Origin of the sequence: Microbacterium sp. LjRoot45 (assembly GCF_964253325.1) — a bacterium.
Lineage (GTDB): Bacteria > Actinomycetota > Actinomycetes > Actinomycetales > Microbacteriaceae > Microbacterium.
This window is the reverse complement of record NZ_CAXUQM020000001.1, coordinates 628145-683945: the sequence shown is the minus strand read 5'-3', so window position 1 is coordinate 683945 and position 55801 is coordinate 628145. Positions and strand designations below refer to the sequence as shown.

General features: G+C 70.2%; 57 protein-coding genes and 1 riboswitch (2 of these 58 cut by a window edge). Of the genes, 37 read left to right on the top strand and 20 right to left on the bottom strand.

Annotation, left to right across the window (positions count from 1 at the left end):
• The 3 genes in view from ACSQ18_RS03055 to ACSQ18_RS03045 are tightly spaced (each overlapping or abutting the next) and all read right to left on the bottom strand, a layout consistent with a single transcriptional unit that may run on beyond the window.
• Positions 1–394, bottom strand: partial view of an ABC transporter permease gene (locus ACSQ18_RS03055; RefSeq protein WP_436035639.1) — the beginning only. It extends 425 nt beyond the left edge of the window; only the first 394 of its 819 coding nucleotides appear in the window; its start codon is at positions 392–394; the stop codon falls past the left edge of the window.
• Positions 391–1242 carry an ABC transporter permease gene (locus tag ACSQ18_RS03050; protein ID WP_436035637.1) on the bottom strand — a complete coding sequence of 284 codons (852 nt, stop codon included), beginning with the start codon at positions 1240–1242 and terminating at the stop codon, positions 391–393. Before ACSQ18_RS03050 ends, ACSQ18_RS03055 begins: the two co-directional genes overlap by 4 nt.
• Positions 1239–2180, bottom strand: a complete 942-nt coding sequence (locus ACSQ18_RS03045) for an ABC transporter ATP-binding protein (RefSeq protein ID WP_144807247.1) — start codon at positions 2178–2180, stop codon at positions 1239–1241. The genes ACSQ18_RS03050 and ACSQ18_RS03045 overlap by 4 nt, the downstream gene beginning before the upstream one ends.
• A gap of 135 nt (positions 2181–2315) precedes the next feature.
• Between ACSQ18_RS03045 and ACSQ18_RS03040 the strand changes: the two genes are divergently transcribed.
• On the top strand, positions 2316–4217 hold the full coding sequence (locus tag ACSQ18_RS03040; protein ID WP_436035634.1) for an ABC transporter ATP-binding protein: 1902 nt from the start codon (positions 2316–2318) through the stop codon (positions 4215–4217).
• Between the two features lie 170 nt (positions 4218–4387).
• On the opposite strand, the gene ACSQ18_RS03035 is transcribed toward ACSQ18_RS03040, so the two are convergent.
• The 6 genes from ACSQ18_RS03035 to ACSQ18_RS03010 all read right to left on the bottom strand — a co-directional run bounded on the left by ACSQ18_RS03035 (position 4388) and on the right by ACSQ18_RS03010 (position 6704).
• Entirely contained in the window at positions 4388–4585 is a 198-nt protein-coding gene (locus ACSQ18_RS03035) for a CsbD family protein (protein ID WP_144807245.1), read from the bottom strand.
• A 65-nt stretch (positions 4586–4650) separates the two neighbouring features.
• Positions 4651–5208, bottom strand: coding sequence for a hypothetical protein (locus ACSQ18_RS03030; RefSeq protein ID WP_436035632.1), 558 nt, complete (start codon positions 5206–5208; stop codon positions 4651–4653).
• Positions 5205–5762, bottom strand: coding sequence for a hypothetical protein (locus ACSQ18_RS03025; protein WP_436035630.1), 558 nt, complete (start codon positions 5760–5762; stop codon positions 5205–5207). Before ACSQ18_RS03025 ends, ACSQ18_RS03030 begins: the two co-directional genes overlap by 4 nt.
• Positions 5759–6070 (bottom strand): hypothetical protein, encoded by a 312-nt coding sequence (locus ACSQ18_RS03020; protein ID WP_436035628.1) that lies wholly within the window; start codon positions 6068–6070, stop codon positions 5759–5761. The genes ACSQ18_RS03025 and ACSQ18_RS03020 overlap by 4 nt, the downstream gene beginning before the upstream one ends.
• A 2-nt stretch (positions 6071–6072) precedes the next feature.
• Positions 6073–6261, bottom strand: coding sequence for a DUF2273 domain-containing protein (locus ACSQ18_RS03015; RefSeq protein ID WP_144807241.1), 189 nt, complete (start codon positions 6259–6261; stop codon positions 6073–6075).
• Positions 6258–6704, bottom strand: a complete 447-nt coding sequence (locus ACSQ18_RS03010; protein ID WP_436035626.1) for an Asp23/Gls24 family envelope stress response protein — start codon at positions 6702–6704, stop codon at positions 6258–6260. The genes ACSQ18_RS03015 and ACSQ18_RS03010 overlap by 4 nt, the downstream gene beginning before the upstream one ends.
• Positions 6705–6940: 236 nt before the next feature.
• On the opposite strand from ACSQ18_RS03010, the gene ACSQ18_RS03005 reads away from it, so the two are divergent.
• The 3 genes from ACSQ18_RS03005 to ACSQ18_RS02995 are packed head-to-tail and all read left to right on the top strand — an operon-like array spanning position 6941 to position 8357.
• Positions 6941–7486, top strand: coding sequence for an RNA polymerase sigma factor (locus ACSQ18_RS03005; protein WP_436035624.1), 546 nt, complete (start codon positions 6941–6943; stop codon positions 7484–7486).
• Positions 7487–7491: 5 nt separating this feature from the next.
• Positions 7492–8046 carry an Asp23/Gls24 family envelope stress response protein gene (locus tag ACSQ18_RS03000; protein WP_436035622.1) on the top strand — a complete coding sequence of 185 codons (555 nt, stop codon included), beginning with the start codon at positions 7492–7494 and terminating at the stop codon, positions 8044–8046.
• A complete protein-coding gene (locus tag ACSQ18_RS02995) occupies positions 8043–8357 on the top strand; it encodes a hypothetical protein (protein ID WP_436035621.1) in 315 nt (104 codons plus the stop codon). The genes ACSQ18_RS03000 and ACSQ18_RS02995 overlap by 4 nt, the downstream gene beginning before the upstream one ends.
• On the opposite strand, the gene ACSQ18_RS02990 is transcribed toward ACSQ18_RS02995, so the two are convergent.
• A complete protein-coding gene (locus tag ACSQ18_RS02990) occupies positions 8335–10218 on the bottom strand; it encodes a phosphoenolpyruvate carboxykinase (GTP) (protein ID WP_436035619.1) in 1884 nt (627 codons plus the stop codon). The genes ACSQ18_RS02995 and ACSQ18_RS02990 overlap by 23 nt on opposite strands.
• Before the next feature lie 120 nt (positions 10219–10338).
• Here ACSQ18_RS02990 and ACSQ18_RS02985 point away from each other — a divergent pair, with 120 nt between their 5' ends.
• The 13 genes from ACSQ18_RS02985 (at position 10339) to efeB (ending at position 20763) form a co-directional block, all read left to right on the top strand.
• Positions 10339–11781: an XRE family transcriptional regulator gene (locus ACSQ18_RS02985; protein WP_301039382.1), complete on the top strand. Its 1443-nt coding sequence runs from the start codon at positions 10339–10341 to the stop codon at positions 11779–11781.
• 141 nt (positions 11782–11922) lie between these two features.
• Positions 11923–12198 carry a hypothetical protein gene (locus ACSQ18_RS02980; RefSeq protein WP_436035617.1) on the top strand — a complete coding sequence of 92 codons (276 nt, stop codon included), beginning with the start codon at positions 11923–11925 and terminating at the stop codon, positions 12196–12198.
• Positions 12195–13970, top strand: a complete 1776-nt coding sequence (locus ACSQ18_RS02975; protein ID WP_436035615.1) for a hypothetical protein — start codon at positions 12195–12197, stop codon at positions 13968–13970. Before ACSQ18_RS02980 ends, ACSQ18_RS02975 begins: the two co-directional genes overlap by 4 nt.
• Positions 13967–14425, top strand: a complete 459-nt coding sequence (locus ACSQ18_RS02970; protein WP_436035613.1) for a hypothetical protein — start codon at positions 13967–13969, stop codon at positions 14423–14425. Before ACSQ18_RS02975 ends, ACSQ18_RS02970 begins: the two co-directional genes overlap by 4 nt.
• A gap of 53 nt (positions 14426–14478) precedes the next feature.
• Positions 14479–14943: a hypothetical protein gene (locus ACSQ18_RS02965; RefSeq protein ID WP_436035611.1), complete on the top strand. Its 465-nt coding sequence runs from the start codon at positions 14479–14481 to the stop codon at positions 14941–14943.
• Positions 14940–15395 (top strand): hypothetical protein, encoded by a 456-nt coding sequence (locus ACSQ18_RS02960; protein WP_436035610.1) that lies wholly within the window; start codon positions 14940–14942, stop codon positions 15393–15395. The genes ACSQ18_RS02965 and ACSQ18_RS02960 overlap by 4 nt, the downstream gene beginning before the upstream one ends.
• Positions 15392–15844: a hypothetical protein gene (locus tag ACSQ18_RS02955; protein WP_436035609.1), complete on the top strand. Its 453-nt coding sequence runs from the start codon at positions 15392–15394 to the stop codon at positions 15842–15844. Before ACSQ18_RS02960 ends, ACSQ18_RS02955 begins: the two co-directional genes overlap by 4 nt.
• Positions 15841–16296 carry a hypothetical protein gene (locus ACSQ18_RS02950; protein ID WP_436035607.1) on the top strand — a complete coding sequence of 152 codons (456 nt, stop codon included), beginning with the start codon at positions 15841–15843 and terminating at the stop codon, positions 16294–16296. Before ACSQ18_RS02955 ends, ACSQ18_RS02950 begins: the two co-directional genes overlap by 4 nt.
• The gene (locus tag ACSQ18_RS02945; protein ID WP_436035606.1) at positions 16293–16742 is read left to right on the top strand and encodes a hypothetical protein; all 450 of its coding nucleotides are present in this window, start codon (positions 16293–16295) and stop codon (positions 16740–16742) included. Before ACSQ18_RS02950 ends, ACSQ18_RS02945 begins: the two co-directional genes overlap by 4 nt.
• Positions 16743–16767: 25 nt before the next feature.
• Positions 16768–17037, top strand: a complete 270-nt coding sequence (locus tag ACSQ18_RS02940) for a hypothetical protein (RefSeq protein ID WP_436035604.1) — start codon at positions 16768–16770, stop codon at positions 17035–17037.
• A 146-nt stretch (positions 17038–17183) separates the two neighbouring features.
• Positions 17184–18233 carry an iron uptake transporter permease EfeU gene (efeU, locus tag ACSQ18_RS02935; RefSeq protein ID WP_436035603.1) on the top strand — a complete coding sequence of 350 codons (1050 nt, stop codon included), beginning with the start codon at positions 17184–17186 and terminating at the stop codon, positions 18231–18233.
• Complete coding sequence (gene efeO, locus ACSQ18_RS02930) at positions 18230–19468, top strand: iron uptake system protein EfeO (protein ID WP_436035601.1); 1239 nt, start codon at positions 18230–18232, stop codon at positions 19466–19468. Before efeU ends, efeO begins: the two co-directional genes overlap by 4 nt.
• Entirely contained in the window at positions 19465–20763 is a 1299-nt protein-coding gene (gene efeB, locus ACSQ18_RS02925; RefSeq protein WP_436035600.1) for an iron uptake transporter deferrochelatase/peroxidase subunit, read from the top strand. The genes efeO and efeB overlap by 4 nt, the downstream gene beginning before the upstream one ends.
• 173 nt (positions 20764–20936) lie before the next feature.
• On the opposite strand, the gene ACSQ18_RS02920 is transcribed toward efeB, so the two are convergent.
• Positions 20937–22031 carry a winged helix DNA-binding domain-containing protein gene (locus ACSQ18_RS02920; protein WP_436035598.1) on the bottom strand — a complete coding sequence of 365 codons (1095 nt, stop codon included), beginning with the start codon at positions 22029–22031 and terminating at the stop codon, positions 20937–20939.
• A gap of 360 nt (positions 22032–22391) precedes the next feature.
• Between ACSQ18_RS02920 and ACSQ18_RS02915 the strand changes: the two genes are divergently transcribed.
• A complete protein-coding gene (locus ACSQ18_RS02915; protein ID WP_436035597.1) occupies positions 22392–24050 on the top strand; it encodes a thiamine pyrophosphate-binding protein in 1659 nt (552 codons plus the stop codon).
• Between the two features lie 204 nt (positions 24051–24254).
• On the opposite strand, the gene ACSQ18_RS02910 is transcribed toward ACSQ18_RS02915, so the two are convergent.
• The 3 genes from ACSQ18_RS02910 to ACSQ18_RS02900 form a co-directional block, all read right to left on the bottom strand.
• A complete protein-coding gene (locus ACSQ18_RS02910; protein ID WP_436035595.1) occupies positions 24255–26123 on the bottom strand; it encodes a hypothetical protein in 1869 nt (622 codons plus the stop codon).
• A gap of 178 nt (positions 26124–26301) precedes the next feature.
• Positions 26302–28197, bottom strand: a complete 1896-nt coding sequence (locus ACSQ18_RS02905; protein WP_436035593.1) for an FAD-dependent monooxygenase — start codon at positions 28195–28197, stop codon at positions 26302–26304.
• 121 nt (positions 28198–28318) lie between these two features.
• Positions 28319–29707: an MFS transporter gene (locus ACSQ18_RS02900; protein WP_436035591.1), complete on the bottom strand. Its 1389-nt coding sequence runs from the start codon at positions 29705–29707 to the stop codon at positions 28319–28321.
• A gap of 99 nt (positions 29708–29806) precedes the next feature.
• Between ACSQ18_RS02900 and ACSQ18_RS02895 the strand changes: the two genes are divergently transcribed.
• The 11 genes from ACSQ18_RS02895 to ACSQ18_RS02845 all read left to right on the top strand — a co-directional run bounded on the left by ACSQ18_RS02895 (position 29807) and on the right by ACSQ18_RS02845 (position 40601).
• Entirely contained in the window at positions 29807–31273 is a 1467-nt protein-coding gene (locus ACSQ18_RS02895; protein ID WP_436035589.1) for a fumarylacetoacetate hydrolase family protein, read from the top strand.
• The gene (locus ACSQ18_RS02890) at positions 31270–31953 is read left to right on the top strand and encodes a GntR family transcriptional regulator (protein WP_436035587.1); all 684 of its coding nucleotides are present in this window, start codon (positions 31270–31272) and stop codon (positions 31951–31953) included. The genes ACSQ18_RS02895 and ACSQ18_RS02890 overlap by 4 nt, the downstream gene beginning before the upstream one ends.
• Before the next feature lie 27 nt (positions 31954–31980).
• On the top strand, positions 31981–33489 hold the full coding sequence (hpaE, locus tag ACSQ18_RS02885) for a 5-carboxymethyl-2-hydroxymuconate semialdehyde dehydrogenase (protein ID WP_436035585.1): 1509 nt from the start codon (positions 31981–31983) through the stop codon (positions 33487–33489).
• A 14-nt stretch (positions 33490–33503) separates the two neighbouring features.
• Positions 33504–34664, top strand: coding sequence for a 3,4-dihydroxyphenylacetate 2,3-dioxygenase (gene hpaD, locus ACSQ18_RS02880; RefSeq protein WP_436035583.1), 1161 nt, complete (start codon positions 33504–33506; stop codon positions 34662–34664).
• On the top strand, positions 34661–35449 hold the full coding sequence (locus ACSQ18_RS02875) for a 2-keto-4-pentenoate hydratase (RefSeq protein WP_436035582.1): 789 nt from the start codon (positions 34661–34663) through the stop codon (positions 35447–35449). Before hpaD ends, ACSQ18_RS02875 begins: the two co-directional genes overlap by 4 nt.
• Positions 35434–36204 carry an HpcH/HpaI aldolase family protein gene (locus ACSQ18_RS02870; RefSeq protein ID WP_436035581.1) on the top strand — a complete coding sequence of 257 codons (771 nt, stop codon included), beginning with the start codon at positions 35434–35436 and terminating at the stop codon, positions 36202–36204. Before ACSQ18_RS02875 ends, ACSQ18_RS02870 begins: the two co-directional genes overlap by 16 nt.
• 508 nt (positions 36205–36712) lie before the next feature.
• Positions 36713–37516: a transglutaminase-like domain-containing protein gene (locus ACSQ18_RS02865; RefSeq protein WP_436035579.1), complete on the top strand. Its 804-nt coding sequence runs from the start codon at positions 36713–36715 to the stop codon at positions 37514–37516.
• Between the two features lie 48 nt (positions 37517–37564).
• Complete coding sequence (locus tag ACSQ18_RS02860) at positions 37565–37999, top strand: hypothetical protein (RefSeq protein WP_436035578.1); 435 nt, start codon at positions 37565–37567, stop codon at positions 37997–37999.
• Positions 38000–38137: 138 nt separating this feature from the next.
• The gene (locus ACSQ18_RS02855) at positions 38138–38989 is read left to right on the top strand and encodes an ABC transporter substrate-binding protein (RefSeq protein WP_436035577.1); all 852 of its coding nucleotides are present in this window, start codon (positions 38138–38140) and stop codon (positions 38987–38989) included.
• 20 nt (positions 38990–39009) lie between these two features.
• Positions 39010–39855: an amino acid ABC transporter permease gene (locus ACSQ18_RS02850; protein ID WP_436035575.1), complete on the top strand. Its 846-nt coding sequence runs from the start codon at positions 39010–39012 to the stop codon at positions 39853–39855.
• Entirely contained in the window at positions 39852–40601 is a 750-nt protein-coding gene (locus tag ACSQ18_RS02845) for an amino acid ABC transporter ATP-binding protein (protein WP_436035573.1), read from the top strand. Before ACSQ18_RS02850 ends, ACSQ18_RS02845 begins: the two co-directional genes overlap by 4 nt.
• Positions 40602–40974: 373 nt before the next feature.
• On the opposite strand, the gene ACSQ18_RS02840 is transcribed toward ACSQ18_RS02845, so the two are convergent.
• From ACSQ18_RS02840 to ACSQ18_RS02820, 5 genes are all read right to left on the bottom strand, one after another.
• A complete protein-coding gene (locus ACSQ18_RS02840) occupies positions 40975–41862 on the bottom strand; it encodes a bifunctional methylenetetrahydrofolate dehydrogenase/methenyltetrahydrofolate cyclohydrolase (RefSeq protein WP_436035572.1) in 888 nt (295 codons plus the stop codon).
• Entirely contained in the window at positions 41859–43133 is a 1275-nt protein-coding gene (gene glyA, locus ACSQ18_RS02835; protein WP_436035570.1) for a serine hydroxymethyltransferase, read from the bottom strand. The genes ACSQ18_RS02840 and glyA overlap by 4 nt, the downstream gene beginning before the upstream one ends.
• 36 nt (positions 43134–43169) lie before the next feature.
• Positions 43170–43253: riboswitch (ZMP/ZTP riboswitch) on the bottom strand.
• Between the two features lie 143 nt (positions 43254–43396).
• Entirely contained in the window at positions 43397–44380 is a 984-nt protein-coding gene (locus tag ACSQ18_RS02830; RefSeq protein WP_436038378.1) for an aldo/keto reductase, read from the bottom strand.
• Complete coding sequence (locus ACSQ18_RS02825) at positions 44380–44727, bottom strand: carboxymuconolactone decarboxylase family protein (protein ID WP_436035569.1); 348 nt, start codon at positions 44725–44727, stop codon at positions 44380–44382. Before ACSQ18_RS02825 ends, ACSQ18_RS02830 begins: the two co-directional genes overlap by 1 nt.
• A 13-nt stretch (positions 44728–44740) precedes the next feature.
• Positions 44741–45637 (bottom strand): MmyB family transcriptional regulator, encoded by an 897-nt coding sequence (locus ACSQ18_RS02820; protein ID WP_436035567.1) that lies wholly within the window; start codon positions 45635–45637, stop codon positions 44741–44743.
• Between the two features lie 100 nt (positions 45638–45737).
• Here ACSQ18_RS02820 and ACSQ18_RS02815 point away from each other — a divergent pair, with 100 nt between their 5' ends.
• From ACSQ18_RS02815 to ACSQ18_RS02780, 8 genes are all read left to right on the top strand, one after another.
• Positions 45738–47177, top strand: coding sequence for an MFS transporter (locus tag ACSQ18_RS02815; protein WP_436035565.1), 1440 nt, complete (start codon positions 45738–45740; stop codon positions 47175–47177).
• Between the two features lie 15 nt (positions 47178–47192).
• Positions 47193–48041, top strand: coding sequence for an aldo/keto reductase (locus ACSQ18_RS02810; protein WP_436035563.1), 849 nt, complete (start codon positions 47193–47195; stop codon positions 48039–48041).
• 80 nt (positions 48042–48121) lie between these two features.
• Entirely contained in the window at positions 48122–48445 is a 324-nt protein-coding gene (locus tag ACSQ18_RS02805) for a hypothetical protein (protein ID WP_436035561.1), read from the top strand.
• Between the two features lie 159 nt (positions 48446–48604).
• The gene (locus ACSQ18_RS02800) at positions 48605–50101 is read left to right on the top strand and encodes a family 20 glycosylhydrolase (RefSeq protein ID WP_436035559.1); all 1497 of its coding nucleotides are present in this window, start codon (positions 48605–48607) and stop codon (positions 50099–50101) included.
• The gene (gene nagA, locus ACSQ18_RS02795) at positions 50098–51240 is read left to right on the top strand and encodes an N-acetylglucosamine-6-phosphate deacetylase (protein WP_436035557.1); all 1143 of its coding nucleotides are present in this window, start codon (positions 50098–50100) and stop codon (positions 51238–51240) included. The genes ACSQ18_RS02800 and nagA overlap by 4 nt, the downstream gene beginning before the upstream one ends.
• 366 nt (positions 51241–51606) lie before the next feature.
• Entirely contained in the window at positions 51607–53394 is a 1788-nt protein-coding gene (locus ACSQ18_RS02790) for a sigma-70 family RNA polymerase sigma factor (protein ID WP_436035555.1), read from the top strand.
• Between the two features lie 10 nt (positions 53395–53404).
• The gene (locus tag ACSQ18_RS02785; protein ID WP_436035554.1) at positions 53405–53800 is read left to right on the top strand and encodes a YrdB family protein; all 396 of its coding nucleotides are present in this window, start codon (positions 53405–53407) and stop codon (positions 53798–53800) included.
• The gene (locus ACSQ18_RS02780) at positions 53797–55164 is read left to right on the top strand and encodes an FAD-binding oxidoreductase (protein WP_436035553.1); all 1368 of its coding nucleotides are present in this window, start codon (positions 53797–53799) and stop codon (positions 55162–55164) included. The genes ACSQ18_RS02785 and ACSQ18_RS02780 overlap by 4 nt, the downstream gene beginning before the upstream one ends.
• A 10-nt stretch (positions 55165–55174) precedes the next feature.
• On the opposite strand, the gene ACSQ18_RS02775 is transcribed toward ACSQ18_RS02780, so the two are convergent.
• Positions 55175–55801, bottom strand: partial view of a hypothetical protein gene (locus tag ACSQ18_RS02775; protein WP_436035551.1) — the 3' portion only. Its footprint extends 30 nt past the window's final position; 627 of the gene's 657 nt are visible here — the last part of the coding sequence; the start codon falls outside the window, past its right edge; the stop codon is at positions 55175–55177.

The following is a 55801-nucleotide window of genomic DNA, read 5'->3' as shown; positions in this document are numbered from 1 at the left end:
CGTAGAGGATCTCGCCGAGCGCCACATCGAGCGGCCCGAGCGAGGTCGACAGCATCCCCTCGTAGAGCTTGCCGTAGTTGAGCTTGAAGAAGACGTTCCACGTGGAGTCGTAGATCGCGCCGTTCATGGCCGAGACGGCCAGCAGGGCGGGGGCGATGAACGCCGCGTAGCTGACCTGCAGCCCCTGCGAGGTCTCGACGTCGCCGACGAGCTGGCCGAGTCCGATCCCCATCGACGCGAGATAGAACACGGGCTCGAAGAACCCGGACAGCACGACGACCCAGCTTGATGACCGCGCCGCGATGAGACCGCGCTGCACGACGGCGCCGGGATTGCCGGCCCACAGGGCTCTCACGCCGCCGCGGCGGACGTCGGGCGAGGCGACGGCGGTCATTTGGCGAGCCTCTCGATGAAGACGCGACGGCCCCACAGATAGCCGGCAACGGTCAGGACGACGAGGTAGACGATGTGGACGGCGATCATCGCAGCGGAGATGTCGGCGCCGTAGGTGGCGACGCGGCCGAGTTCGGCACCGTGCCACACGGGCGACACCCAACCGATCCACTGCAGCCAGACCGGCAGCGTCTCGAGCGGATAGAACGTGCCCGAGAACAGGAACATCGGCATGAAGAGAAAACGCTGCACGAGCGCGAACTGCCCCTTGTCGTCTTCGATCGAGCCGGCATAGGCCATGAGCGGCACACCGAAGGCGAGACCCGCGGCGACGCCGGCGACGATCGACAGCCACCCGGTCTCGGGGTGCGGGACGGCGCCGAAGATCCAGATGAAGAGGTAGTAGGCGGCGACCGCGACGAACATGCGGGCCGTCGCCCCCGCGATGACGCCGTTCGCGATCTGAGGGCTCGACAGCGACGACGCGTTGAAGCCGTAGAAGTAGCGGCGCCACTTGAAGCCGGCCATGACGGGATACGTCATCTCCTCGGATGCCACGGCGATCGCCGCCGTGATCAGCAGCGCCGGCGCGACGAACACGAGGTAGCCGACCTCGCCGCCGTGGCTGCGCACCGGCACCTGGATGAGTGCGGCCAGCCCGACAGCGAGACCCAGCAGGTACATGATGGGCTGCCCGAGCGCGCCGACGATGATCGTCCAGCCGTACGCGCGCATGGCGCGGACCATGTGCTCGGTGACGTACCAGCTGCCGTAGCGGCGCGGCTTGCGGCCCCACTCGAGAGCCTCCGCGCGGAGCTCGTCGAGCGTGGGATGAGTGGTGGTGCTCATTCGATCAGCGACCGTCCCGTGAGGCGCAGGAAGACGTCTTCCAGGCTCGAGCGACGCACGAGACTCGTGATCGGGTGGAGGCCGGCGGTCGTGACGCGCTCCAGGGCGGCCTCACCGTCGTGCGCGTAGATGAGGATGCGGTCGGGCAGCACTTCGACGCGGTCGCCGATGCCCTGCAGCTGCGTCGCGACCTGCTCGTTGCGGTCGGAGCCGAAGCGCACCTCGAGCACCTCGCGACTGGAGTGCTCGCGGATGAGGGATGCCGGCGTGCCCTCGGCCATGATGCGCCCCTTGTCCACGACGATCAGCCGGTCGCACAGCTGCTCGGCCTCGTCCATGTAGTGCGTCGTGAGCACGAGGGTCGTGCCCCGCTCCTTCAAGCGGAAGAGCCGGTCCCACAGCACGTGACGGGCCTGCGGGTCGAGTCCGGTCGTCGGCTCGTCGAGGAGGAGGATGCGCGGGTCGTTGATGAGGCCCCGGGCGATCGTCAAGCGCCGCTTCATGCCGCCCGAGAGCTGGTCGACCTTGTTCTTGGCCTTGTCTTCGAGCTGCGCGAAGGCGAGCAGCTCATCGGCCTTCTCGTGGCAGACCTTGCCTGGGAGCCCGAAGTAGCGTCCGTAGATGTAGAGGTTCTCGCGCGCGTTGAGTTCGCCGTCGAGGTTGTCCTGCTGCGGGACGACCCCCAGCCGCGACCGGATCTCGGGACCGTACCGGTCGGGGTCGAGCCCGAGGATCTCGAGTTCGCCCGCCGTGCGGGTGGACACGGCGCCGATCATCTTCATCGTCGTCGACTTGCCCGCACCGTTGGGGCCGAGGAGCCCGAACGATTCGCCCGGGGCGACCTCGAAGCTGAGACCGTCGACGGCGACGAAATCGGGCTTGCCCTTCACCTTGTAGGACTTCACGAGGTTCTGCGCGGAGATGACTGCTTCTGGCACCGGACCACACTATCCCGCAGCTCCGACACCCCTCCGCGCACGGGCCCGGCGCCCACCCACAGGAACAAGGAGGAAGATGGGAGCAGGGCAGCGTCGCCCCGGCACACCCGCAACTCCCTCCGAGGACGCACCTCCATGTCAACACCCGCGCGCGGCCTCCGCCGCCCGTCGAAGGACGACGGCCCCCGGGCCAGCCTCCGCCAGCTCCTCCCCTTCCTGCTCGAGCACACCCGCGTGCTCGTCTTCGTCGGCCTGCTCAGCATCGTGGGCGCGGTGGTGACCCTCGCCCAGCCCCTCCTGGTGGGACAGGTGATCGAGCGGGTGCAAGCCGGGGAGGCCCTCGGCATCCTGGTCTGGATCATCGTGGCGCTCGTCGTCGTCGCCTCGCTCGTCGCGGGCTATCAGCACTACCTGCTGCAGCGCACCGGCACCGCCGTCGTCTACTCGAGCCGCCGCCAGCTGATCGCCCGCATCCTGCGGCTCCCGATCGCCGAGTTCGATGCGCGCCGCACCGGCGACCTCGTCTCCCGGGTGGGCACCGACACGACCCTCCTGTACGCGGTCCTGACGCAAGGACTCGCGGATGCCGTCGGCAACGCGCTCATCTTCCTCGGCGCGATCGTGGCGATGGCGTTCATCGACCCGATCCTCCTGGTGGCTATCGTCGCGGTGCTCGGCGCCGCGATCACCGCGGTCGTCGTGCTGAGCGGCCGCATCCGCACCGCCACGCGGCAGCAGCAGGAGAAGGTGGGCGAACTGGCCTCGGGCATGGAGCGGGCGGTCGGATCGATCCGCACCATCCGCGCTGCGGGCGCGACGAGCCGCGAGGCCGACGAGGTCACGGCCCGCGCCACCGAGGTCTACGGCGTGGGCGTGCGCATCGCGAAGGTGTCGGCGCTCGTCGTGCCCGTCGCCGGTATCGCGCTGCAGGCCTCGCTCCTCGTCGTCCTGGGTTTCGGCGGCTTCCGGGTGGCCGACGGGTCGATCACGATCGCCCAGCTCGTCACGTTCGTGATGTTCCTCTTCCTTCTCATCGGCCCCCTCGGCACCCTCTTCGGCGCGATCACGTCGGTCAATCAGGCGCTCGGCGCACTCGGCCGCATCCAAGAGGTGCTCGATCTGCCACTGGAGACCGACGGCGACGAGCGCGTCGCGCGCGCCGTCTCCGTCGATACGGGCCTCGTCGGTGCCGCGACGGGGGTGGATGCCGTGCCCGCGATCGAGTTCCGCGACGTGCACTTCGCCTACCCGGCGGCAGTGGTGGCCGCGCGCCGGTCGGCCGAGACGGCCGCCCGCGCCGCGCTCTCCGACGCCCGCGTCGACCCGACGTCGGTCGAGGTGACGCCCGCGGGCGACGGCGAGGTGCTGCGGGGCGTGTCGTTCGCCGTGCCGCGCGGTTCGCGCGTGGCGCTCGTCGGCCCCTCGGGCGCGGGGAAGTCCACGACGCTGGCGCTCATCGAGCGGTTCTACGACCCGACCGCCGGAGCGATCCTGCTCGACGGCGTGGACGTCCGCGGCATCGACCGCGACCGTCTGCGCGCACAGCTCGGGTACGTCGAACAGGATGCGCCGACCCTCGCGGGCACGATCGCCGACAACCTGCGCCTGGGCGCACCGGCGGCCACCGACGCCGAGTGCGAAGCGGTGCTGCGCGCCGTCAACCTGGGCGGGGTGCTCGAACGCGACCCGCTCGGTCTCGACGCACCCGTCGGGGAGGCAGGCGTGATGCTCTCCGGCGGCGAGCGCCAGCGTCTCGCGATCGCGCGCGCACTGCTGGCCGCTCCCCCGATCCTGCTCCTGGACGAGTCGACCTCGTCGCTCGACGGACTGAACGAGCAGCGGATGCGGGAGGCGATCGATGCCGTGGCCACCGGCCGCACGCTCGTCGTCATCGCCCACCGCCTGTCCACGGTCGTCGACAGCGACCTCATCGTCGTCCTCGACGGCGGCAGCGTCGTCGGACAGGGCACGCACGCGGAGCTCGTGGCATCCGTCCCGCTCTACCGCGACCTGGCCGCCCACCAGCTCCTCACCTGAACCGTCCGGCACCTGGGCGCGAGACCACACGATCCCGCCGAAACCACACGCTTTCAGCGCACGGATTATGTGGTGTCGGCGCAGAGGTGTTGTTTCGGCGGAAGAGCGAGCGCACCCGCGGACACGCGAACGCGGCGCACCCCCAGAGGGATGCGCCGCGTTCGAATGGATCACTTGCCGTCGAGGGCGTCCTTGGCGTCCTTCGCCGCGTCCTTGACGTCGGCGGCGGCGCCCTTGGCGTGCGCCTTCACCTGGTCGGCCTTGCCCTCGGCAACGAGCTTGTCATTGTCGGTCAGGTTGCCGACCGCTTCCTTCGCCTTGCCGGCGAGGTTCTCGGCGGTGTTCTTGATGTCGTCTGCGAGGCCCATGAGGCGCTCCTTTCGTTGTCGTTCTCTGGTTGGTCCCATCCGGCGGGATGGGAGGTCGGAGGGGGTCAGTCGACCCTGCGGTCGTGGGCGAGCACGGTGCGCACGCCCGTCGTGAGGTGGGCGACCACCGGAAGGGCCTCGCCCATGGCCCGATCGAGGTCCGCGAGTGCGGCGCGGACATCCGCAGCCGCCTGCACGACGTCGGCGCGCGGACGCAGCTGGAGGCGGAGCAGGAGCACCCGCTCGCCCCGGCGCCGGTGGGTCGACGCGTGGACACCCACGATGTCGGGCGCGGCCCGGAGCGCGTCGCGCACGAGGTCTTCGACCACCCCGGTCGTGATGTGCAGCCCGGGCTGCTCCACGGCGTGACGGGTGCGACCGCGACCGCGGCGGGCGACCCACACGAGCGCCAGCAGGATGACGATCGCCAGCACGGCGGCGACGATCCAGGCGGCGACGACGGGAGCCAGTCCCGCGGATGCCGCGGTGTTCCGGATGCCGTCGGCGAGGGCCCACGGCGCGCCACCGGTCAGGGGCCACGCGGCCACGACGGCGACAGCGAGGCCGACGAGACCGAGGACGGTCAGCACCGCGCGGTTGCCGAAGCGGCTCGCCGCGTTCATGACAGCACCCCGCCTTCAGCCACCCGCACCCGCACGCGCGGGACGGGTACCGGCCCCAGAGCCGCGACGGCATCCGCTGCCCGACGCTCGACGGCGCCGGCGTCGACCGGGAAGCCCGACGACGGCACGACCTCGATCGCGGCCTGGCGGCGGGAGACGCGGGTGCCCACCTGCGACGGCGAGACAGCGGCCGAACCGGCCGCATCGCGCGACAGGGCTCCCGCGAGCACACCGTCGTCGACGACGATCGGCGCACGGTCGTCCCAGACGATCCGGCGTCCCGTGCGCCCGGGCGACAGGGCGCCCCACAGGCACACGAGGCCGAAGACGGCACCGGCGGCTCCCGCGAGAAGTCCCGCGGTCGAACCGGATGCCAGCACCTCGAGCATCGCGAGCGGGCTGGCGACGAAGGCCGGCAGACCCAGCGCGAAGCGCACGGCTTCGACGGCGATCCACGCGGCCGCGGCAGCGGCCACGACGACGGCCACGCCCGCCCAGACGCTGCGTGAGCGCCGCAGCAGGCGACGCGCCGAACGCGTTGCGGTGGTGGTCATGTCGCTCTCCTTCCGGTGTCGATCGAACGGTGGATGCCGAGGGTCACGTCGGCCACGGTGGCACCCGTGAGGTCGTGGAGGCGCTGGGCCGTCTCGCGGCGTGCCCGCTCGGCGCGGGCGAGGATGGGCTCGTCTCCGCGGCTGATCGCCGAGGAGATCTCCGCGTGGAGGCGGCCCCGGTCGTCACGCACCTTCGCGGAGGCGTCGCCCCGGCCGACGCCGAGGGCCTCGGCCGCCGCTGCCGCCGCGATCCGCTCGTACGCCCGGGCCGCGATGACGACCCGGCCGCCGATGATCGGGCTCGCCACGGTCAGCCCACTCGCCGGCCGCGCGCCGCGTCCACGGCGGCGCGGAGGTCGACCGAGCCCGAGAGGACGGCGCCGACGAGGGCGCCGACGGCGGCGAGGGCGGCGACGAGGACCATCCCCCAGAACCCGAAGGCGAGGGCGGCGAACGCCAGGACGGCGCCCGCCACCGCTCCCCAGACCGCGGTCGTCACTGGACCCGCTCCTCGGGCTGGTCGTCACCGGGGATGTGCACGTCGACGACGGTCACGTTGATCTCGGCGACCTCCATGCCGGCGAGCTGCGTGATGGCGTCCGCGACGGCGGTGCGCACGTCGGAGGCCACGCGCTGCAGCTGCTCGGGGTACTCGGCGACGATCGTGATGTCGGCGGCGACCTGGGTCTCGCCGACCTCCACGCTCACGCCCTGACCGAGGTCCTTCGCGCCGACGGCCTCGCGCAGGCTGCCGATCACACGCGCGGCGCCACCGCCGAGAGCGTGCACGCCGGGTACGGACGATGCCGCGATGCCGGCGATCTTCGCGATGACCGGGTCGACGATGACGGTCTTGCCGCCGCCGGAGTTCACGACGGTGCCTGCGGTGGGCGTCGAGTCGGTGGAGACGGCGCCACGGGGGGTGGAGTTGGTGGTAGCCATGGTTCTTGCCTTTCTGTCGGCCCCGGTCTGGGGCGTTCATGGGCTAGACGTATCGGGCAGCCCGAACGTCACGGTCGACTTCCTGGCAGTTCGCTGAGCGCCTCCGTCCCCTGCGCACCCTTCGCACTAGTTCGCCGGGCGGCCGCGCGCAAGGGGGAGACGCATACTCGCTCCGGGACGGCGCCGTGTGGCAGGGTCGAGGTCAGCGGCTCCGGTGCCGCGTCACGAGGGGGAACGTGGAGCGTCTGCTTTCGGTGGAGGACGGCATCCTCGCCCAGCGCGCCGCCGACGGCGACGAGCGCGCGTTCGCCGTGCTGGTGCGTCGTCACGGCCCCTACCTCGTGGCATTCGCGACGCGGCTGCTGGGCTCCCGCGCCGACGCCGACGATTGCGTGCAGGAAGCACTGATCGTCGCCTGGCGCCGGCTTCCCGAGCTCACCGACCCGGATCGCGTGCGCGCGTGGTTCTCGACGATCGTGGCGCGCAAGGCGACCGACCGCATGCGCGCGCGTCGCCCGGCCGTGTCGATCGAGGATGCCGACCCCGTCGCGGTCGGGCCGAGCCCCGACGAGGCGGCGCTCACGACCTCGCAGCTCGACATGCTGCGGAAGGTCCTCGACGAGCTGCCGCCGGAGCAACGGACCGCGTGGCTCCTCCGGGAGGTCAGCGGGTACAGCTACGACGAGATCGCCCGCGAGCTGGGGATCTCGGCGACCGCGGTGCGCGGACGGCTCTCACGGGCGCGTGCCACCGTATGGGAACGAATGCAGGAGTGGAGGTGACGGAGATGGCGACCGACAGCATCGGCGAGTCGGGCTACACGCTCGAAGACCTCGCGGCGTATCACGACCGCGGCAGGCAGCCCGCGATCCCCGCGATCGACGGAGACGCGCAATGCCGGGCCGTCCTGGACTCGATGGACCGGCTCGGAGCGCTCTCGCGCACGCTGGTGGAGACCGACGCGGAGATCGAGCTCGAGGAGTCCTGGTTCGAGCAGATCATCGGCGAGGTGGCCCGCGAGTCGCGCGCCGGTCGCGATCTGCCGCTCGCCTCCGACGGCGACATCACGGTCGTCGTGACGGAGGGCGCCCTGCGCGGACTCATCCGGGATGCCGGTGACGGCGTCGACGGCATCCTCGTGGAACGTGTCGACGTCGATGTGGACGGCGCCGTCGTGGACGTCGCGCTCACCATCAGCGCGCTGCACGGCACCCCGCTTCCTGAGGTCGCCGGGCGGGTACGGGATGCCGTGCGCTCCGCGATCGCATCGAGCGCGTCATGGCAGGCGGGCACGATCGACGTCACGATCGACTCCCTGCGTACCCGGGAGGGCGAGCGATGAGCGTCGACACCGCCGAGCTCGCCGCGCGCATCGACGCGGCCGTCCGGGAGGTCCCGGGCGTATCCGAGCTGTACTTCGCCGCCCCGCTCCCCGCGCGCCTGTGGCGTGTCGCCGTCGATCGCGCCGAGACCTTCTCGACCGTGTCCGCCGGTGATGAGGGGTACGAGGCGACCGTCAGCATCGGCGTGGCACGCGACCGGGCCGACGCGGTCGCCCGCGTCGTCGCGGCGCGGGTGCGCGACGTGCTCGGCGACCCCGCCGCCCGCGTGACGGTGAGGGTGAGCCGGATCAGCCCTGCGGAGCGAGCTTGAGGCGGTAGCGGAGGGCCGACAGCTCGGCGTAGAGCGCGGCGGGCACCTTGCCGCCGAACGTCGAGAAGAACTCCTCCGTGAGGTCGGCCTCCTGGAGCCACAGCGCCGGGTCGACGTCGAAGAGCTCGTCGAGGTCGGCGTCGGTCACGTCGATCCCGTCGACGTCGAGGTCCTCGATGATCGGCAGGCGGCCGATGGGGCTCTCCTGGGCACCCACCGAACCGTCGATCCGACGCACGATCCACTCGATGACGCGGGAGTTGTCACCGAACCCGGGCCAGAGGAAGCGTCCGTCGGCGCCCTTGCGGAACCAGTTCACCTGGAAGATCCGGGGAGCACGGTCGAATCGCAGCGCCTGACCGACCTGCAGCCAGTGGCCGAAGTAGTCCGCCATGTTGTAGCCGCAGAACGGCAGCATCGCGAAGGGATCGCGGCGCAGCTCGCCGACGGTGCCCTCGGCGGCGGCGGTGCGCTCCGACGAGACGTTCGCGCCGAGGAAGACGCCGTGCGTCCAGTCGGTCGCCTCCAGCACGAGCGGCACGTTCGTCGCGCGGCGGCCGCCGAAGAGGATCGCGTCGATGGGTACGCCCTCCGCGGCATCCCAGTCCGACGCGATCTGCGGGCACTGGCCCGCGCTCACGGTGAAGCGCGAGTTGGGGTGGGCGGCCGGACGACCGGATGCCGGGGTCCAGGGCTTGCCCTCCCAGTCGGTGAGCTCGGCGGGCACCTCGTCGGTGAGGCCCTCCCACCACACGTCGCCGTCGGGGCGGAGCGCGACGTTCGTGAAGATCGTGTTGCCCCACAGCGTCTCGACGGCCGTCACGTTCGTCGATGCGCCGGTGCCGGGCGCGACGCCGAAGAAGCCCGCCTCCGGGTTGATCGCCCAGAGTCGGCCGTCCTCGCCGGGACGCAGCCACGCGATGTCGTCACCGAGCGTCTCGACGCGCCAGCCGGGGATGGTCGGCCGCAGCATCGCGAGGTTCGTCTTGCCGCACGCCGACGGGAACGCCGCCGCCAGGTGGTAGGCGCGACCCTCCGGGCTGATGACGCGGATGAGGAGCATGTGCTCGGCGAGCCAGCCCTCGTCGCGCCCGATCACCGAGGCGATGCGCAGCGCGAAGCACTTCTTGGCCAGGATCGCGTTCCCGCCGTACCCCGATCCGAACGACCACACCTCGAGCGTCTCGGGGAAGTGGACGATGTACTTCTCGTCGTTGCAGGGCCACGCGGGATCCTGCTCCCCCGGAGCGAGAGGGGCGCCCACCGAGTGCACGGTCTTGACCCACGGCTTGCCCGCCGCGATCTGCTCGAGCACCGCCGTGCCCACGCGCGTCATGATGCCGATGGAGGTGACGGCGTAGGCCGAGTCGGTGACCTGCACGCCGATGTGGGAGAGCGGCCCGCCGACCGCGCCCATCGAGAAGGGCACGACGTACATCGTGCGTCCGCGCATGGAGCCGGCGAACAGGGGCGTGATCGTGGCGCGGATCTCGTCGGGGGCGACCCAGTTGTTCGTGGGACCGGCATCCTCCTCGCGCTCGGAGGCGATGAAGGTGCGGCCCTCGGTGCGGGCGACGTCGCTCGGGTGCGAGCGGGCGAGGTAGGAGCCGGGACGCCACTCGGGGTTCAGCTTGATGAGCTTGCCTTCCGCCACCTGCTGACGTAGCAGCGCGTCGTTCTCGGCGCGCGAACCGTCGACCCAGTGGATGCGGTCGGGCTGCGTGAGCGCCGCGATCTCGTCGACCCACGCGCGCAGTTCGTCGAGGCCCTCACCCGCGATGCGGGGAGCGTGACCGTAGGCGCGGGCCGTCTCCGCGGGCGGTGGGGCAACCGGGCGGGTGAAGATGTCGGCGAGGGCCATGTCGATCTCCTTCGATGTCGTGAGAGGGGTCGTTCCCTGCGTCCACTCTCGCTCTCACTCGCGCATACTTTCCGTCGAGGATGCCGTCAAGAAATCCGATTCTTTCGATATGCTCAAGGAATGCCGCCCACCGCGCTCGAACTGTCGACCCTCGGCCATCGCATCCGCCACCAGCGCGTCGCGCACGGGTACACGCTCGACGAACTCGGCGCGATCGTCGGCGTGGCCGGCAGTCAGCTGAGTCTCATCGAGAACGGCAAGCGCGAACCCAAGCTGTCGCTCCTGCAGGCCATCGCCTCGGCCACCGGCACCGATGTGACCGATTTGCTCTCCACCGAGCCCCCCAACCGGCGCGCGGCCCTCGAACTCGAACTCGAGCGGGCACAGACCAGTCCCGTCTTCCGCCGCCTCGGCATCCCTCCCCTCCGCGTCACCCGGACGATGACCGACGAGACGATCGAGTCGGTGCTCGCGCTTCACCGCGAGCTGCACCGCCGCGAGCGCGAGGCCATCGCGACGCCCGAGGAGGCGCGCCGCGCCAACACCGAACTGCGCCTGCGGATGCGGGAGAGGGGCAACTACCTGGGCGACATCGAGAAGCTGGCCGAGAAGCAACTCAAGTCGGCAGGCCACGTGTCGGGCGCGCTCACCCACCGGACGGTGAGCATCATGGCCGAGCAGCTGGGCTTCGAGCTGATCTACGCCAACGACCTGCCCCACTCGGCGCGTTCGGTCACCGACCTCGAGAACGGACGCATCTATCTGCCGCCGGCCTCCATCCCCGGCGGCCACGGCCTGCGATCCATGGCGCTGCAGGCGATGGCCCACCGCCTCCTCGGCCATACCCCTCCCACCGACTACGCCGACTTCCTGCAGCAGCGGCTCGAGATCAACTACTACGCAGCCTGCTGTCTCATGCCCGAGACGGCGTCGGTCGCCTTCCTCGCGCAGGCCAAGAAGGATCGCAACCTCGCCGTCGAAGACTTCCGCGACGCGTTCGGCGTCACCCACGAAGCGGCGGGGATGCGGCTCACGAACCTGCTGACGGAGCACTTCGGCATCCGTCTGCACTTCCTCCGCGTCGACGGCTCGGGCGCCATCAGCCGCGTGTACGAGAACGACGAGCTGCCGCTGCCGATGGATGTCACCGGCTCGGTCGAGGGGCAGATCGTGTGCCGGAAGTTCGCCGCGAGGTCGTCGTTCGGCGAGCAGAACCGCACCACGGAGCAGTATCAGTACACCGACACCCCGGCGGGCACGTTCTGGTGCTCGAGCCAGACGGGCAGCACCTCCGACGGCGAGTTCTCGATCACCGTGGGCGTGCCGTTCGACGACGCGCGGTGGTTCCGCGGACGCGAGACGCAGAAGCGCGCGGTGTCGACCTGCCCCGACGAGAGCTGCTGCCGCCGACCCGATGCCGACCTGACGCAGCGCTGGCAGGGCAAGGCGTGGCCGAGCGCCCGCGTGCACATGCAGATGTTCTCACCGCTCCCCCGCGGCGCCTTCCCCGGCGTCGACGACGGCGAGGTGTACGCCTTCCTCGATCGTCACGCGCAGGGCTGACCACGAGCCGGAGGCGGACGCCACGGCGAAGCGGATGCCACGGCGAAGCGGCAATTTGACGGGCAATCTCGCTGATCAGGACCTCATCCAGCACTCATTCATGAGTTGTTCTTCTACGCTCTCTCCCGGAGGTGGGGGCGAGTGGACGATTTGTCGATCGACGACGCCGCGCTGCGGAGAGCGACCGCACGACTGGTGGGGGCTGCGCGCACGGTCCTCGAGGCGGGCCGGCTCGCGCCCGTCGACCCCGGCGCCGTCGCGTCGCCCCAGGTCGTCGCGCCGCTGACGGAGGTCACCGGCGAGCAGCATGAGCGGGCCGCCCACATCGCCCATGTGCTCGAGACGAGCGGACGGATGCCGGGGCGCGCCGTCGCCGTGTTCGGCGCTCTCGACGGAGCGATGGCGAGGCCCTCGTGACCGACCCGCGCGTCGATCCCGGCGCGGGCGATCCCGGCGTGCTGCGGGCGTGGGCCGAGGACCGCCATGCGCGTGCGGAACGGCTGGCGCGCACCACGACCGATGTGGCCGATGCCGTCGCCACGGCCTCGGGGGCGGCCTGGACGGGCGCCGCACACGACGCGTTCGTCCGCGAGATCGATACGGCGCTCCCCGAGTTGGACGTGCTGATCGACAGCTTCCGAGCCACCGGCGACGTGCTCGCGCCCTACGCCGACATCATCGACGGCATCAAAGACGAGCAGCAGGCGCTCACCCGCCACCGCGCGCGGCTGATCGACGAGCGCGACGACGCGGTGCTGCGGTGGCGGAGCGCCACGGCGGAACTGCACGCTCCCGACGTCGCGTTCACGGATGCCGCGGAGCGAACAGAGAGACTTCACGCCGAGTTGCGCACCCTCGACCGCGAACTCGAAGCGGTGGAGGAACGGTGGGACGCGTTGGTCGTGCGGAGGCGCCGCGCGGATGCCGATTGCGCCGCCGCCCTCCAGTCCCGCGACGTGCGAGGCGCCCTGTTCGCGGCGCTGCGCGACGGCGGCGATGCCCGCAGCCCCAGGGGGCTCCTCCACCTGCTCGGCACGCTCTCGTCATCCGACCTGCGCGCGCTGGCGGCGGCACACCCCGACCTCTGCGATCAGCTCCTGAGACTGCCACCCTCGGAGGTCGCCGCCTGGTGGGCGGGCCTGGCGGGTGACCCGGAGCAGCAGGCGCGCCTCATCGAGCACCTTCCCGTCGTGATCGGCGCGCTCGGCGGGCTCCCGGCGGCGGTGCGGATCGCCGCGAACCGCTTCTTCGCGATCGCGTACGCCGCCTTCCGGCGCCGGCAGCGCCGCGAAGCGACACATCGACGGGACCGCCCGCAGGGGCGGGTGCCCCACATGCCTCCGGCCCCGGTAAACGCGCCGCGCCTCGCCGACGATCGCGAGCTCGACTACCTCGACCGCGTGGGCCGTGGCGAGGTGCAGCTCTACCTCTACCGCCCCGACCAGGAACACATCATCGAGGTGTTCGGCGACCCTGACACGGCCGATGTGCTTCTTACCTTCATGCCGGGCACCAACACGACCATGGACTCCTTCTACAGCTCGACACCGCGCGAGGGGATCACGGCGCTGACGCGCTGGCAGGTGGAGAACGCGCCGACCAACGTGTCGGTTTCGGGTCTCGTCGTCAAGCAGGGCGATTTCCCTCATCTGGGCGACTTGTGGTCGCGCGGGCCGCATCACAACTGGTTCGCCCGTCCGTTGGGCCGGGCGTATGCGAATCTCACCGCAGAACTCGACGTCGTCACCGACGGAACGCCGATCGTCAGCGGCGAGCATTCCTTCGGATCTGCCCCGGCGGGCGAGGCGGAACAGCGGGGCGCGCACTTCGCAGCGCGGTACACGCTGGCCGGGATCGGGATGACAGCGGGCTGGGAGCCGCGCGAGGGCACGCGGTACTTCGCCGCCCAGGGTCCGGCCGATATCAACCGGCATCTCGACGATCACGAGGCTTTCGGGTTCGGCTACGACGTCACGCCGACCGCACAGTCGGGCTTCACCGAGATCGACACCGGCCTCCCCGAGGTGGGATGGATCGGCCCGCTGTCGATCATTTCTCCGCCGGCCGCCACTTTCGCGGGCATCTCCATCGGGGTGGACCAGCACAACCAAATTCTCGTGGCGGATCTGGAGACGAACGGACCGGTGATGCGGTCGTTGCAGCAGACACTAAAGGAGGCTGCCGAATGAACCTGACGAGAGCGCGCGCGGCGGCCGCGACGACGGCCGGCCTATGCGCGCTGCTCGTCGGATGCTCCCCGCTGCCGTCGTTCGACCAACTCGAATCGGAGAGCCGGGCAGCGGCTCAGGCGATCGCCGACCACCTTCCGCCCGGCTCGGAGGTCGAGGACCGGTCGACAGGAGAGGAAGGCCCGTGCGGCAGGGGCACGGCGTCGTACACACAGCACTGGGTGAGCTACCCCGAGCCGCCCTTCGACGGCGAGGAGTTCATCGCGACGCTCGTTCGCGAGCTGCCCGACGAGTTCGTCGTCGTCGACACCGGCGTGCCCGTCTCCGATCCCAACCTCGCCATCGACTACCGCGGAATGACGATGAGCGTCTACGTGGACGCGGACCAACGAGACGAACCCGTTGTCGACATCTTCGCCATCTCGCGCTGCGGCCTGCCTCCGGAGGACGAATGACATCCGCGCCACTCCGCTTCGCGAGATCGGCGGGACCACCCGCGGGGACGACGATGACCGGGTCTGCACAGCAACGATCGATGGCGACCTCGGTCGCCTCGTTGGCGCTGGTCGGCGCGCTCGTGGGTTGTGGGTCCGCACTTCCGACTCTCGCAGAAGCAGAAGCGGAGGCCGAGGATGCGATGCGCGTCATCACGGATCTGCTTCCCCCGGCGGAGCTGGAGGATCTCACCTCCGACATGCTTCTCGGCTGCGGCGACGACGGCGTGCTGCACACCGGGCACTGGTCACTGACCATGGCACGCGACTTCGACGGCGACCAGTTCGTCGAGTCGCTCCCCGCACGCCTACCGCCGGGCTTTCAGAAGCGAGACTTAGGATCATCCGCCTCGTTTCCCGAAGCGTCGTTCACCTATCGGGATATCGAGCTGCAGCTCATGGTGTTCCCGGTCGAGGGCGATCCCGTCGTGGACATCCTGGCCATCTCTCGCTGTGCGCGCGCGCCGGAGACCGAATGAAGGCCACGCCACTCCGTTCCGCGCTGCTCACCGTCGCCGCGGCATCCGTACTCTCCGGATGTTCCCCGCTGCCGTCATTCGGTCAACTGCGGGCGGACACCCGGTCGGCCGTCGAATCGATCGCCGACTACCTGCCGACCGGCACCCCCATCAGAGATCGGTCGACGGGTGAGGCCGGACCGTGCGGCAGGGGCACGGTCTCCCACACGGAGCACTGGGAGGCGTATCCCGGGGCGGACTTCGATGGCGAAGAGTTCATCGCGACGCTCATCCAGGAGTTGCCCGACGAGTTCGTCGTCTTCGACACCGGCGTACCGATGTCCGATCCCAATCTGTCCCTCAAGTACCGCGGGATGACGGTCGGAGTGGTCGTCAACCACGAGGAGCCCCAGAAGCCCAAGGTGAACATCCTGGCCATCTCGCGCTGCGGCCTGCCTCCGGAGGAGAAATGAGATTCACGCCACTCCGATTCGCGCTGCTCACCGTCGCCGCGGCATTCCTGCTCTCAGGCTGCACCCCGTTGCCGTCGTTCGACCAACTCGAATCGGAGAGCCGGGCAGCGGCTCAGGCGATCGCCGACCACCTTCCGCCCGGCACGGAGGTCGAGGACCGGTCAACAGGAGAGGAAGGCCCGTGCGGCAGGGGCACGGCGTCGTACACACAGCACTGGGCCGCCTACCCCGAGCCGCCCTCCGACGGCGAGGAGTTCATCGCGACGCTCGCCCGCAAACTGCCCGACGAGTTCGTCGTATTCGAGACCGGAGTAACGATGTCCGACCCCAACCTCTCCTTGAGCTACAGGGGGATGACGATCGGCGTCATCGTCGAGGACGACCAGGTTGAGCCCATCGTGGACATCCTCGTCATCTCACGCTGCGGCCTGCCCGCGGAGGACGAATGACATCTACCCCGCCCCGCTTCGCGCTGCTCACCGTCGCCGCGGCATCCCTGCTCATCGGATGCGCCCCGCTGCCGTCGTTCCATCAGCTCCGGACGGAGACTCGATCGGCGGTGCAAGCGATCGCTGACCACCTTCCACCCGCCACAAGGATCAAAGACCGGTCGACGGGAGAGGAAGGGCCATGCCGCCGCGGCACCGCGTCATACACCGAACACTGGGCCGCCTACCCCGACCCACCCTTCGACGGCGAGCAGTTCATCGCGACCCTCGTTCGTGAACTGCCCGACGATTTCGTGGTGGTGGACACCGGCGTGCCCGTCTCCGACCCCAACCTCGCCATCGACTACCGGGGAATGACGATGAGCGTCTACGTCATCCTCGAGAAGCCGGACGTACCGAGGGTGAACATCCTGGCCATCTCGCGCTGCGGCCTGCCCGCGGAGGACGAATGAGATCCACGCCACTCCGCTTCGCGCTGCCCACTATCGCCGCGGCCTCCCTGATCGTCGGATGCTCCCCGCTGCCGTCGTTCGACCAACTCGAATCCGAGAGCCGCGCAGCGGCTCAGGCGATCGCCGATCACCTTCCACCCGGTACGGAAGTCGAGGACCGGTCAACAGGAGAGGAAGGCCCGTGCGGCAGGGGCACGGCGTCGTACACACAGCACTGGGCCGCCTACCCCGCACCGCCGTTCGACGGCGAGGAGTTCATCGCGACGCTCATCCGCGAGTTGCCCGACGAGTTCGTCGTGGTCGACACCGGAGTGCCGATGTCCGACCCCAATCTCGCGATGGACTACCGAGGAATGACACTCGACGTCATCGTCGAGGACGACCAGGTTCAGACCATCCTGGACATCCTCGTCATCTCGCGCTGCGGCTCGCCCCCGACGGAGTGACACCTCCACCCACTCGGTCTGGGTCGTGCTCGGCGTCGCGCTGCTGTCGACCGGCACCAATGCCGTCTTCCTCGGGTACCTCCTCCTGCCGCAGGCGGTGGTGGTCTCGGGCGTGCCGTGGCTCACCGGACTGATCAGCGCGGCCGCGGTACTGGCGTTGATCGTGTACGCCGCCGTCCGTCGCCGCAGCCCGCACGGGGTGCCGTTCGAGTTCTTCGCCGCCGGCACCTTCATCCTCACCGCCTCCCTGATCGCGGGGCCGCTCTTCCTCTTCGCGATGCCCCTGCTGAGCTGAGCGCTCCCCTCCCAGGGGTTGGAATCGACGCGGTCCGCGGTGTACGCTCTCGCGAGTGAGGTTCGCCTAACCTAAGGTGACAAACCGAAGGCTGCAACGGGGCAGCAGGCACCGGCCTCGCATCCGCCACACCCCGAAGAGACCCCGTGCTCGCCACCTTCCTCATCGGCCTCCGCGAAGGCCTCGAAGCCGCGCTCGTCGTCGGCATCCTGGTCGCCTACCTCACGCGGGTCGGTCGCCGCGACGTGCTGCCCCGACTCTGGACGGGCATCGGCCTCGCGGTCGCGCTGGCACTCGGCATCGGCGCGGTGCTCACGTTCGGCTCCTATGCGCTCACCTTCGAGGCGCAGGAACTCATCGGTGGGCTCCTTTCGCTGCTCGCGGTGGGCATGGTCACCTGGATGATCTTCTGGATGCAGCGCACGGCGCGCACCCTGAAGTCCAGCCTCGAAGGCGAGATCGATCGCGCGCTCGCCACCGACGGGCTGGGCCCCCGCGGCGGAGGCACCGCGGGACGCGCAGCGACACGTGGACTGACGTGGGGATGGGGCATCGTCCTCATCGGCTTCGTGTCCGTCGCCCGCGAGGGCATCGAGACGACCCTGCTGCTGTGGTCGATGGTGCAGTCGTTCGGCGACGCCCCCTCCGCCCTCGTCGGCGCCCTGCTCGGGCTCGCCGCCGCCGTGATCCTCGGCTGGCTGCTCGCCCGCGGCATGCTGCGCCTCGACCTTCGCGTCTTCTTCGCGTGGACCGGCGCGTTCCTCGTGATCGTCGCCGCGGGCGTGCTCGCCTACGCGATCCACGACCTGCAGGAAGCCGGCGCTCTTCCGGGGCCGTTCTCCGCGACCGCTCCCCTCGACCCCGCCACCGGCGCAGTCGCCGTGGGCCTCACGGGATTCCCCTTCGGCTGGGCGTTCGACGTGAGCGCGTCGGTCGCCCCCGGCGGCCCGCTCGCCGCGGTGCTGCAGGCGACCGTCGGCTTCATGCCGCAGATGACCTGGCTGCAGGTGATCGCGTGGACGCTGTACGTCGCCATCGTCGGCACGTTCTTCGTCCGCGGTCTCCGCCGCCGTGGCCCTGCGTCCAAGGAAGCAGGCCCCAAGGAAACAGGCCCCAAGGAAGCAGCTTCGAAGGATGCCGGCGCCACCGCCACGGCATCCCTCCCCCCGTCCCGTGCACAGCAAGGAGCATCATGACCCTCATCGTCACCGCCAAGCCCCTCGCAGTCGTCGCCGTCGTCGGCGTGACTGCGCTCGCCCTCGCCGGCTGCGTCGCCAAAGCCGACGTCGCCGCGAGCGACGCGCTGACCGTCACCTCCACCGACACCTCCTGCGACGTGTCGACGGGAACGGCCACGAGCGGGACGCTGACCTTCCAGGTGGCGAACGACAGCTCGCAGGTGAGCGAGTTCTACCTGCTGGCCGACGACGGCCTGCGGATCGTCGGCGAGGTCGAGAACATCGCGCCCGGCGCGTCGCGCACGCTCACCGTCGTCGCGCAGCCGGGCGAGTACTTCACGCTCTGCAAGCCGGGCATGGTCGGCGAGGGCGTCGGCCGGGCCGGCTTCACGGTCTCCGGCGAAGCGGTCGCCGCCACGGGTGACGACGCCGAGCAGAAGCAGCAGGCGGTCGACCTCTACGCCGCGTTCGTCAAGGACCAGGTCGAGCAGCTCGTGCCGGCGGTCGACGAGTTCGTCGCGGCCTACGAGTCGGGCGACGACGAGACCGCGCGGACGCAGTTCCCGCAGGTGCGCGCCTTCTACGAGCGGATCGAGCCGGTCGCGGAGTCCCTGGGCGACCTCGACCCGCGCATCGACTACCGCGAGGTGGATGCCGTGGCCGAAGGCCTCGACTGGACCGGCTTCCACCGCATCGAGAAGGACCTCTGGGTGCCCGAGAAGGATGCGCTCAACGCCGACGGCGAGACCCCCGCGTGGCAGGACTGGGCGCCGTCGACGGATGCCGAGCGCGCCGCCTTCGGCGACCAGCTGATCGCCGACGTCGCCGAGCTGAACGATTACGTCCACTCGACCGACTTCCAGGCCGCGCTCGACGCGCAGGGCGTCGCGGGCATCTCCAACGGCGCGATCGCACTCCTCGACGAGGTCGCCACCGGCAAGATCACCGGCGAGGAGGACTGGTGGTCGGGCACCGACCTGTGGGACTTCGCCGCCAACGTCGAGGGCTCGAAGATGGCGTTCTCGCTCGTCGAGGACTTCGCCGTCGCGACCGGCGACGAAGGTGCGACCCTCGCGCAGCAGATCGACGAGGGGTACGACGCCCTCGAGGAGTCGCTCGCGACGCACGGCTCGCTCACGGACGGCTTCGTCGCCTACGGCGAGCTGACCGACGCCGACAAGCGCGAGCTCACCGACCTCCTTAACGCCCTGGCCGAGCCGCTGTCGCAGCTCACCTCGACCGTCCTGCAGTGACCGTGGAGGAACCGACCGCCCCGGATGCCGACCGGGGGCTCAGCCGCCGAGGGCTCCTCGGCCTCGCCGCCGGTGTCGGCGCGGCCGGCCTCGCGCTCGGCGCGGGAGCGGGTACGGCCGCCGGCGTCGCGGTCGGACGTGCCCGCGCCGCCGAGGGCGCGGCATCCGTCTACGAGTTCTTCGGAACGCACCAGGCGGGAATCACGACGCCCGTGCAGGACCACCTCCATTTCGCGTCGTTCGACATGATGGCGCGCACCGACCGCGCCGACCTGCAGTCGCTGCTGCAGGACTGGAGCTACGCCGCGTCGCGCATGACGCAGGGCCTCGACGTGAGTGCGACGGGCGCCGTGGGCGGCGCGCTGGAGGCACCGCCCGACGACACGGGCGAGGCGCTCGGGCTCCCGGCCTCGGGACTGACGATCACGTTCGGGTTCGGTCCGACGCTTTTCGAGACCGCCGAGGGCGACGACCGCTACGGGCTGGCGGCGCTGCGCCCGCGCGGGCTGGCGAAGCTCCCCGCGTTCCTCGGCGACGATCTCGATCCGGAGCGCTCGAACGGCGACCTGTGCATCCAGGCGTGCGCCGACGACCCGCAGGTGGCCGTGCACGCGATCCGCAACCTGAGCCGGATCGCGTTCGGCCGGGCACGGTTGCGCTGGTCGCAGCTCGGATTCGGCAAGACGTCGCGCACGTCGGCGGCCCAAGCCACTCCGCGGAATCTGTTCGGGTTCAAGGACGGCACCGCCAACATCCTCTCCGACGACACGGCCGCCCTCGCCGACCACGTGTGGGTCGCGCCGGACGACGAACCTGCCTGGCTCGCCGGTGGTTCCTATCTCGTCGCCCGCCGCATCGCGATGATCATCGAGACGTGGGATCGCGTGCGCCTGTCGGAGCAGCAGCGCATCGTCGGCCGCGACAAGGGCGAGGGTGCACCGCTGTCGGGCGGCGGGGAGATGACCGAGCCGGACTTCGACGCGAAGGATGCCGCGGGCTCCCCCGCGATCGACACCGCCTCGCACGTGCGCCTGGCCCATCCGGAGCTCAACGGCGGCATCCGCATCCTCCGCCGCGGCTACAACTTCGTGGACGGGAACACCGAGCTCGGTCGCCTCGACGCCGGGCTGTTCTTCCTGTCGTACCAGAGGTCGCCGGAGCAGTTCGTCACGCTGCAGCGGGCGCTGTCGACCGATCTGCTGAACGAGTACATCCGCCACGTCGGCTCGGGGATCTGGGCGATCCCCCGCGGCGCGGCACCCGGGTCGTACGTCGGAGCCGAGCTCTTCGCCTGAGGCGCGTGGTGGCCGTGCCGCGGTGGCGGTGCCGCGCTGGGGAGGTGATCTGCGCAGCGGAGGGCCGCTGACGGCATCCCGTCCCTCCCTTGTGCAGATCACCTCCGCTATGCCGAGGCGATGGCCCACCACCACCACCGCCACCACCACCCACGGCAGCCCGGCGATGCGACTCAGCCGGTGATGAAGCGACGGAACCTCGCGAGGGCGGCCGCGACGTCGGCATCGTCGGCCTCGCCGAAGGGCTCCGGCACCGGAGGAAGGTGGTGCTTGCCGACCGCCACCGAGTGAGACCAGACGCCGACGATCTCGCCATCGGCGACGAGCACCGGCTTGACGATCCCGTTCATGCTCGGACCGATGCGCTGCACGAACTCCGGAGCGCACGCGGTGGTGCGGTCGGCGTACGACAGGTAGTACTCGTCGAAGGGGGGCAACGCCCGCACCCGATCGACCTCGCGACGCCGTGGCGCGGTCTCCGTGAGAGCGAAGATGCCTTCGTCGACCTCGGCGACGCGGGCGCGGGCCCCGTCGCGCGCCCGTTGCGCGAGACCCTTCGGGAGCCCCGCCCACCAGCCGAAGTCGTCCAGGCCGGCGGGCGCGTGCCCGCGCAGGTAGCGCACGAAGAGTTCCGCGAGCGGGTCGTCGGGAGTCGCGGCATCCGGGATCCACTCCTCCGGCGCGACGACGTACTGATCGCGGGTGGGGCCGCCCTCGCGCGGAACGACAGGGCCCAGCACGACAACGAGGCGCAGCGCCAGCGCCGAGAAGATGTGATTGCCGCGCATGCCCGACGGGTCGATGCCGGCGGACGCGAGCACCTGGCCGAACTCCGGTCGGGTGATCCGGTTGCCACCGGCAAGCACGGGACGCACCGCCGCCTCGGCACGCGCGAGCATGTCGGCGTCGATGCCGAGCGAACGGTGGATGCCGGCGTACTGCTTCGTCTGCCGTTCACCGGTGACCTCCAGCATCCACGCGAGGTCTCGCGCCGGCACGATGTGGAGCGTCCCGCGTTGGGTCCACGACCGGACGAGCGAACCGGGGCGCTCGAACGCCGCGTCGACCGCCGACAGCGTCGGATGGGCGGCCGTGCGGGCGGCGAGCGCCCATCGGCCTCCCCAGAACTCCTGCGCCTGCGTCGCGGTCATGTGAGTGGCGGCGTCGGCGACGGATGCCGCGGGGGCGCTCAACCGGTGGCTACGCAACCGCTCGGCGCGCAGCCACTCGGTGCGCGCCCGCTCGGTGTCCATCCCGCCGATGTCCATCCCGCCAGCATGTCCCACTTTCGGCATTCCATGTCCCAATTTCGGTCGTTCGCGCACTCGCGGAACGACCGTTTTCGGGACATGCCTGCGCCCGAACGACCGAAATCGGGACATGCCTGCCCAGCCACCTGCCCACCTGCCTACCTGCCCAGCCCAGCCACCTGCCTAGCCACCTGCCCATCTCCCCAGCCTGCCCACCCGCCCCGCTCCGCTGCCCCGAGGAACCGGATCGTATACACTTCCCCTGTCCGGTGGTTCGCCGCCGGTGCTCGGAAAAGGGGCACGCAGCCGCGTCGACGTCGTCGTCACGCGAGCGAGACACATACGGCCTCACATCCGTCCCGTCTCGCTGGAGCTCCCATGCCCACGGTTTCCGCGCACGTCGCGCACACCCTCGCCCGCCACATCGACCACGTCTTCGGGGTCATGGGGAACGGCAACGCCCACTTCCTCGACGCCCTCGAGCGCTCCACCGACGTGTCCTTCACGGCCGTGCGGCACGAGGCGGGAGGGGTGGTCGCCGCCGACGCGCACTACCGCGCCGGCGGTGGACTCGCGGCCGCCACCGCCACCTACGGCGCCGGGTTCACGAACACGCTCACGGCGCTGGCCGAAGCGGTGCAGGCCCATGTGCCGCTCATTCTCGTCGTCGGCGACGAACCCACCTCGGGTCCCCGACCGTGGGACGTCGACCAGATCGCTCTCGCCTCCGCCGTCGGCGCCCGCACGTACACGGTGGGGCGAGCGGATGCCGCGGCCACCACGGTCATCGCGATCGAGCACGCCCTGTCGTATCGGGTGCCGACGGTGCTCGCGATCCCCTACGACGTCGCCAAGCGCGACGCGGGCCCGGTGCCGCCCGCCCCCGAACCGGCCCTCCCCGCGCCGATCGCGCCGTCGCCATTCGCGCGGGCCGCCGTGACCGACCTCGCCAACCAGCTCGCGCGGGCCGAGCGGCCGCTGCTTCTCGCGGGTCGTGGGTCGTGGATCGCGGGAGCCGGTGACGCGCTCGGTCGACTCGCGGATGCCACGGGGGCGCTGACGGCGACGACGGCGCTCGGGCGCGGCATCTTCCCCCGTGCGGAGTTCGACCTCGGGGTCACGGGCGGGTTCGGCGCCGACGGCGCGATGGAGCTCATCCGCACGGCCGACGTCGCCGTCGTGTTCGGCGCAGGCCTCAACCAGTTCACGATGCGGTTCGGCGATCTGTTCGCCCCCGGCACGCGGGTCGTGCAGGTCGACGTCGCTCCCGCTGCGACGCATCCGCACGTGGGCGGGTTCATCCGCGGTGATGCTGCCGTCGTGGCATCCGCTCTCGCCGACGCTCTCGCGGGATCGACGCCGTCGGGATGGCGGGAGAGCGTGGACATCCGCCCGCTCCTCACCCGCGAGAGCGGCGACCCGCTCGCCGCTGACGGCCGGCTCGACCCCCGCGCGGTCGCCGTCCGCATCGGCGAGGCGCTCGAACGGCATCCGTCGACCCGGGACCGGGTCGTCGTCTCCGACGGCGGACACTTCATCGGCTGGGCGAACATGTACTGGCCGGTCGCCTCACCCGACCGCATGCTCATGATCGGCACCGCCTACCAGTCGATCGGGCTCGGCTTCCCGTCGGTACCCGGGGCCGCGCTCGCGAAACCGGATGCCACGATCGTGCTCACGACGGGCGACGGCGGTGGGCTCATGGCACTGGCCGACCTGGAGTCCGCTGTGCGGGTCGCCGCCGGACGCGGGCTCGCCGTCGTCTGGAACGACGCAGCCTATGGTGCGGAGGTGAACCTCTACGGGCTGCAGGGGCTGGCGCGCGAACCGATGCTCATCCCGGAGGTCGACTTCGCCGGCCTCGCCCGCGCCGTCGGCGCAGACGGCGTCGTCGTCCGCACACTGGACGACCTGCAGGCGCTCGAGGAGTGGGCGGCGCGACCGGCATCCGAGCGTCCGTTCCTGCTACTCGACTGCCGCATCTCCGGCGAGGTGATCGCGCCGTATCAGCAGGAGATCATCCGGGTGAACAGCTGAGGCGCGGTGAGGCTTCGGCTGCGGCTGCGGCGTGGGCGAGGCGAAGGTGGCTGCGGGGTGGCGACAACATGGTGGATTGCGTCTGACGCGCGACAGCCGACTCACAATCGCCTGTTTCCCCTTTATCCGTGACGGCTCGGTCGGGGCAAGGCAGGGCGGGGCGACGGCGGGGCGGGGCGGGGCGGGGCGGGGCGACGAACGCGATCACGGCCGAGAGGCGTATCGCGCGATGTACTCGTCGACCGGCAGCGCGCTGCGACGACGGATGCGCCAGGCGTGAGTGGAGCCGTAGAGTCCGCCGAGACTACTCGGGGCCAACTCTGGGCCGGCCTCGATCGCACCGCCGAATCGTGCCATCGCCGCGCGCACCGCATCGCAGGCACGCTCCCCCGCGAGTCCGCTGGTGTCGACCAGCACGATCCGCTCGTGAAGCCGGCCGCCGACAGTGACGACGGCACGCGCGCTCCGCAGGCCCGCCTCGTCCTCATCGTCGTCGATGTCGTCGGTCGACTGCTCGGTTAGCTCTCTTCCCCGTCCTGCGAGGACCTCGTCGAAAGGCGTCACGAGCGTCAGCTCGGTGCGTCGCCGCCGCGACATCACCGCTTCGGCGACGCGCAGCACGACGTCTCTCGACGGGTGCAGGTCTTTCCTCTTCACTGACTGAGGATCGGCTACTGCAGCGCGAACGGCCTCCTCCCCCGCGGTGATGAGGGATCCGATCGAATCGGAGAACTCCCAGGACCGGATGGTCCCCAGGGCGATCAGTTGATCGGCCACAGGCGCGAGTTCCACGGCCTGGAGAGCGACGGTCTGGGCAAAACGGAGGACGAACTCGTCACTCTCGGCATCCAGCCGATCACGCGACCGGCCGATCTGGCGCCACCCTCGCGCCGTTCGAACGGTCGGCAGGATGAGCTCGACCTCGGCGGCGGTCAGCGGCGAGAGATGCGTGGTGAACAGGCGGGCCTCCCGGGGAGGAGTCCACACGTCGAGATTTCCTTCGAAGTAGTCGTCGGCCGTGGTTCCGTCGGGAAGCGGAGCATCCCAAATGAGGAGCGGCCCCTCGGCGGGGCCGGCGAAGGAGAAGCTGTCGAGCACGCGCACATTCGATGGCGGCACCTCGACCTCGTCGGGGATGACGGGAGCCTCGACCTTGAGCCAAAAGTCTTCGATCTTCGTCCGCACTGTCTGCGTGATCGTACGAATCGTGCGGCCCTCGACGAGCCCGGTGAGTTCGAGGGGCTCGTCGGACGGCTCGTGCTCCTCCCACAGCTCCGCAGCCTCCTCCTCGTTGACGTCCGAGACGGTGAGCCGACCCTGCAGGTCGTAGGACATCATCTGCACATCACCGTCCGAGGAGAAGACCGGCCACCGCTGGTCCGTGAGTTCTCGGGCGTACGCCTGCATGCCTGGGAGCGCCCACTCGAGGTCGGCCATCGAGGGTGTCATCCCCTTCATGGCGGTGACACCAATGCGAGTTGCTCTCGTAAGCCCGAGAAGCGGGGAGTAGTCAAGGGTGGCGACTCTGGGATCCCACCTCAGTTCCTCCAGCTGTGTGAGGTGGGAGAGGAAGTCGAGAGAGTCCGCGTCGGTGCGCGGTCCCGTGAAGCTCCGCTGCACGACGAGGCGGCGCAGGGTCGTGAGATCTCCGAGCGCGGAGTAGTCGCGCAGTCGCCGCGCATTCTCGATCTCGAGGTCGACCAGTGCCGCGAGCCGCGTCAACGGACGAAGATCGATCAGCTGGGTGGCACCTCCGAGCTCCAACCTGTTCAGCGCGGGCATTCCGATCAATGGAGAAAGATCCGTATACCGGCCGTACCAGATCCTGAGCGCGGTCAGGTCGGTCTGCGGTTGCAGGACCCGGAGAACCTCATCGGTCACCCGCCCCAGCGAGAGCTGACGGATAGGCGTGCGCTGTGCGAAGAACGCTTTCCACTGCTGGAAGTTCTGTCGACGCTGCGCTGCCGTCGGCTCGGGGCCCGGACCGCCGCCCCACACATCGATGCCGACAGTCGCCTCGCCGCGGTACTGATCGGGGTGGGAGATCCATCGGACATTCCCGGCAGACGACATGCCTGGATCGTATCCCCGCCCTACCGTTGCGAATACATGGTGGATTGTGCGCCGCCGGCTGCAGTCGCGTCGGAACCGACCGTTTCCCCTGTACTCGCAACGCGACACCCACTGCCCCCGCGACACCCACCACCCCGCGATACCCACTTCCCCGCGGCACCCGCCGCTGTCGCCGGGCTTACCGCGCCGGGAGCAGCGCGCCGTCGAAGAAGGCGGCGAGCTCTGCCGCGGCCGTGAGGGGCAGAACGGCGGCGACGTACTGGTCGGGTCGCACGACGACCACGACACCGTCGCGCGACAGCCCGCGCTCTTCGAAGATGTCCACCGCGTTCCACACGGTCGGGCCGGCCGCGAACACCTTCTCGTCGTCGGTGAGGCCCAGCGGCCCCGTCGCCGGCCGGAACACCGACGGCACGCGCGCCACATCCACCTCCTCGAAGCTCTCGGGGTAGACGGCCTTCACGTCGAAGAGCGCATCGGCATCCTCGTCGTCCCGTGTGAAGCGGCGCACGGGAGACTCCGGTGCCTGGCCGAGCCACTCCGCCCAGGCGTCGAGGGCAGGGTGGGCGCCCCCGGATGCCGCGGCGTCGGCGAAGGCGTAGATCCGCCAGCGGCCGTCGGCCTTGGCGTGGTGCCCGAGGTGCACCGTGTTGCCGTCGGCGACCAGCGTCACCGGGGCGCTCTGGAACCGCTTGCCGAGGGGGAACCCCGCCGCGAGCGCCTGATGCGTGCCTTCGCCAACGATCTGCGACGGCCCGTACTGGGTCATGAAACCCGAGGGGAACTCGGCGGTTGCGAGGTAGTAGGTGGCGAGGTCCTGCGGGTCGGAGATCTCCTCCGGCTTGCGCGCCATGAGCGAGGACCACTCGCGGTCGAAGTCGATGAGCTGCTGGGCGACGGGGCGGCGCTCCGCGCCGTAGGTCGCGAGGAGCGACGCAGGGCTGCGTCCGGTGAGCACCGAGCCGAGCTTCCAACCGAGGTTGAAGCCGTCCTGCATCGACACGTTCATGCCTTGACCGGCCTTCGCGCTGTGCGTGTGGCAGGCGTCGCCGGTGAGGAAGACGCGGGGGTCGCGGTCGACCTCGAGCGCGTCATCGAATCCGTCGGTCACCCGGTGCCCGACCTCGTAGACGCTGTGCCAGGCGACCTGCTTCACGTCGATCGAGTAAGGGAAGAGGATCTCGTTGGCGCGGCGGATGATCTCTTCGATGGGCGTCTGTCGCACCCGGTGGTCGTCGTCGGCGGCGACGGCGCCCAGATCGATGTACATGCGGCTCAGGTAGCCGCCCTCGCGCGGGATGTGGAGGATGTTCCCCGCCTCCGCGTTGATGGCGCACTTGATGCGCCAGTCGGGGAAGTCGGTCGTCACGAGCACGTCCATGACCCCCCACGCGTGCTGTGAGATGTCGCCGACGTGTCGCCGGCCGATCGCCTCGCGCACGCCGCTGCGGGCGCCGTCGCACCCGGCGACGTACTTCGCGTGCACGACACGCTCCTCACCGGCACGCTCGCCGGCGGTGTAGCGCAGCCGCACCTCGACGGGATAGTCGCCGCGGTCGTGCACGGTCAGTCCGACGAACTCGACGCCGTAGTCGGGCACGAGTCGACCCGGGCCGAGAGCGGCCGCTTCGGCGAAGTAGTCGAGCACGCGCGCCTGGTTGACGATGAGGTGGGGGAACTCGCTGATCTGGTACGCGTAGTCCGCTGTGCGGGAGCGCCGCACGATGCGGCTGGTGTCGTCGGGGTCGGGTCCCCAGAAGTTCATCCAGCCGATGTTGTACGCCTCGGCCGTGATGCGCTCGGCGAACCCGAAGGCCTGGAACGTCTCCACGCTGCGCGGCTGGATGCCGTCGGCCTGCCCCAGCACGAGCCGCCCGTCGCGTCGCTCGATGAGTCGCGTGACGACGGTGGGGTACTGCGACAGCTGGGCCGCGAGCAGCATCCCCGCCGGCCCGGAGCCCACGATCAGCACGTCGATCTCGTCGGGGAGGTCGGCGGGCCGGTCGAGCCCGACGCCCGCGGCCGGCTGAACACGCGGGTCGCCCGAGACGTAACCGTGGTGGTGGAACTGCATCGTCTTCGATCCTTTCCCGACGTCGACGTCGGGCTGCTTGCCATCATCTCTCGGATTCGGAGGACGCGGTCGGTCGCGCCCTCCGAATCCGCTCGCGGCCGTGGGGGGTCGGCCTTGGGGGTCAGGCCTTCGCGAGTCCGCGGATCGGGCTCACCGACTGCTCGGCCTCGTGGTCGGGCCCGAGGGGGATGCCGGTGCGGTCGCGCAGGAGGAGGGTGGCGAGCAGGCCGAGGGCCGTCATGCCGGCGAGGTACCAAGTGACGGCCTGGGTGGAGCCGGTGGCCTGCACGAGCGCCGTCGCGATCGTGGGAGCGAACGCGCCGCCGAGGATCGCGCCGATCGCGTACGAGATCGAGACGCCCGAGAAGCGGATGGATGCCGGGAAGAGCTCCGTGTAGAGCGCCGCCTGCGGTCCGTAGGTGAACCCGAGCCCGACGGTCAGGATCACCAGCCCCAGGGCCAGCATCGCGACGTCGCCCGTGTTCACGAGCGGGAAGAGGAGGAAGACGCCGACGAGCTGCAGCACCCAGCCGATGAGGTACGTGGTGCGTCGGCCGAGACGGTCGGAGAGCCACCCCGCGATCCACGTGAAGACGAGCCACGACACGGCCGACAGCGTGACGGCCCAGAGCACGTCGGAGGTCGCGAGGCCCACCGGTCCGGCGGGATCGGTGGCGTATCGCTGGATGTATCCCCCGGTGGTCATGTACCCGACGGCGTTGTTGCCGGCGAAAACGAAGGCGGCGACGATCACGAGCAGCGCGTGCTTGCGGAACAGCTGCACGATCGGCATCCGCGTCTCTTCCTTGCGCTCGGCGAGTTCGAGGAAGACGGGGCTCTCCTCGACGCGGCGCCGCACGTAGTAGCCGATGAGGATGAGCGCGACGCTGAGCAGGAACGGGATGCGCCAGCCCCACGTGAGGAAGAACTCCTCGCCGGGGAGTGCGACGAGCGCGAGGACGGCGGATGCCAGCAGGAGCCCGAGCGGCACGCCGATCTGCGGCGACGCTCCGAACATCCCGCGCTTGGTCTTGGGGGCGTGCTCGACGGCCATGAGCACCGCGCCGCCCCACTCGCCGCCGGCGGAGATGCCCTGCAGGATGCGAAGGAAGATCAGCAGGATCGGAGCCAGGATGCCGATCTGCGCATATGTGGGCAGCACACCGACGAGGGTCGTGGCAACGCCCATGAGAACGAGTGTCAGCATGAGCACGAGGCGCCGCCCGTACTTGTCGCCGAGGTGGCCCGCGAGGAAGGCGCCGAGCGGGCGGAAGAGGAAGCTGATGCCCACGGTGAGGAAGGAGAGGATCTGCCCGAACTCCTCTCCGGCGGGCGCGAAGAAGAGCTGTCCGAAGACGAGCCCCGCCGCGGAGGCGTAGATGAAGAAGTCGTACCACTCGACCGTCGTGCCGACGACGGTGGCGAACACCACGCGTCGGCGATCGGTGGCCGTGGAGATCGTGCCCGTGGGGGTGAAACCCGCCCGGGAAGTGGGCGATGATGCGGTCATGGTGACTCCTGTGTCGGTGACGTCGCTGTCGGTGCGGTGCTTGCCCGCTGGTTCAGGATCATATACGATTTCAGATACGACGCAAGAGCGAGGGAGCTCATGACCATCGACACCCCCACCGATCACCGGTTCGCCGGCCTGCCCGGCCGCCCGGGCAAGATCATCGCGGTGCACCTCAGCTACGCCTCCCGCGCCGAGCAGCGAGGACGTCGCCCCGACGCTCCCTCGTACTTCCTGAAGGCGTCGAGCTCCGTGGCATCCTCGCCCTCCACCGTGACGCGGCCGATGGGCACCGAGCTCCTCGCCTTCGAAGGGGAGGTCGCACTCGTCATCGGCACGACCGCGCGCCGCGTCTCGCTGGACGACGCGTGGGACCACGTGGGGTGGATCACGGCCGCCAACGACCTCGGACTGTACGACCTGCGTGCCAACGACAAGGGTTCGAACGTCCGCTCCAAGAGCGGCGACGGGTTCACCCCGATCGGCGCGGACCTCATCGACGCGCGCGCGGTCGATCCGGCGGCGCTCCGCGTGCGCACGTGGGTGAACGGCACGCTCGTCCAGGACGACACGACCGCGGGGCTCCTCTTCCCGCTCGCGCAGATCGTGGCCGACCTCAGCCAGCAGCTCACGCTGGAGCCCGGCGACGTCATCCTCACCGGCACCCCGGCGGGGTCGTCGGTCATCCAACCGGGCGATGTCGTCGAGGTCGAAGTCGACTCCCCCGCCTCCGGGGCGACGTCGGGCCGCCTCGTCACGACCGTCGTCGCCGACGAGGGACCCGGCTTCGACGCGACCCTCGGATCGCTCCCCGCGGTCGACGACACGCAGCGCGCGGAGGCCTGGGGTCACGTCGCCCCCGCCCGTCCGGCTCTCGACCCCGCCCTCCGCGACAAGCTCACGCGGGTCCCCGTCGCCGCACTGTCGCAGCAGCTGCGGGCCCGAGGGCTCGACAACGTCACGATCGACGGTGTGCGTCCCCTCCATCCCGACGCGAAGCTGGTCGGCACGGCGCGCACCCTCCGCTTCGTCCCGAACCGGGAAGACCTGTTCGCGAGCCACGGCGGCGGCCACAACGCGCAGAAGCGCGCGTTCGACTCCGTGGATGCCGGTGAGGTGCTCGTCATCGAGGCCCGCGGCGAGACGGGCTCGGGCACGCTCGGCGACGTCCTCGCGATCCGGGCACACGCGCGCGGCGCGGCCGGCGTCGTCACCGACGGCGGCGTGCGCGACGTGGATGCCGTCACGGCCGTCGGTCTTCCCGTGTACACCGCGGGAGCCCACCCGGCGGTGCTCGGGCGCAAGCACGTGCCCTGGGACCACGACCTGACGATCGCGTGCGGCGGCACGACGGTGCAGCCCGGCGACATCATCGTCGGCGACGCCGACGGCGTGATCGTCATACCCCCGGCCCTGGCGGCGGAGATCGCCGACGCCGCCCTCGCCCGCGAGGACGAGGACGCCTGGGTCGCCGCTCGCGTCGCCGAGGGACATCCCCTCGACGGCCTGTTCCCGATGAACGACGTGTGGCGCGCGCGCTACGAGGCCGAAAGGGTGACCCCGTGACCGAGATCGCGAGCCGGAGCAAGTCGCAGCAGGCCTATCACTGGATCAAGGAGCGCATCGCGAGCCAGGTCTTCACTCCGGGCTACCGCCTCGTGCTCGGGACGATCGCGAGCGAGCTCGACATGAGCGTCGTCCCCGTGCGCGAGGCCATCCGTCAGCTGGAGGCCGAAGGACTCGTCACGTTCGAGCGCAACGTGGGCGCGCGCGTGTCGATGGTCGACGACACGCAGTACCGGTACAGCATGCAGGCGCTCAGCATCCTGGAGGGGACGGCCACGGCGCTCGCGGCGCGGCGCCTCACCCCCGACGACATCCACGCCGCCCGTCGGATCAATGAGCTCATGATCGAGACGCTCGAGCACTTCGACCCGCACGCGTTCACGCGCCTCAATCAGGAGTTCCACGCGACGCTGTTCGGCAAGTGCCCGAACCCCCGCATGCTCGAACTCGTCGAGGCCGAGTGGGGGCGCCTCGGCAACCTCCGCGACTCCACGTTCAGCTTCGTCCCGGGCCGAGCGCAGGAGTCGGTGCGCGAGCACGAGAACATCGTCCGCCTCATCGAGCACGGCGCCCCGCTCGGCGAGATCGAGAAGGCCGCCCGCCGCCACCGCTCGGCCACCCTCGACGCCTACATGATCCACGAACACCCCGACGAAGCCCTCGGGCTCCCGGCGTTCTGACCGCCTCCCGTCACCACAAGGAGCACCATGACCACCCCCGCCCTCGACGCCCGCCACGTGCCGGCCGACCTCCCGAGCCGTGTCCAGCACTACATCGACGGTGCGTTCGTCGACTCGCTCGACGGCGACACCTTCGACGTGCTGGAACCCGTCTCCAACGAGACGTACGTGCAGGCCGCCGCCGGGAAGAAGGCCGACATCGACCGGGCCGTCGCGGCAGCGCGCCGCGCGTTCACCGACGGGCCGTGGCCGAAGATGCTGCCGCGCGAGCGCTCGCGGGTGCTGCACCGCATCGCCGACATCGTCGAGTCCCGTGACGCGCGGCTCGCCGAGCTGGAGTCCTTCGACTCCGGTCTCCCCATCACGCAGGCGCTCGGTCAGGCGCGGCGGGCCGCCGAGAACTTCCGCTTCTTCGCCGACCTGATCGTGGCCCAGGCCGACGACACCTTCAAGGTGCCCGGCCGTCAGCTCAATTACGTGAACCGCAAGCCGATCGGCGTCGCGGGGCTCATCACGCCCTGGAACACGCCGTTCATGCTCGAGTCGTGGAAGCTCGGCCCGGCTCTCGCGACGGGCAACACCGTGGTGCTCAAGCCCGCCGAGTTCACGCCGCTGTCGGCATCGCTGTGGGCGGGGATCTTCGAGGAGGCGGGGCTGCCGCAGGGCGTCTTCAACCTCGTCAACGGCCTCGGGGAGGATGCCGGCGACGCCCTCGTCAAGCACCCCGACGTGCCCCTCATCTCCTTCACCGGCGAGAGCCGCACGGGACAGCTGATCTTCGCGAACGCGGCCCCGTATCTCAAGGGTCTGTCGATGGAGCTCGGCGGCAAGTCACCGGCGATCGTCTTCGCCGACGCCGACCTCGACGCCGCCGTCGACGCGACGATCTTCGGCGTCTTCTCCCTCAACGGCGAGCGCTGCACGGCCGGCAGCCGCATCCTCGTCGAGCGCCCGATCTACGACGCGTTCGTCGAGCGCTACGCGGCGCAGGCGGCTCGGGTGAAGGTCGGCTACCCGCACGACCCGGCCACCGAAGTGGGGGCCCTCGTCCACCCCGAGCACTTTGCGAAGGTGATGTCGTACGTGGAGATCGGCAAGACCGAGGGGCGCCTGGTCGCCGGCGGCGGTCAGCCGGAGGGGTTCGCGTTCGGCAACTTCGTCGCCCCCACGGTGTTCGTCGACGTCGCCCCCGACGCGCGCATCTTCCAGGAGGAGATCTTCGGCCCGGTGGTGGCGATCACGCCGTTCGACACCGAGGAAGAGGCCCTCGCCCTCGCCAACGACACGAAGTACGGCCTCGCCGCCTACGTCTGGACGAACGACCTGAAGCGCGCTCACCGGTTCGCCGGGGCCGTGGATGCCGGCATGGTGTGGCTGAACTCGAACAACGTGCGCGACCTCCGCACCCCGTTCGGCGGCGTCAAGGCCTCGGGGCTCGGGCACGAGGGCGGCTACCGCTCGATCGACTTCTACACCGACCAGCAGGCCGTGCACATCACGCTCGGCGAGGTCCACAACCCCACCTTCGGCAAGTAAGCAAGGACGCTGACATGACCCACCGCGACGAGATGACGCTGACCTCCTCGGGCTACTACGTGAGCCAGGAGGCGCCGATCCGCTCCGACAACCCGATCCCCACACCGACCTCCCCCGCGCCCGACATCCTGCGCTGCGCCTACATGGAGCTCGTGGTCACCGACCTCGCGGCATCCCGTGTCTTCTACGTCGATGTGCTGGGCCTCTACGTGACGGAAGAGGACGACCAGGCGATCTACCTCCGGTCGACGGAGGAGTTCATCCACCACAACCTCGTCCTCCGCCAGGGCCCCGTCGCCGCGGTGGCCGCCTTCTCCTACCGCGTGCGCTCCGCCGACGACCTCGACAAGGCGGTCGCGTTCTACACGGAACTCGGATGCCGTGTCGAGCGCCGTGCAGACGGGTTCGTGAAGGGCATCGGCGACGCGGTGCGCGTGACCGACCCGCTGGGCTTCCCCTACGAGTTCTTCTTCCAGACGGAGCACGTCGAGCGGCTCTCGTGGCGGTACGACCTGCACACTCCCGGCGAGCTCGTGCGCCTCGACCACTTCAACCAGGTGACCCCCGACGTGCCGCGCGCCGTCAACTTCATGCAGTCGCTGGGCTTCCGCGTGACCGAGGACATCCAGGACGAGGAGGGCACCGTCTACGCCGCGTGGATGCGCCGCAAGCCCACCGTCCACGACACCGCGATGACCGGCGGCGACGGACCGCGCATGCACCACGTCGCGTTCGCGACGCACGAGAAGCACAACATCCTCGCCATCTGCGACAAGCTCGGCGCACTCCGCCGATCGGATGCCATCGAGCGCGGCCCCGGCCGCCACGGCGTCTCGAACGCGTTCTACCTTTACCTCCGCGACCCCGACGGCCACCGCGTCGAGATCTACACGCAGGACTACTACACGGGCGACCCCGACAACCCCGTCGTCACGTGGGACGTGCACGACAACCAGCGCCGGGACTGGTGGGGCAATCCCGTCGTCCCGTCGTGGTACACCGAGGCATCCCTCGTCCTCGACCTCGACGGCAACCCGCAGCCGGTCGTGGCCCGCACCGATTCGTCCGAGATGGCCGTCACGATCGGTGCCGACGGCTTCTCGTACACGCGTCCGGGCGAGGACGACCTGCCGGAGTACAAGCAGGGCGAGTACAAGCTGGGCCACCAGCTGTGACCCTCCCGGCAGGCACCGTCACGGCTCTGGCGGCCGAGCTGGCGAAGGCCGACCGCACGCACGGCGTCATCCCGCGGATCACCGCGCGCCACCCCGAGGCGACGGTCGACGACGCATACGCGATCCAGGGCGTCTGGCGCGACCGCATGACGGCGTCGGGTCGGCGCCTCGTGGGCCGCAAGATCGGACTCACCTCCCGGGCGATGCAGCAGGCGACGGGCATCACCGAACCCGACTACGGCGTCATGTTCGACGACACCGTGTACCGCAGCGGTGACAGCATCCCCGTCGATCACTTCTCGAACGTGCGCGTGGAGGTGGAGCTCGCGTTCGTCCTGCGCGAGCCCTTGTCCGGACCGGATGCCACCCTCGAAGACGCGCTCCGCGCGACCGACTACGTCGTCCCGGCGCTGGAGGTCCTCAACTCACACATCGAGCTGGAGGGTCGCACGATCGTCGACACGATCAGCGACAACGCCGCGTACGGGGCGATGGTGCTGGGCGACACGCACCGGCATCCGTCCGAGGTCGACCTGCCGTGGGTGCCGGGCGTGCTCCGCGTGAACGGAGAGGTGGAGGAGACCGGCGTCGCGGCGGGGGTGCTCGGTCATCCCGCCACCGGCGTCGCGTGGCTCGCCAACAAACTGCACCAGCACGGTGACAGACTCGAGCCGGGCGAGATCATCCTCGCCGGGTCGTTCACGCGGCCCGTGTGGGTCGCCCGCGGCGACGAGGTGCGCTGCGACTACGGACCGATGGGAACCATCACATGCCGCTTCGTCTGACCGAGACGTTCCGCGACCGCCTGGCGGGAAGCCCCCGGCCGCTCGCGGGCCTCTGGGCGTGCGCGGGGTCGTCGGTCGTGACCGAGATCCTCGCTGGCTCGGGCATAGACTGGGTGCTCATCGACATGGAGCACTCCCCCAACGGGTTGGAGTCCACGCTCGCCCAGTTGCAGACCGTGGCCGCGTACCCGACGACCCCCGTCGTCCGCGTGCCGATCGGCGACGTCGTCACGATCAAGCAGGTGCTCGACCTCGGCGCCCAGAACGTGCTCGTGCCGATGATCTCGTCGGCCGCGGAAGCCGAGGATGCCGTGGCTGCCGTCCGCTACCCGCCGAGGGGTCGCCGCGGCGTCGGCTCCGCCCTCGCGCGATCGGCCCGCTGGAACCGGGTGGAGGACTACCTCCAGGATGCCGACCGCCACACGTCGCTGTTCGTGCAGATCGAGACCGCGGAGGCGGTCGACGCCGCGGCGGACATCGCCGCCGTCGACGGCGTGGACGGCGTGTTCGTGGGGCCGTCCGACCTCGCGGCATCGATGGGTCTCCTCGGCCAGCAGACGCATCCGGAGGTCGCCGCGGCGGTGCGTCGCACGTTCGACGCGGTCCGCTCGGCGGGCAAGCCCGTCGGGGTGAATGCCTTCGACCCGGCCGTCGCCCGCGCGTACGTCGAGGCGGGCGCATCGTTCGTGCTCGTCGGTGCCGACGTGCAGATCCTCGCCCGCGCGTCGGAGGCCTTCGCCGCCGACTGGGCGTGACCGCCGGCGCGCGGCATCCCCTTGTCGCGCTGCTCCTTGCAGGCGCGCGCATGTCCCACTTTGTGCAGGGCATGTCCCACTTTGTGCAGGGCATGTCCCACTTTGTGCAGGGCATGTCCCACTTTGTGCAGGGCATGTCCCACTTTGTGCAGGGTATGTCCCACTTTGTGCTGGTTCGGCAGGCCAGTTACGACCGAAAGTGGGACACCCACCACTCCCCGCTCACGCATGTCCCACTGTGTGTCGGTTCTGAGCCCCTCCCGCCCCGCCATGTCCCACTTTGTGTCGTTCCGGCAGGCCAGTTACGGCCGAAAGTGGGACACCCACCACTCCCCGCTCACGCATGTCCCACTGTGTGTCGGTTCTGAGCCCCTCCCGCCCCGCCATGTCCCACTTTGTGTCGTTCCGGCAGGCCAGTTACGACCGAAAGTGGGACATGAACCACCGAAAGTGGGACATGAACCACCGAAAGTGGGACTTGGGAGGTGCGGGCTGACAGGCTGGGCGCATGGCCACGCAGAGGGAAGTCTCCAGTCGCATCGTCCTGAACGTCACCGAGACGGCCGATCTCGTCTTCGCGATCGCCGTGGCATCCGGGCACACTCCCGCCCGCGAGTCGCTGACCGCCACGATCGATGGGGAGCCCGTCACGCTCCGCGAGCTGCCCGACGCCCACGGCGGACGCCTGCACCGCCTGTCGGCGCAGCCGGGCGAGCTCGTCGTCGCGTACGAGGCGACGGTCACGGATGCCGCGGCGCCGCTGCCGACGAGCGAGACCGACCTCCTCGTCTACGGTCGGCCGAGCCGGTACGCCGACTCCGACACGCTCGCGGCAACCGCCGCGGCGCAGTTCGCCGGGGTGAACGGCGAGCGCGAACTGCTGACGGCGGTGTCGTCGTGGGTGGGCACGCAGCTGTCCTACGTCCCCGGATCGTCGCAGCCCACCGATGGGGCGACGCAGACGCTGCTGGCGCGCCAGGGCGTGTGCCGCGACTACGCCCACCTGTGCGTCGCACTCCTGCGTGCCCGCGGCATCCCGGCTCGACTCGTCGCCGTCTACGCGCCGGGCCTCGACCCGATGGACTTCCACGCCGTCGCCGAAGCCTGGGTCGAGGGCCAGTGGCGCGTCGTCGATGCGACGGCGCTCGCCCCGCGCTCCAGCCTCGTGCGGATCGCGACGGGTCGGGATGCCGCAGACACCGCGTTCCTGAACGTCCTCAGCGGGCGTGCCGCCCTCGGGTCCGTCGAGGTGACCGCCGTCGCCGACGTGCTGCCCGACGACGACCTCGACCAGCTCGTCACCATCGCCTGAGGCGCGGGCCGTCTTCCCGCCCGCGGACGAGCGTGCCACTGTAGGACCATGAAGTCCTGGGTCGTGCGGTTCGTCTCCCTCTACGTGTTCAACGTCGTCGTCCTGCTCCTCATCGGGCTCCTCCTGCCGAGCGTGCAGGTCGGCTGGGCGGCGCTGTGGGCGGCCGTGCTCCTGACGGCCGCGACGATCTGGCTGAAGCCGGTCGTCACGCGCCTGTTCACGGGGGCGGCGAAGAAGTCGGCGTCCGAACGGACCGCGGTCGGCGAGAAGCTCGTGCAGTACGGGATCGTGTTCGTCGTCGAGCTCATCGTGTGGATCCTCGTGGTGCTCTTCTCGGGTGTCGACGTGCGCGGGTGGTTCTGGGGGTGGGTGATCCCGCCGATCCTGCTCCTGCTGGCCTGGGTCGTCTACGACCTCGTGGACGACCGCATCGAAGCCCGCACCGGGTCGCTCTACGACCGGGCGCGCGGCGACCGCACATGAAGTTGCTGTAACAAAGCGACGCCGGGGCGCCCGTCGCCGCCGACGGCACGGGAGAATGGATGCCACGGCGCTGCCGCACAGCACGCGGGCCGCGCCGTCTTCCCGAACCGTCACCGGAACCATCCTCGGAGGCCTCGCATGTCGCGTCCCGCCCTGCGCACCATCCTCGTCGCGTCGCTCGCGGCATCCGTTCTCCTCGCCACCGGCTGCGCGTCGGGTGCGGCCACGCCGTCTGCCTCCGACACGCCCTCGGCAGATGAGGGGTACATCACCCCCGGCAAGCTGACGATCGCCACGGGCGAGACAGCCTACTTCCCGTACGTCATCGACGACGACCCGTCCAGCGGCGAAGGCTTCGAGGCCGCCGTGGCGTACGCCGTCGCCGACAAGCTCGGCTTCGCCCACGACGACGTCGAGTGGGTGCGCACGAGCTTCGAGTCGGCGATCGCGCCCGGACCGAAGACGTTCGACTTCAACATCCAGCAGTACACGATCACCGACGAGCGCAAGCAGGCCGTCGACTTCTCGTCGCCCTACTACTCCGCCAGCCAGGCCGTCGTCGCGATCAAGGGCGGTGCCGCCGACGGCGTGACCGACCTCGCGGGCCTCAAGGACCTCACGATCGGCGCGATGACTGGTTCGACGAGCGCCACGACGCTCGAAGAGGCCGTGCAGCCCAACACCGACCCGCAGCTGTACAACTCGAACGAGGATGCCGTCGCGGCACTGAAGGCGAACCAGATCGACGCGATCGTGCTCGACCTCCCGACCGCGTATTACGCGACCGGCGTCTACATCGAGAACTCGTTCATCGTGGGCGAGCTCCCCGCGGCCGGGGTCCCGGACGAGTGGGGCCTGCTGCTGGCGAAGGACTCGCCGCTCACCCAGCGCGTTACCGCCGCCGTCGACGCCCTGCGCGAGGAGGGCACGCTCGCCGAGATCACCGACGAGTGGCTGGGCTCGGGCCAGGGTGTGACGCTGCTGCAGTGACGTCGCGCTAGCGTCGTCCTGTGACTTTCCATCAACCGAGCGCGCTCGAGCTCGATCGGCGCGCCTTCCGGCGGGGCCGTGAGCGCCGATCGGTGCTGATCGCGGTCGCCTCGACCGTGGCGTTCGCGGCGGTCGTGTGGGTGACCGTCATCAACACGCCCGGATGGGCGTCGGTCCAGCAGGCCTTCTTCGATCCCGAGGTCGCGCTCCAGGCGCTCCCGAAGGTGTGGGACGGGTTCCTCATCAACCTGCAGGTGCTGGGGCTGTCGCTCGTCACGGTCGCGCTCGTGGCGCTCCTGGTCGCGATCCTGCGCACGCTGCGCGGCCCCGTGTTCTTCCCGGTGCGGGTGCTCGCCGCCGGCTACACGGATCTCTTCCGCGGGTTCCCGTTCATCATCGTGCTGTATCTCGTCGGCTTCGGTCTGCCGACGATAACCAACGCGCGCATCCCCGTCGTGCTCCTCGGGGTGCTGGCCATCACGCTCACCTACTCCGCGTATGTCGCCGAGGTGATCCGCGCCGGCATCGAAGCGGTGCACCCTTCGCAGCGCCTCGCGGCGCGGGCGCTGGGCCTCGGCTACGCGCAGACCCTCGGCCGCGTCGTGCTTCCCCAGGCGCTCCGCAAGATGACGCCGCCGCTCATGAACGACTTCATCTCGATGCAGAAGGACGTGGGGCTCATCTCGATCCTCGGCGCGATCGACGCGATCGCCGGCGCCCGGTCGGTGGCCTCGCTCACCTACAACTTCACGCCGTACGTCGTGGCCGGCATCCTGTTCGTCCTGCTCGCGATCCCGACGATCCGCCTCACGGACTGGTACACGGCGAGGCTGCGCGAGCGCGAGCAGACGGGGGCGATCCTGTGACCGACTCCCCCACGCCTCCCCTGCTCCGCGCCACCGGCCTCTGGAAGTCGTTCGGCGACCGCGAGGTGCTCCGCGGCATCGACCTCGACCTCGCGCAGCACGACGTCGTCGCGCTGATCGGGCCGAGCGGGTCGGGCAAGTCCACGCTCCTGCGGTGCCTGGGGCTGCTGGAGCCCATCGACGACGGGCAGATCTTCCTCGGCGACGAGGACATCTCCGATCCCCGCGTCGACGCCAACGGCATCCGTGCGCGGTTCGGCGCCGTCTTCCAGAGCTTCAACCTCTTCCCCCACCTGTCCGTGCTCGACAACGTGACGCTCGCGTCGCGCGTCGTGCATCGGATGCCGAGGCGCGAGGCCGAGGAGCGGGCGCACGCCCTGCTCGGCCGCATCGGTCTCGCAGACAAGGCGAAGGAGCACCCCGACCGCTTGTCCGGGGGGCAGCAGCAGCGCGCCGCGATCGTCCGCGCCATCGCCACCGACCCCGAGGTGCTGCTGCTCGACGAGATCACCTCGGCGCTCGACCCCGAGCTCGTCGGCGAAGTACTCGAACTGGTCCGCGACCTCACCGCCGATGGGGCGACGATCCTGATGGCCACCCACGAGATGGCCTTCGCGCGCGACGTCGCCGATCGGGTGGTCTTCCTCGACGACGGTGTGATCGTCGAGCAGGGGCCGCCCGCGCAGTTGTTCGGTGCGCCCGAGAGTGCACGCACGCGCGCGTTCCTCGCGCGCTTCACCCCCTGACCGCCCCTGTTCGTTGAGCGAGCGCAGCGAGACGAAACGTGACCCCCGACGGGAAAGTCACCCCGGTCGTTGAGCGAGCGCAGCGAGACGAAACGCCCGCCCGCTAGAGACGCCGTTTCGTCTCGTCGCTCCGCTCCTCGCTCAACGACCGAAGGTCACCCCGGTCGTTGAGCGAGCGCAGCGAGACGAAACGCCCGCCCGCGACGAGAACCCCGTTTCGTCTCGTCGCTCCGCTCCTCGCTCAACGACCGAAGGTCACCCCGGTCGTTGAGCGAGCGCAGCGAGACGAAACGCCCGCCCGCTAGAAACGCCGTTTCGTCTCGTCGCTCCGCTCCTCGCTCAACGACCGATAGAGATCGATCAGCGGGGCGGGTCAGCCGGCGAGGCGCGCGGCGGTCTCGACGACGTTCGCGACGAGCATGGCCCGCGTCATGGGACCGACGCCACCGGGGTTCGGTGAGAGCCAGCCCGCGACCTCGGCGACGGCGGGGTCGACATCGCCGGCGAGCTTCGCCCGGCCGCTGTCGGTCGTCCCCACACGCGTCACGCCCACGTCGAGCACGGCAGCACCGGGCTTGATCCACTCGGGCTTGACGAGGTGGGGCTGTCCGACCGCCGCGACGACGATGTCCGCACGGGACACTTCGGCGGCGAGGTCGGGGGTGCGGGAGTGGGTGAGGGTGACCGTGGCATCCGTGCCCTTGCGGGTGAGCAGCAGCCCGAGCGGACGACCCACGGTGATGCCGCGACCGATGACGGTCACGTGCTTGCCCGCGATCGCGACACCGTGACGCTCGAGCAGCTCGACGATGCCGGCCGGCGTGCACGGCAGCGGTGCCGCGACGGCGTTGGCCGGGTCGACGCCGAGCACCAGGCGCCCGAGGTTCGTCGGGTGGAGGCCGTCGGCATCCTTCGCCGGGTCGATGAGCTCGAGGATCGCGTTCTCGTCGATGCCCTTCGGCAGCGGCAGCTGCACGATGAACCCCGTCACCGACGGGTCTTCGTTGAGACCGCGGACGGCGGCGGCAATCTCCTCCTGCGTCGCGGACGCGGGCAGCTCCACCGAGATGGATGCCACCCCCACCTCGGCGCAGTCGCGGTGCTTGCCGGTGACGTAGGAGCGGGATGCCGGGTCGTCGCCCACGAGCAGGGTGCCCAGGCCCGGGACGATTCCCTTCTCGGCGAGCGCGGCCACCGTCACCGCGAGCTCCGCCTTGATGGCGGCCGCCGTGGCGACGCCGTCGAGACGCTGAGCGGTCACTGCTGGAGACCCGGGTAGAGCGGGAACGCCTCGGCGAGCACGGCGACGCGCGCGCGGAGGGCCTCGAGGTCGGCACCGGGCAGCAGAGCCAGTGCGATGACGTCGGCGACCTCGGTGAACTCGGCGTCGCCGAAGCCGCGCGTCGCGAGCGCCGGGGTTCCGATGCGCAGACCCGAGGTCACCATCGGCGGGCGCGGGTCGTTCGGCACCGCGTTGCGGTTGACCGTGATGTGGATCTCGTGGAGCAGGTCTTCGGCCTGCTTGCCGTCGATCTCGGCGTCGCGGAGGTCGACGAGCACGAGGTGCACGTCGGTGCCGCCGGAGCGGACGGCGATGCCGGCATCCTTCACGTCCTGCTGCGAGAGACGCTCGGCGATGATGTGCGCACCGCGGAGCACGCGCTCCTGACGCTCCCGGAACTCGGGAGTGTTCGCGAGCTTGAACGCCGTCGCCTTCGCGGCGATGACGTGCATGAGCGGACCGCCCTGCTGACCCGGGAAGACGGCGGTGTTGATCTTCTTGGCGAGGTCGGCGTCGTTGGTGAGGATGAAGCCCGAGCGGGGGCCGCCGATCGTCTTGTGCACGGTCGAGGAGACGACGTGCGCGTGCGGGACGGGCGAGGGGTGCAGGCCGGCGGCGACGAGACCCGCGAAGTGGGCCATGTCGACCCACAGGATCGCGCCGACCTCGTCGGCGATCTCGCGGAACTTCGCGAAGTCGAGCTGACGCGGGTACGCCGACCAGCCGGCGATGATGACCTTCGGCTGGTGCTCGACGGCGAGGCGGCGGACCTCGTCCATGTCAATCGTGGAGGTCTCCGGGTCGACGCCGTACGCGACGATGTTGTAGAGACGGCCGGAGAAGTTGATCTTCATGCCGTGGGTGAGGTGGCCGCCCTGATCGAGCGAGAGGCCGAGCAGCGTGTCGCCGGGGCGGGCGATGGCGTGGAGCACGGCGGCGTTGGCCGTGGCACCGGAGTGGGGCTGCACGTTGGCGAACTCGGCGCCGAAAAGCTCCTTGGCGCGGGCGATCGCGAGCTCTTCGGCCACGTCGACCTCTTCGCAGCCGCCGTAGTAGCGGCGCCCGGGGTAGCCCTCGGCGTACTTGTTGGTGAGCACGGAACCCTGCGACTGGAGCACCGAGACGGGCACGAAGTTCTCGGATGCGATCATCTCGAGGTAACCGCGCTGGCGCTGCAGCTCACGATCGAGCACCTGCGCGATCTCGGGGTCGACCTCGGCGAGCGGGGCGTTGAAGACGGAATCGGTCATGACGATCTCCTGACGACGGCTTTCGGGATGGAATCTCGCATCGGCCCAGGCGTGCGGTCGAATGCCGTGTCGGTCGCTCCCCGGTGGTGGCCCACCTCAACGCCAGTCGCGACCGTTCGAGCATATGACATCCACCCGCCAACCTGCACCTTTCTGCGGCCCCAACGCCCGTCAGGTCGAGGTACCGACCGATGTAGCGGCTTAGGTGAGCGGAGGAGCCACCCGGTGCTGCGCCGCACCCGTCGCGCTTCGTCCATTCGTGATCAGCGGTCGATCATCTTCTGCATCTTCTCCGGGTACCGATCGGCGGCGGTGTCGATGAGGTCGGATGTCGCCGTCAGGCGATCTCGTTCCGCATCGGTCAGCTCGACCGTCGCGGCGGCGACGTTCTCCTCCAGCCGGTGCACCTTCGTGGTTCCGGGGATGGGGCAGATCCAGGGCTGTTGCGCGAGAAGCCAGGCCAGAGCGACCTGCGCGGGGGTCGCCTGCTTCTGCTCGGCGAGCGAACCGAGGAGGTCGACCAGGTCGCTGCTCGCCTGCCGGCTCTCGGCACTGTAGCGGGGCAGCGTGGACCGGACGTCGTCTTCGCTGAACGGGGTCGCCGTGCCGATGGTGCCTGTGAGCAGACCCTTCCCGAGAGGGCTGAAGGGGACGAACCCGATGCCCAGCTCGTCGAGCGTAGGAAGGATCGCGGCCTCCGGCTCGCGCCACCAGAGGGAGTACTCGCTCTGCAGGGCGGTGACGGGCTGGACGGCGTGCGCGCGTCGGATCGTGGCCGCGCCGGCCTCAGACAGGCCGAAGTGCGCGACCTTGCCCTCTTCGATGAGTTCTTTCACCGTTCCCGCGACGCTTTCGATGGGAACATCCGGGTCGACTCTGTGCTGATAGAGCAGATCGATGCGCTCCACCCCGAGTCGCCCCAATGATGCATCGACGGTGGACCGGATGTACTCGGGCGAGCTGTTCAGCCCCGACGGGCGGGTGCCGTCGAAGTCGAAACCGAACTTGGTCGCGATGACCACCTGGTCGCGGACAGGTGCGAGAGCTCTGCCGACGATCTCCTCATTGGTGAACGGCCCGTAGACCTGGGCGGTGTCGAAGAAGGTGACCCCGAGCTCTACGGCCCGGCGGATCACCTCGATGCTGTGGCCCTCGTCGAGCTTGTGCGCGTATCCGTGATTGAGACCCATGCATCCGAACCCGAGTGCGGATACCTCGAGGCCACTGCCGAGGGTGCGGGATTGCATCATCGTGCGCCTTCGCCGGGTGCCGTCGCCCGTTCCTGCACTTCGGCGAGTATCGTGACCGCGGTCATGCCCGCAGGCCAACCGGCGTAGAAGGCGAGGTGCGTGGCCACCTCGGCGAGTTCCTCACGGGTGAGCCCGTTCTGGAGGGCCCTCGCCAAATGGCTCTTCAGCTGTGCGTCGCGACCGAGAGCGATGAGCGTGGCGACGGTGATGAGACTTCGATCGCGCGAGGAGAGCCCCGGGCGCTCCCAGATGTCGGCGAACAGGACATCGTCGGTGAGGTCGGCGAGCTTGGGTGCGCTCTCGCGGATCACTGCAGGGGCAACGGCAGGGTTCTTCTCGGACATCGGACTGCTTCCGTTAGGCGTTGTCGCCGCGGTACGTGGCCGCACCATCGGCGTTCTGCGAATCCGGCGTGGCGGCGAGGCTGCCGAGGATCGCGACGCGCTCCTCGCTGAAGGAGCCGGGTTTGGTGGTGTAGGCGTAGAGCATCCAGCCCGGGGTTCCCGGCAGCTCCATTCCTTCGAACTCGAACTCGAGGTCGCCCACGTCGGGGTGGTGGAGCCGTTTGCTGCCGGAGAGGTGCGGCTTCACGTTGTGCGCCGCCCAACGCGCGCGGAAGATGTCGCTGCGGGTCACGAGCTCACCGATCAGGTCCGTGAGGTCTTTGTCGTGCGGGTTCCTCGCCGCCACGGTGCGCATAGACGCAACGATCGCATCGGCACCCTGATCCCAGTCGATGAAGAAGGTGCGCGCCGCGGGGCTGAGGAACGTGAACCTCGCGTTGTTCTGCTGGTTCGATGGGTCTGCGAACAAAGGGGAGAACAGCGCGTACCCGAGCGGGTTGGCCGCGATCACGTCCTTCCGCCGGTTCTGGATGACGATCGGTGTGGCCGTATTCGTGTCGAGGAACCGCTGCAAGCTGGGACGGACGGTTGTGGGGGCAGCAGGCCGAGGGCGGCGACGGATGGGCTCAGGACCTGCCGCGCGGGCGAGATCGTGGAGATGCTCCGTCTCTGCCTCATCGAGTCGCAGCGCCAGCGCGAGCGCATCGAGGACTTCGAGAGAGACGCCGGCGAGATTCCCGCGCTCCATCTTCGCGTAGTAGTCGCTACTCATCCCCGCGAGCGCCGCGACCTCCTCTCGACGCAGTCCCCGCACTCGCCTGCGACCCCCGCCGATGATGCCGGCCTGCTCGGGGGTGAGCCGATCACGGCGGATGCGGAGGAACTCGCTCACTTCGTCCCGGTTGTCCATGCCGCCACGTTACGACGAGCGCGGTCGTCAAGCGACTGACTGTCAGTACACGGAAAAGCCGTCACTGTCTCGCACGAGAGATCACCGCTGAACTACATATGTGCCAGCGATCACCCCCACTCATCCCGCCCCGTCCGCGGCGACCTTCCCGACGAAGCTCCCGGCCGCGCATCCGCGGGCTGTGCTGGCGATCGTGCTGGTCAGCTACTTCATGATCGTGCTGGACAATTCGATCATCTTCACCGGACTACCGCAGATCGAGCAGACGATGGGGCTCAGCCCGGTCGGATTGTCGTGGGTGCAGAACGCATACACGCTGGTGTTCGGCGGACTGCTGCTGCTCGGCGCCCGCGCCGGCGACCTCCTCGGCCGCCGCCCGGTGTTCATCGTGGGTCTGGCGATGTTCGGTCTCGCTTCGCTGCTCGTGGGCACGGCGCAGTCGGAAGAGTGGATCATCGCGGCCAGGGCGTTCCAGGGCATCGGCGCTGCGATCGTCGCACCCTCCTCACTCTCCCTGATCACCGCAACGTTCCCACCAGGTCGAGAGCGGACGCGCGCCGTGGCGGCCTACGGCACCACCGCCGGCATCGGCGCGAGCCTCGGAATGGTCGTCGGCGGAGCGCTCGCATCACTGCTGAGCTGGCGGGTCGGATTCTTCATCAACGTGCCCATCGCAATCGCGATGATCATCCTCGCCCTTCGCTTCATCCCCACCTCCCCCGTCGCCCGCGGCCGCTTCGATGTCCTCGGCGCGGCCACCTCCACCCTCGGCATGGGATCGCTGGTCTACGGCATCGTCGAAGGCGGCGACCGCGGCTGGACAGCCCCCGGCACCCTCATCCCGCTCGCGGTCGGGGTCCTTGTTCTCTCGCTCTTCGTGATGAACGAGTGGCGGGCACGGCAGCCGATCATGCCGCTTCGATTGTTCGCGAGTCGGGAGCGCAGCGGAGCGGCCGTCGCGCGACTGCTGTTCGCCGGTGCCGGTATCGGATTCTTCTTCTTCACGACGCAATACCTGCAGGGCGTGTACGGGTGGACACCGCTGCAGGCCGGCATCGCGTTCCTCCCGATGAGCCTGCTGCAGTTCGGCACTTCACTCCTCGTCGCCAGACTCACCCGCCGATTCGGCAACGCATGGCTCGTCGCCGTCGGCATCGCGATCGTCCTCGCCGGACTCATCTGGCTGAGTCGCATCGCGCCGGACACCTCCTACCTCGTGGGCTTCGCGGGCCCGTTGATGCTCTTCGGCATCGGGCAGGGGCTCTGCTTCGGTCCTCTGACGGCCGCCGGGATCGCCGGGGCACCGGCCGAAGACGCCGGCGCCGCCTCGGGCCTCGTGAACACCGCCCACCAGCTGGGCAGCACCCTTGGGGTCGCCACACTCACCGCCGTCGGAGCCGGTGCCGCGACCCTGGCGGACCGAATCGCCCTCGCGTACACAGGAGGTGCCGTGATGGTCGCCATCGCGCTCCTCGTTACCCTCGCCGTCATCCTCCCCGCCGACCTGGCCGCGCGCCGGGCCGCCCCCAGCCACCACTGAAAGAAGGAACCCCTGATGCGAACCGTCACCCTCAACAACGGCATCGAAATGCCCATCCTCGGCTTCGGCGTCTTCCAGGTCGACAACGACCAGACCCAGAAGGCCGTGGAAGCGGCACTCGCCGCCGGATACCGGTCGATCGACACCGCCGCCGCCTACGCCAACGAAGCCGCCGTCGGCGCCGCCATCGAGGCGAGCGGCGTCCCGCGTGAAGACCTGTTCATCACCACCAAGCTGTGGGTACAGGATCAGCCCGCCGAGGCGAACACCATCCGCGCGTTCGAGGAGTCCGTCTCCAAGCTCGGCCTCGACTACGTCGACCTCTACTTGATCCACCAGCCATTCGGTGACTACTACGGACAGTGGCGCGCGATGGAGAAGCTCAACCGCGACGGTCGTGCTCGCGCGATCGGCGTCTCCAACTTCGCCGCCGACCAGCTCATCGATCTCATCATCAACAACGACATCGTGCCGGCCGTCAACCAGATCGAGACCCACCCGTTCCGTCAGAACGTCGACTACCAGGAGCTCATGAAGGGCGAAGGCGTCCAGATCGAATCGTGGGGCCCGTTCGCCGAAGGCAAGAACGGCCTGTTCACCAACGACGTGCTGTCCGCGATCGGTGATGCGCACGGCAAGTCCGTCGCCCAGGTCGTGCTCCGCTGGATGATTCAGCGCGACGTCGTCGTCATCCCCAAGAGCGTCAACCCCGATCGCATGGCGCAGAACATCGACGTGTTCGACTTCGAGCTCACCGACGACGAGATGGGACTCATCGCCGGCCTCCACACCGGCGAGTCCCAGTTCTTCGATCACGCCGACCCGGACATGGTGCGGTGGCTCAGCGCCCGTCGCCTCGCCTGAGACCGGCTCATCGTCGTCGTCACCACCCCGTCGCCGGAGCCGGGCGGCTCACAGCCGCCCGGCTCGCAGAGAGGAGCACCATGGCCTCGTCGAACCCGTCCGATTCCGCGGACGCGTTCCGTGACGGCGAATACACCGCCAGGGGATGGTACGGATCGCTGCCGTCCCACCACGACGTCACCCTGACCATCGACGACGGCATCGTCACCGCCGTCGGCATCACCACACCCGCCGAAGACGAGACCTCGCTCGCATACCAGCGGCGCTTCGCCGCAGCCCTCCCGCGCGCCGTCGTCGGACGCAGCATCGATGAGATCTCCGTCGACCGGCTCGCAGGGTCGAGCGGATGTTCCGACGGCTTCATGGACGCACTTCGACAGATCAAGCAGCAAGCCGCATCCTGAGTCGACTCACGGCGAGCGAGCGCACGACCGCACCCGCTGTGTCGACAGACGGGGGACGAGCGCACACCGGATGGCGCGCTGATAGGCTGGCCGAGATCATTTGTTAGGTTTCCTTACAAGCCCTGGTCGCGGCAGCCGCGTCGGGACAGAATGAGAGCCATGGTGGCCGCACCCTCCCTCATCCCGCTGCCGCTGTCGGTGACGCCGGTCGACGCCCCCGGCCTCGCGCTGACGGCCGAGACGGAGATCACGGGCGAGACGGATGCCGTCGCCGCGCTGCACGGCATCCTCCTCGACCTCGACCTCGACCTCGGCTTCGGCCTCGACCGCGCCCCGGCCGGCGACGGCGGACACGTCGAGCTCTCGGTCGACGGTGACGGCGACCCCGAGTCGTACCGCCTCGAGGTCGACGCCTCGGGGGTCCGCGTGCGCGGAGCGGATGCCGCGGGCCTCTTCTACGGCGTGCAGACGCTCGGGCAGCTGGTCGCCGCCGCCGACGCCGGACTCCTGCCGTCCGTGCGCATCGCCGACGCGCCCCGCTTCGCCTACCGCGGCGTGATGCTCGACGTCGCCCGCCACTTCCACCCCGTCGAGACGGTCGAGGCCTACATCGACCGCGCCGCGGGACTCAAGTTCAATCACCTGCATCTGCACCTGTCCGACGACCAGGGCTGGCGGCTCGCCTCCGCGTCGCGCCCGCTCTTGACCGAGCGAGCCTCGGGCACGTCGGTCGGCGACGACCCCGGCGGGTTCTACACGCAGGACGACTATCGCCGCATCGTCGCGTACGCCGCAGCACGGCACATGACCGTGGTTCCGGAGATCGACCTTCCGGGGCACACGCACGCCGTCTCGCTCGCCTACCCCGAGCTGACGGAGCAGCCCGTCCTCGCCCCGCACGTGCTCGAGACCGTCGAGGCGTACGGCGGCGGGATTCCGACGCACGGCGAGCCGTATCGCGGCCTCGCGGTGGGGTTCTCGTCGCTGCGCATCCACGCGGAGGAGACGTACGCGTTCGTGACGGACGTGCTCCGCGAACTCGCCGACCTCACCCCCGGGCACTACCTCCACATCGGTGGCGACGAGGCGCTCGGCACGCCCGCGGCCGACTACGCCGCATTCGTCGCCCGGGTCACACGCATCGTCGCCGATCTCGGCAAGGTGCCCGTCGCGTGGCACGAGGCGGGCGCCGCCACCGACCTCGCCCCGGGCACCGTGGGGCAGTACTGGGGCTTCGTCACCCCGACCGACGGCATGGACGACAAGACGCGCACGTTCGTCCGGCGCGGCGGGCGCGTGATCCTCTCCCCCGCCGACGCGGTGTATCTCGACATGAAGCCGACCGACGACTTCCCGATCGGACTCACGTGGGCTCGGGGTGTGACGAGCGTCGAGCGCGCCTACCGGTGGGAGCCCGTCGAGGTCATCGACGGAGTCGCCGAGGCCGACATTCTGGGCGTCGAAGCTCCGCTGTGGACGGAGACGGTGCGCGATCTGTCCGACATCGACGCGCTCGCCTTCCCCCGCATCGGCGCCGCCGCCGAGGCGGGCTGGTCGCCTCGCACCGGCACGCACCCCGACCGGACGTGGGAGTCTTTCCGAGCGCGACTCCCCGTGATCTCGCGGTATTGGCGCCGCAGGGGGTACGGCGCATGACGACCGTCATCCACGGCGTACGGCTGGTCGACGACGGCCGCATCACCGACGACGCCTGGGTGGCGTTCGACGACGGAACGGTCTCGCAGACCGGCACGGGCGACGCGTGGCGCGCCCTCCCGGCGGCGGATGCCGTCGACGGCGGCGGCGGGCTGCTCACCCCCGGTTTCCTCGACCTGCACGGGCACGGCGGCGGCGGGTCCGCCTTCGACGACGGCCCCGAGGCGATCGCCCGCGCGCGGGCGGTGCATCTCGCCCACGGCACGACGCGGGCCGTGCTCTCCCTCGTGACCGCCTCGATCGACGAACTCGTCGCGCGGGTCGCCGCGGTCGCCGACGCCGCGGCGCACGATCCGTCCATCCTCGGCAGCCATCTGGAGGGTCCGTTCCTCGCCCCACGGCACAAGGGGGCCCACACCGCCGCGCTGCTGCGGCATCCGGAGCCCGCCGCCGTCGACCGGCTGCTCTCGGCCGGGCGCGGCACCGTGCGGCAGGTGACCCTCGCGCCGGAACTGCCGGGAGGAATGGATGCCGTGGCGCGCTTCGTCGCCGGAGGGGCGCGTGTCGCGGTCGGCCACACCGACGCCACGGCAGCGCAGGCCCGCGCCGCCTTCGACGCGGGTGCCACGATCCTCACCCACGCTTTCAACGCGATGCCCGGCATCCATCACCGCGCGCCGGGCCCCGTGGTCGCCGCTCTCCGCGACGACCGGGTCACGCTGGAAGTGATCGCCGACGGCATCCATGTCGATCCGGACGTCGTGGCCGTCGCGATGGCGGCGGCGCCGGGCCGGGTTGCCCTCATCACCGACGCCATGTCCGCCGCGGGCGTCGGCGACGGCGTCTACCGGCTCGGCGGGCTCGGCGTCACGGTCTCCGACGGTGTCGCCCGCCTGGACGAGGGAGGTGCGATCGCGGGGTCGACGCTCACGCAGGACGCCGCGCTGCGCGTCGCGGTGGGCGCCGGCGTGACGCTCCCCGTCGCCGTCGCGGCACTGACGGTAGTGCCCGCGCGAGCACTCGGCGAGGAGGGTCGGTACGGGTCGCTCCGGGTCGGCGCGGCGGCGGACGCCGTGCTGCTGAGCGACGATCTGCGCGTGCGGTCGGTGTGGCGGGACGGCATCCGCGTTCCTCGCTGACGTCGATGCGACGCGGGATGCCGTCGAGGCGATCGGGTGAGGGGCGGATGCGCCCCCCAGCGCACTCCGCCCCTCCTGCCCTTCACCGACGCACCCCGGGACTCTCCCCCCAGATCGACCCGGTCGCCGGCCGGCGGTTCGATTTCTCGACTCCCCCAGGAGACCGCCGATAGGAGAGACGGCGTCCGGCGGGTTCTATGACGCCGGTCGGCAAAGTTCTCGAAAGGTCAGGAAGATTTCCTGCAGATAGCTCGATTCGCGGGGAGTTTTCGAGTTCGCGTCATAATATGCGCGCTGACGCGTCTCTGTGGTGGGACACGTATGCCCGAAATACCCGACGACACCACGGAAGCCTCTCGCCGAACCATGACTTCGCCCGACGACGCCGCGCCCGACGACACCCTCGACGGCGCCCCCGCCGACGCCGACCTCGTCGCACGCACGCGCAACGGCGACTCCGAGGCCTTCGGCGAGCTGTGGCGCCGGCACTACCGGTCCGGCCTCACCGTGGCGCAGTCCGTGACGACGAGCATCGACGCCGACGACCTCGTGCAGGAGGCGTACACGCGGATCTACCGGTCGATCCAGGCGGGCGGCGGCCCCACCGGCTCGTTCCGCGCGTACCTGTTCACCAGCATCCGCAACACGGCGGCCGGGTGGGGACGCGCTCGCCGCGAGACGCCCATCGACGAACTCGAGGCCGTGGAAGACCCGGATGCCGCGGCGCACGCGACCGACGAGGCGCTCGACCGCAGCCTCACCCACCAGGCGTTCCGCAGTCTGCCGACGCGCTGGCAGGAGGTGCTCTGGTACACCGAGATCGAGCAGATGAAGCCGGGCGAGATCGCCCCGCTCGTGGGCATGAAGCCGACGGCCGTCGCTCAGCTGGCGTTCCGCGCGCGCGAAGGGCTGCGCGAGGCGTGGATCCAGGCGCACCTGCGGTCGGTGACCGACGATTCCGACTGCTACTGGACGATCCACCGCCTGGGTGCGTACGCGAGGGGCAACCTCGGAAAGCGCGACCGCATGAAGCTCGAGGCGCATCTCGCCGACTGCGCCCGATGCACGATCGTCGCCTCGGAGGCGAAGGAGGTCTCGCACCGCCTCGCCATGATCCTGTTGCCGCTCACGATCGGAACCGGCGCGGCGACGGCGTACCTCGCGACCCTGCAGGGCGGCGGCACCCCGCTCGTGGCGTTGGCCGCCGGTGCATCCCCCGCACTCCCCGGCGCCGTCATGGGCGCGGGCTCCGCGGGCGCACCGGTGAGCCCAGCAGGATCGGACGGCGGCCTCGGCGTCGTGGGTTCCTCGAGCTCCGCCGGCTCGGCGGGCTCCGCAGGCGCTGCCGGTTCCGCCGCCGGCTCGGGAGTGCTGTCGGGAGTCGGCGGCGTCGCCGCCCTCGTCGCGCTGGTCGTCGCCGCGGGCGCGGTCGCAGCCGCGGTGGTGCTTCCTCCGATGCTCTCCGCCGCCCCGGCGGCGCCCGCCGGCGGCGCACCGCTCGGCACACCCATCCCCGAGACACCCCACCCCGAATCCCCCACTCCTGAGCCGGTCGCCTCACCTTCCGCGAGCCCGACGCCCAGCGATCTGCCCACCCCGACGCCCAGCGCCGCTCCCCCGCGCACGAGCACTCCGGAGCGCCCCCCGGTCCCGCGCCCCTCGACGACGCCGACCGCGACGCCCGAACCGCGCCCCACGCCGACGCCCACCCCCACGCCGGAGCCGACGCCCACCCCGACGCCGACGCCGACGCCCACTCCAACGCCGACGCCCACTCCGACCCCGACGCCCACTCCGACCCCGACGCCCACTCCGACCCCGACGCCGACGCCGACCCCGACGCCGTCCGTGCCCGCCGGAGTGCCCGTTCTCACGGGTTACGAAGCGGAGGCCTCCGTCGACGGCATCGCGACCCTTCGCCTCAACTTCACCGGTCCGGCGGGAGCGACGGTGCGCCTGTGGTTCACCGACGACCCGACACGCCGCAACGAGGTCACGCTCGATGAGGCGGGGGCCGGCACCGTCGCGTTCACGATCAGCGACGCCGAGATCGATCTCGGCACCCGGATCTCGGTCGCGTACGTCTCCGGCGACGTCGTCGGCGAGGTGCTGACGCTCCAGGTGACGCGGGCCGAGGGCGACACCGCGCCGTAGACTGGCGGACATGGCCGAACTGCCCCACGTGCGCCCGGAAGCACCGGCCGAGCCCCTTCCGGCAGGCACGCGCCCCCCGCTCCACGCCCTCGATCTGCTGGCTTTCGTCTGCGAGCTGTTCGCCCTCGCGACGCTGGCCCTGTGGGGCTTCACCGCCTGGGCGCTGCCGTGGAACATCGTGTTCGGCATCGGCGCCCCGGTCGTGGCGATCCTGGTCTGGGCGCTCTTCGTCTCACCGCGCGCCGTCGTGGCTGTCCACCCCTTCGTGCGCGCCCTCGTCGAACTCCTCGTCTACGCCTCCGCCACGATCGCCTGGTGGAGCATGGGCAACGCCGCCATCGGCATCGTGTTCGGCATCGTCGCGGTCGCCGTCGGCGTGATCTCCGGACGCCGCCGACTCGCATGAGCGCCGCCGACGTCGTCGAACTGCTGCGTGCGCAGCTGGGCGACCGCGTCGACACCGACCCGATCGCGCTCGAAGCGACGCGGGCCGACAAGTCCGGTCACGCGTCACCCGGAGCACCTCTCGCGATCGTCCACGCGCAGAGCGTCGACGACGTGCAGGCGACGCTGCGCATCGCGCACGCGACCGCCACGCCCGTCGTCACCCGAGGCGCGGGAACCGGCCTCGCGGGGGGCGCGAACGCCGGCCCCGGCGAGCTGGTGCTCTCCCTCGCACGCATGGACCGCGTGCTCGAGATCCGGGCCGACGACCTCCTGGCCGTCGTGGAACCCGGCATCCTGAACGCGCGTCTCAACGAGCTGCTCGCCGAGCACGGGGTGTGGTGGGCACCCGACCCCGCGAGCCGCGAGATCTCCACGGTCGGAGGCAACATCGCCACCGGTGCGGGGGGTCTCCTCTGCGCGAAGTACGGCGTCGTCCGGGATGCCGTGCTGGGCGTGGACATCGTGCTCGCCGACGGACGGCTCCTGCGCCTCGGCCACCGCAGCGTCAAAGGCGTCACGGGGCTCGACCTCACCTCGCTCGTGATCGGCTCCGAGGGCATCCTGGGTGTCATCGTCGGAGCGACCCTCAAACTCCGGCGCCTCGTCCCCGGACAGTCGCAGACCCTCACCGCCGTCTTCCCCGACGTGCGCGCGGCCGCGGTGGCCGCCGCCGCCGTGACCGCGTCCGGCATCCAGCCCGCGATCATGGAGCTGATGGACGCGCTGTCTCTCGAGGCCGTCCACCGCCTGCTGAAGCTCGCCCCGCCTCGCCCCGACGCGGCTCAGCTCACCATCCAGACCGACGGGGTCGCCGCCGAGGCTGAAGCCGACGCGATCGCCACCGTGCTGCGCGACCTCGGCGGCGAGGTCGCCGTCGCGGCCGACGCCGCCGACGCCGAGCGGCTCTGGTCGATTCGCCGGTCGATGCACCCCGCGATGGAGTCTCTCGGCACGACCCTCATCGAGGACGTCTCCGTGCCGCGCAGCATGCTGCCCGAGATGTTCGACGCCATCGCACGGATCGAAGCGGCCTACGGCATCCGCATCCCCACGGTGTGCCACGCGGGCGACGGCAACCTGCACCCCAACTTCGTCTTCGAGGGCGACGTCGTGCCGCCCCGCATCTGGGAGGCCGCCGACGAGCTCTTCCACGCGGCACTGCGCCTGGGCGGCACCCTCACGGGCGAGCACGGCATCGGCGTGCTCAAGCGGCGCTGGCTCGCCGACGAGCTCGGCGACGACCAGTGGGAGCTGCAGCGTCAGATCGCGCGCGTATTCGACCCCGCCGGCATCCTCAATCCGGGCAAGGTGTTCGCGCCCTGAGAACCCGCCCTCAGACCTGGGGCGGGTAGACGGGTACGACGCCACGGGGCTCGGCGCGGGACCCGAGCACGATCGCCAGGATGCCGAGGAGCGACGGCACTGCGACGCTCACGAGGCCCGACATCCCGAAGAGCGCGGAGAGCGCATCCTGACTCTCCGGCGCACTTCCGAGCGCGACCCCGACCACCTGAGTGATGACACTCACCACGACCAGGGCGGCCAGGCCCCACGCCGGCGACCAGTTCCACGGCGGCGGCACCACCCGGGCGCGCCCGATGGCGACGACGGTGGCCAGCGCCGCGACGAACCGCACGGCGAGGTCGACGTAGCCGAGGATCAGGTAGCGCTGCGGATCGCTGTCGGAGTACGGCAGGATGCCGGTCACCACCCACATCACGGGACCGACGGCGGCGAGCGCCACCATCGCGGCCACACCCCACGGGCGACGCGCGACGACAGACCCTCGTCCGCCCAGCCCGAAGGCGAAGATCACGAGCGCCGCGGAGAAGGCCGCCATAGCGAGCCACGCGAAAAGGGTGTTCGCAATACCGGGACCGCCGACGAGTCCAGGGGCGCCGAGCACGAGCGGAACCACCGCGCTCGCCAGCAGTAGGCCACCGCCCCACACCCAGGCCGG

Coding starts and splice junctions, on each gene's coding strand:
- ACSQ18_RS02990 (WP_436035619.1), bottom strand. CDS start 10,218: ATGGCCCTCGCCGACATCTTCACCCGCCCGGTTGCCCCACCGCCCGCG.
- ACSQ18_RS02950 (WP_436035607.1), top strand. CDS start 15,841: ATGACATCTACCCCGCCCCGCTTCGCGCTGCTCACCGTCGCCGCGGCA.
- ACSQ18_RS03040 (WP_436035634.1), top strand. CDS start 2,316: ATGTCAACACCCGCGCGCGGCCTCCGCCGCCCGTCGAAGGACGACGGC.
- ACSQ18_RS03050 (WP_436035637.1), bottom strand. CDS start 1,242: ATGAGCACCACCACTCATCCCACGCTCGACGAGCTCCGCGCGGAGGCT.
- ACSQ18_RS02820 (WP_436035567.1), bottom strand. CDS start 45,637: ATGGACAACCGGGACGAAGTGAGCGAGTTCCTCCGCATCCGCCGTGAT.
- ACSQ18_RS02920 (WP_436035598.1), bottom strand. CDS start 22,031: ATGGACATCGGCGGGATGGACACCGAGCGGGCGCGCACCGAGTGGCTG.
- nagA (WP_436035557.1), top strand. CDS start 50,098: ATGACGACCGTCATCCACGGCGTACGGCTGGTCGACGACGGCCGCATC.
- ACSQ18_RS02855 (WP_436035577.1), top strand. CDS start 38,138: ATGTCGCGTCCCGCCCTGCGCACCATCCTCGTCGCGTCGCTCGCGGCA.
- hpaE (WP_436035585.1), top strand. CDS start 31,981: ATGACCACCCCCGCCCTCGACGCCCGCCACGTGCCGGCCGACCTCCCG.
- ACSQ18_RS02900 (WP_436035591.1), bottom strand. CDS start 29,707: ATGACCGCATCATCGCCCACTTCCCGGGCGGGTTTCACCCCCACGGGC.
- ACSQ18_RS02865 (WP_436035579.1), top strand. CDS start 36,713: ATGGCCACGCAGAGGGAAGTCTCCAGTCGCATCGTCCTGAACGTCACC.
- ACSQ18_RS02825 (WP_436035569.1), bottom strand. CDS start 44,727: ATGTCCGAGAAGAACCCTGCCGTTGCCCCTGCAGTGATCCGCGAGAGC.
- ACSQ18_RS03030 (WP_436035632.1), bottom strand. CDS start 5,208: ATGAACGCGGCGAGCCGCTTCGGCAACCGCGCGGTGCTGACCGTCCTC.
- ACSQ18_RS03010 (WP_436035626.1), bottom strand. CDS start 6,704: ATGGCTACCACCAACTCCACCCCCCGTGGCGCCGTCTCCACCGACTCG.
- efeO (WP_436035601.1), top strand. CDS start 18,230: ATGACCCTCATCGTCACCGCCAAGCCCCTCGCAGTCGTCGCCGTCGTC.
- ACSQ18_RS02830 (WP_436038378.1), bottom strand. CDS start 44,380: ATGCAATCCCGCACCCTCGGCAGTGGCCTCGAGGTATCCGCACTCGGG.
- ACSQ18_RS02965 (WP_436035611.1), top strand. CDS start 14,479: ATGACCGGGTCTGCACAGCAACGATCGATGGCGACCTCGGTCGCCTCG.
- ACSQ18_RS02790 (WP_436035555.1), top strand. CDS start 51,607: ATGACTTCGCCCGACGACGCCGCGCCCGACGACACCCTCGACGGCGCC.
- ACSQ18_RS03025 (WP_436035630.1), bottom strand. CDS start 5,762: ATGACCACCACCGCAACGCGTTCGGCGCGTCGCCTGCTGCGGCGCTCA.
- ACSQ18_RS02985 (WP_301039382.1), top strand. CDS start 10,339: ATGCCGCCCACCGCGCTCGAACTGTCGACCCTCGGCCATCGCATCCGC.
- ACSQ18_RS02870 (WP_436035581.1), top strand. CDS start 35,434: ATGCCGCTTCGTCTGACCGAGACGTTCCGCGACCGCCTGGCGGGAAGC.
- ACSQ18_RS02905 (WP_436035593.1), bottom strand. CDS start 28,197: ATGCAGTTCCACCACCACGGTTACGTCTCGGGCGACCCGCGTGTTCAG.
- ACSQ18_RS02970 (WP_436035613.1), top strand. CDS start 13,967: ATGAACCTGACGAGAGCGCGCGCGGCGGCCGCGACGACGGCCGGCCTA.
- ACSQ18_RS02785 (WP_436035554.1), top strand. CDS start 53,405: ATGGCCGAACTGCCCCACGTGCGCCCGGAAGCACCGGCCGAGCCCCTT.
- hpaD (WP_436035583.1), top strand. CDS start 33,504: ATGACCCACCGCGACGAGATGACGCTGACCTCCTCGGGCTACTACGTG.
- ACSQ18_RS02955 (WP_436035609.1), top strand. CDS start 15,392: ATGAGATTCACGCCACTCCGATTCGCGCTGCTCACCGTCGCCGCGGCA.
- ACSQ18_RS02895 (WP_436035589.1), top strand. CDS start 29,807: ATGACCATCGACACCCCCACCGATCACCGGTTCGCCGGCCTGCCCGGC.
- ACSQ18_RS02780 (WP_436035553.1), top strand. CDS start 53,797: ATGAGCGCCGCCGACGTCGTCGAACTGCTGCGTGCGCAGCTGGGCGAC.
- ACSQ18_RS02915 (WP_436035597.1), top strand. CDS start 22,392: ATGCCCACGGTTTCCGCGCACGTCGCGCACACCCTCGCCCGCCACATC.
- ACSQ18_RS02995 (WP_436035621.1), top strand. CDS start 8,043: ATGAGCGTCGACACCGCCGAGCTCGCCGCGCGCATCGACGCGGCCGTC.
- glyA (WP_436035570.1), bottom strand. CDS start 43,133: ATGACCGATTCCGTCTTCAACGCCCCGCTCGCCGAGGTCGACCCCGAG.
- ACSQ18_RS02810 (WP_436035563.1), top strand. CDS start 47,193: ATGCGAACCGTCACCCTCAACAACGGCATCGAAATGCCCATCCTCGGC.
- ACSQ18_RS02945 (WP_436035606.1), top strand. CDS start 16,293: ATGAGATCCACGCCACTCCGCTTCGCGCTGCCCACTATCGCCGCGGCC.
- ACSQ18_RS02800 (WP_436035559.1), top strand. CDS start 48,605: ATGGTGGCCGCACCCTCCCTCATCCCGCTGCCGCTGTCGGTGACGCCG.
- ACSQ18_RS02910 (WP_436035595.1), bottom strand. CDS start 26,123: ATGTCGTCTGCCGGGAATGTCCGATGGATCTCCCACCCCGATCAGTAC.
- ACSQ18_RS03035 (WP_144807245.1), bottom strand. CDS start 4,585: ATGGGCCTCGCAGACGACATCAAGAACACCGCCGAGAACCTCGCCGGC.
- ACSQ18_RS02860 (WP_436035578.1), top strand. CDS start 37,565: ATGAAGTCCTGGGTCGTGCGGTTCGTCTCCCTCTACGTGTTCAACGTC.
- ACSQ18_RS02805 (WP_436035561.1), top strand. CDS start 48,122: ATGGCCTCGTCGAACCCGTCCGATTCCGCGGACGCGTTCCGTGACGGC.
- ACSQ18_RS02960 (WP_436035610.1), top strand. CDS start 14,940: ATGAAGGCCACGCCACTCCGTTCCGCGCTGCTCACCGTCGCCGCGGCA.
- ACSQ18_RS03000 (WP_436035622.1), top strand. CDS start 7,492: ATGGCGACCGACAGCATCGGCGAGTCGGGCTACACGCTCGAAGACCTC.